Source organism: Thalassospira sp. SN3W (genome assembly GCF_038070535.1).
GTDB classification, from domain to species: Bacteria; Pseudomonadota; Alphaproteobacteria; order Rhodospirillales; family Thalassospiraceae; genus Thalassospira; species Thalassospira xiamenensis.
Genome location: NZ_CP121124.1, coordinates 913,485 through 971,155 on the forward strand (window position 1 = coordinate 913,485; position 57,671 = coordinate 971,155).

A 57,671-nucleotide genomic window follows, 5' to 3' on the forward strand; every position below is an offset into this window, starting at 1 on the left:
GATGCCGGATCACCGCCATGTTCGCCGCAGATGCCAAGCTTGATGTCAGAACGCGTTTTACGGCCACGTTCCGCAGCAATGCTGACCAGTTCGCCCACCCCTTCCTGATCCAGCGATACGAACGGATCACCGGCAAAGATATCCTTGGAAATATATGTATCCAGGAACCGGGACGCGTCATCACGTGACAGGCCAAAGGTCGTCTGGGTCAGATCGTTGGTCCCGAAGCTGAAAAACTCGGCTTCTTCGGCGATTTCACCGGCCCGAAGGGCGGCCCGCGGCAATTCGATCATCGTGCCGACAAGGAATTCGAGCTTGGCCGATTTTTCGGTTTCGACCTCGCCTGCAACCTTGATGATCGCGGCCTTGAGTATTTCGAGCTCCTTCTTACCGACAATCAGCGGGATCATGATTTCCGGAATGACCGGATCGCCCCCATCCTTTGAAACCTCGATCGCGGCTTCGAAGATCGCACGCGCCTGCATTTCATAGATTTCCGGATAGCTGATGCCAAGACGGCACCCGCGATGCCCGAGCATCGGGTTGGCTTCGGAAAGTTCCAGCAACCGGCGTCGCACGACGACCTCTGCCACACCCGCTGCATTGGCGACCTCGGCAATTTCGTTGTCACCATGCGGCAGGAATTCATGCAATGGCGGATCCAGCAGGCGGATCGTGACTGGCAGGCCCTTCATGATCCGGAACAGGTCAATAAAGTCCTGACGCTGATAGGGCAGAAGTTTATCAAGTGCCGCGCGACGGCCCTTTTCCGTATCGGCCAGAATCATTTCGCGCATGGAAATGATGCGTGCCGGGTCAAAGAACATATGTTCGGTCCGGCAAAGGCCGATCCCCTCGGCACCAAAGCCGCGTGCGGTTGCCGCATCATCAGGCGTTTCCGCGTTGGTACGGACCTTAAGACGGCGCACACCATCCGCCCATTCCATCAATTGCGAAAAATCGCCCGACAGGTCGGGCTTAAGCGTTGCCACCTCGCCCAGCATGACCTCGCCGGTCGCACCGTCAAGGGTGATGACATCGCCTTCTTTCAGGGTCACACCGCCCGACGTCATGGTCTTGCTGGCATAGTCAATCTTGACCTGACCGGCACCGCACACGCACGGCGTCCCCATGCCTCGCGCCACCACGGCCGCGTGGCTGGTCATGCCGCCGCGTGATGTCAGAATGCCTTCGGCGGCGTGCATCCCGGCAATGTCTTCAGGGCTGGTTTCGATACGCACCAGAATGACCTTCTGACCGCGATTATGCACCCAGTCCTCGGCGACCTCGGCGGAGAAAACAATCTGCCCGGATGCAGCACCGGGCGATGCCGGAAGCCCCATGCCGATCACCTTGCGGTCCGCATCGGGATCAAGGGTTGGATGCAGTAACTGGTCAAGCTGTGCCGGGTCAACACGGCGAAGGGCGTCTTCGCGTGAAATCACATTGGCCTGGCACATTTCAACCGCGATGCGAAGGGCGGCCTTGGCAGTACGTTTGCCCGCACGGGTCTGAAGCATGTAAAGCTTGCCGGACTCAACGGTAAATTCCATGTCCTGCATATCGCGATAATGCGATTCAAGCCTGTCGCGAATATCACAAAGCTCGCCAAAGACGCCGGGCATGGCTTCTTCCATCGACAAAAGGTCGGAACCGGACTCTTCACGTTCGATTTTGGTCAGCGGTGCCGGGGTACGAATGCCCGCCACAACGTCCTCGCCCTGCGCATTGATCAGATATTCACCGTAGAAACGGTCTTCGCCGGTCGACGGATTGCGCGAGAAGCAGACACCGGTCGCACAATCATCGCCCATATTGCCAAAGACCATGGCCTGAACGTTGACCGCCGTGCCCCAGCTTGCCGGGATGTTATGCAGGCGACGGTATGTGTTGGCGCGCGCATTCATCCAGCTTCCGAAAACCGCGCCAATCGCGCCCCAAAGCTGTTCGCGCGGGTCCTGCGGGAAGGGACGCCCGAGTTCGGCATCGACCTTTTTCTTGAAGCCCTGAACAACCGCCTGCCAGTCATCGGCACCCATTTCGGTATCAAGGACATAGCCCCTGTCTTCCTTGTGGATTTCAAGGATTTCCTCAAAATGGTAGTGATCGACACCAAGAACCACATCGCCATACATCTGAATGAAACGGCGATAGCTGTCATACGCAAAACGGCGGTCACCAGAGACCGCCGCCAAACCTTCAACCGTTTCGTCATTCAGGCCCAGATTGAGAACCGTGTCCATCATGCCCGGCATCGAGGCACGTGCGCCGGAACGGACCGAAACCAGCAACGGGTCCTTGGGATTGCCAAATTTGCGACCGACCAGGGCTTCGACAGCAGCAAGCGACTTTTCGACTTCGGCTTCAAGACCGTCGGGATAGGCACGGTCATTGTCATAAAACGCCGTGCAGACTTCGGTCGTGATGGTAAAGCCGGGCGGGACCGGAAGGCCGAGATTGCTCATCTCGGCAAGGTTGGCACCTTTACCGCCCAAAAGCTCGCGCATATCGGAACGTCCTTCGGCGCTACCGCCACCGAAGCCGTAAACCCATTTGGTCATCTTGCCTTTTCCTCATCTGGTCAAGGCGTTCCGGAATTCCGGGCGACCCCGACCTTATTTATGACTCGATCTTCGAGAAATCGGCAATGTCATGCAAGGCAGTCCGAATTTGCGCCAGCAGCTTAAGCCGGTTGGCACGTTCTTCTGCCTTGTCACTATTTACCGTGACCCCTTCGAAGAATGCATCGACCGGTCCGCGCAGATGCGCGAATTCGGCCATAGCCGCGGCATAATTCTCGGCCCGCAGAAGCGGCAAAGCCTTATGCCGGACATTGATGAGCGCCTCATAGAGCTTGCGTTCCTCGTCCTGCGTCAGAAGATCGGCGGACACATCCGCATCATAGGATTTTTCATCCTTCTTCTCTTCGATACGCAGGATATTGGACGCGCGCTTGTACCCGGCCATAAGGTTGACGCCGCTTTCACCCGATACAAAATCGGCAAGCGCATCAACACGGGCCAGAAGGCGGACAAGATCGTCCTCGCCATCCAGGGCAAACACGGCAGACACCAGATCATGGCGCACGCCCTGTTCACGCAGATGGACTTTCAGGCGGTCGGCAAAGAATGCCAGAAGTTCGTCAACCGCCTCGTCACGACGAATGGAGGCCGGATATTGGGAAACGGCAAAGGCAAATGCACGACGCAGCGGCACACGCAAACCGTTTTCCAGAACCAGCCGGATGACACCCAATGCCGCACGACGCAGCGCGAACGGGTCTTTTGAACCGGTCGGCTTTTCATCGATGGTAAAGAACCCGGCAAGGGTATCGAGCTTCTCGGCCAAGGCAACAGCCACCGAAACAGGCGCGGTCGGACACATATCCGACGGACCGGCCGGTGCATAATGCTGTGCAATGGCGTTGGCGACTTCGGGGGCTTCGCCGTCATTCTCGGCGTAGTATTTCCCCATCAGTCCCTGAAGTTCGGTAAATTCGAACACCATGTTCGACACCAGATCGGCCTTGGCAATTTCCGCCGCCCGATCGGCAAGTTTGACATCGCAGCCCGGAATGTCGGCTGAAAGTTCGCGTGCCAGTCCGCGCAGGCGCAAAACACGCTCCGCCAGCGAGCCAAGCTTGGCATGGAACACGATGTTATCAAGTTTCGGCAGACGCGCTTCAAGCGTCACTTTCCGATCCTGATCCCAGAAGAATTTCGCATCATGCAGGCGCGCGCGCAAAACGCGTTCGTTCCCGGCGATGATCTGCGCATTCGCATCCAGCGTCACCATGTTCGAAATGGTGATGAAGCGCGCGGCCAGTTTGCCCGTGCTGTCTTCGACAACGAAATATTTCTGATGTTCACGCATCGAGGTTTCCAGAACCTCGCGCGGGATATCCATGAACTGGTCATCGACCTTGCCCATGACGGGTACCGGCCATTCAACCAGACCGCAGACTTCCTCAAGCAGTCCGTTATCTTCCAGAAGCGTAAAGCCTTCTGATGCCGCAAGCTTGCGCGCACCGTCCAGAATGACTTTCTTGCGTTCTTCACGGTCCAGCATGACCTTGGCAAAGGCAAGCTTCGCCTTGTATTCGGCGGCATTGGCAACGCTAAAGGTGGCCGGGGCAAGGAACCGGTGGCCGCTTGTGATATTGCCTGCCGTTACCGGGCCAAACGATGCCGGGATCACCTTGCCGTCAAACAGGCACAGGATCCGGTCAAGCTGACGGACCCAACGGACCTTCTGATCGGCCCAGCGCATCGATTTCGGCCAGGGCAGTTTTGCCATGGCGTCTTCGATGATGTCCTTGATGACATCCGCGCTATCGCGGCCCTTCTGTTCGACAATCGCAAACAGGAAAACACCCTTGGGCGTTTCGCGCTTTTCACATTGTTCCAGCGTCACACCATTGCCGGCAAGGAAACCGGCAATCGCCTTTTCCGGGGCATCGGCACGCGGGCCACGGCGTTCTTCGCGCAGGTCCGGCTGTTTTTCGGGCAAACCATCAATGATCAGGGTCAGACGGCGCGGTGTCACCAATGCCTCGACATTATCAAAACCAAGGTCGGCGGCCTTCAGGCCATCGGTGACCAGTTTGGTCAGGTCTTCGGAAGCACGCGCCTGCATGCGGGCCGGAATTTCTTCCGAAAACAGTTCAAGCAGCAATTCGGCCATGACTTATGCCTCCTCTTTCAAATGCCCGCGCGAACGAAGCCACGCCTCGCAGCAGGATTTCGACATGTCGCGGACACGGCCGATATAGGCCGCACGTTCGGTGACCGAAATCACGCCGCGCGCATCGAGGAGGTTGAAGATATGGCTGGCTTTCATCGCCTGCTCATAAGCAGGCAATGCAAGGCCGCGTTCGATATTGACCGCACATTCGGCCTGCGCGTCCTTGAAATGCTGGAACAGCATATCGGTATTGGCGACTTCGAAGTTATAGGTCGACTGTTCCTTTTCATTCTGAAGGAACACATCGCCATAGCTGACGCCATTGCCGTTATAATCAAGGTCATAGACGTTTTCGACGCCCTGGATATACATCGCCAGACGTTCCAGACCATAGGTCAGCTCGACCGGGACCGGGTCGCATTCAAAACCGCCGACCTGCTGGAAATAGGTGAACTGGGTGACTTCCATCCCATCCAGCCACACTTCCCAGCCAAGGCCCCACGCGCCCAAAGTCGGGCTTTCCCAGTCGTCTTCAACGAAACGGATATCATGCGCCATCGGGTCAATACCCAGATGGGCCAGCGAGCCAAGATAGAGTTCCTGCGAATTGGCCGGTGATGGCTTCATCAGGACCTGGAACTGGTAATAGTGCTGCAAACGGTTCGGGTTTTCGCCGTAACGACCATCGGTCGGGCGGCGTGACGGCTGCACATAGGCCGCATTCCAGCTTTCCGGGCCCAGCGCGCGCAACGTGGTTGCGGTGTGGAAGGTACCTGCCCCGACTTCAAGATCATAGGGCTGCAGGATGACACAACCCTGATCGGCCCAATAGCTTTGCAGGCGGAGAATGATTTCCTGGAATGAAGGGGGACGTTGCGACCCGTCGAGCGCCATTGCGCGAACTCACTTTGATGTTGTCGGTAAATTTAGAGCGGCAAGCTACCGCCCCACCCCGTCGGGGTCAAGAACGCAAAAGCCCTGAGTGGGCCTGAATTTAGCGCTTTTTATGACGTCCCGCCGAATCTCATACCGCGTTGCAGCATACAACATCCGTGCAACAACCGGTTTTTCAAAGCGAAATCACGGTTCATTGGGCGAAAGTCGAAGAAATCAGCAAGGGAAAATATGCCGTCCGCGCAATTCAGCTTTCGCAAACATGCGCGCTGCCTTCGGCGTGATAAACACCGCATTTCGGGCATTTTTCAAGATCATGCGCCACAGCTTCGTGTTTCTGCTGTTTGGCTTTTTTGTCATGCGCGGTCTGTTTTGGCTGCTCCTGCCCGGAAACCTGATTCTTGCGGGTAAACAGCTTGAAGCCCTGCCATACCACCACAACGATCAGTGCGGTAAAAAGGATTTTCGACAAACTCAGCATGGCATTTCCCGTCAATTGGGCGTTGGATGTGCGCACCGTAAAGTCAAAAAGTTCGCGGTTCAACCCAAATGGATATGCCCACATCGCCGAGAATCAGCCATCTGGCACAAACACGGATGCCGCCCGGCGAGCCGGGCGGCATTTTTCATTTCATACCAATAGCCTAGGCGGTTTTCACACCGGACAGGAATGCGTTGACGATCTCACGCATTTTTTCGGCTTCATGCGACAGCTCCGAAGACGCCTGCAATACGTCTTTGGCAACCCCGCCCGCACTTTGAACCGCATTGGTAACTTCGTGAATGTTTTCATTCACGTCTTCGGTACCTTTCGCGGCTTCATCAACATTTCGGGCAATCTCGCCGGTTGCGACCTGCTGCTGCTCGACGGCGGCGGCGATACTGCTCGAAATTTCGTTTATCTTCTCGATGGTTTCCGCAATCGAGGCAATGGCAGCAACCGCTTCTTCAGTCGCGGCACGCGTTGCTTCAATTTGTTCGCCGATATCGGCCGTTGCCCGGGACGTCTGGCTTGCAAGGTTCTTGACTTCGCTTGCGACAACGGCAAACCCCTTGCCAGCCTCTCCGGCACGTGCTGCTTCGATCGTTGCATTCAATGCCAGCAAATTGGTCTGCCCGGCAATGTCATTGATCAGATTCACGACTTCGCCGATCTTGACGGACGCCTGTTGCAAATTACCAACAACCTGCCCGGTATGACCGGCCTGATCAACAGCCTGCTTTGAGACCTGGGCTGCCATCGAAACATCCTGTGCGATCTGGCTGATCGACGCCGAAAGCTCCTCCGCCGCAGAGGCAACAGTCTGAACATTGCCCGCCGCCTGCGTTGCAGCCGATGCCACAGCCGACGACTGCGTTATTGCCTGCTGCGAAGTTGCCGACAGTGTCGACGCATTTGCCTGAAGCTCCGTTGCAGCCGAGGCAACCGCCCCGATGGTTTTTCCGGCACTCAGATCAAAATCCTGGGTCAGTTTTTCAATACGCGCGGACCGTTCTGCGCGTTCTTTCTGATTTTTCGCTTCAATCTCGGCAAGACGCTCGGCTTCTATCATGTTATCGCGGAAGACCTGAACAGCATCGGCCATGCTGCCAACTTCGTCACCACGTCCAACACCCGGAATTGTAACGGTTTTATCCCCCCCGGCAAGACGGGACATCGTCGCTGTCATGTCGCGGATCGGATTGGCAATAAGTCGCGTAAGCCCCATCGAAAAGATAATCGTCAAAATTGCAACAACCACTGCAACAGCAATCATCAAGATTCTGGCAAGCGCAAATTGCTCGTCACCGGTATTGGACGCCTGCAAACCACCTGCTTCGTTTAGGGCTATCAGTTCACGCAGAAGGCTCCGAAGCTCGACACTTACAGCTTGAGCTTCATCAAGCATGACCTGGCGGGCCTGCTCATTCTCGTTTTTCATCGAAAATGCAAGCGCACGCTCCCAAAGCTTATTGTTCTCTCCTAACAGATTCTTGGCCTTCAACCACGTTTGACGCTCCGCATCCGAGGAAATCAAAGATTCATAAATCCTGATTTCTTCGGCCTGTTGTTTCTGGAGAGCGACGATCTGTTCTTCGTATTTTTCCATATCCGCCTCGTCAGTTGACAGGATATGCGCAAGACCGGAAATTCGCATGGTATTGGTGGAGGTATTAATATCATTCACAGCCTCGATACTGGGCATCCAATTCTCGGCAATGACTGTCGAAGTGTTGTTGATTGTGTCCATTTTCACCACGGCAAAAACGCTGGTAAAAACGTTCAGGATCAGCATCGCCCCAAAGGCGAGAATTAGCTTTTTAGATATTTTCAGATTGGTGAGCGCGTTCATTTTCAGCCCCAAAACGAAGTTATTTTCGCATTCAGGCGATTGCAAAAGCACGAATTTCGCACTTTCGCAAAGCTCTGCCCCGACCGGGAAGAATTAATGACCAACAGTCACCAATTAAGCGAAAAATCAACACCATATACCACTAATTACTATCCTTTTGTATATAAAAAACCATCCATTAATAAAAAAACTATCCATTGGGATGTGCCCGCCCCCACACACACATGCCTAGCGGGAAGAGCTTTGAAATCAACCAAATACAATAAAGCTACGCCATTACTCGTCTAAGCTTGTACTAAGCCGAGAGATAGCAGTGATCGATACCTGGATAATTTGCAGAAATTATATCCGGAGCCCCAGAGGCCCCCGCAAAATCTCCTCGCATTCAGGCAGATAAGCCCCGGCCTCGTCATGCAAAACAATTCCGCGTCGCAGGGTAACCGGCGATGAAACGCCCTTGCGCGCCGAGACAATCACGCGAAGCGGTGCATCGGCACTGGCCTTGCTCCAGACCGGATAGATGGTCATGTCGCCTGCCCGACCGTGCAAAAGCCCGATGATCCGGTCGAGATGATCCGCCCGGTGTACGATGGTGATCCGGCCCTTCTGGCGCACCATCTTAAGGCAGAAATGGATCCAGTCCTTGAGATCAGCCGTGCCTTCCTGATGCGCCTTGGCCCGGCTTTCATTGGCGGGGCGCGTTCCCCCGGCATAGAAGGGCGGGTTTGAAATCACCTGATCAAAACTTTCGGCCACCAGCGGCAAGGACCGGTCATTGATATCGCCATGAACCGGCGTTACCCGGCCAACAAGATCATTTTCGACAATGTTGCGGCAAAACAGCGCATAGAGATCGTCCTGCAACTCCACCCCGGTCACTTCGGCATCGGGCAGACGGCGTGCGACGCACAGCCCGGCCGATCCGACAGCCGCCCCGACATCGAGTATTTTCTGATCGCGTCTGGAATTGATCGAGACGGACGCCGCCAGCAAAACCGCATCGACAGCCGCGCGATACCCATCGACCGGCTGTTTTAACGTCACCGAACCGCCCAGCAGAAAATCGTGGCTGATGCGTTCTTCCGCAAAATCGGGAACATGAAATGCGCTATCGGTTCGGGTCATAAATGCCTTAATTCCTGCAACCTTGCCGATGTCGGACTGATTTTCAGTCCTGGACTTCCTCGGTATCGGGATCATGCTGTGCGTTATGCGCATCAAGTTCGCGTCTGGCAATATCAAGGATGTATTTGGCCCGGCTTTCTTCCTCGGGGGCCACCATCAAACGCCTTGGCAATGCGCCGATGGATCCTTCGAGAATGCTGGCGTGGTAATCAAAAATATGGCTGGCGATGTCTTCGTCGGCGAGAACCGATTGCGCCCAGCTGAGCTCGATCGGGTCGTTGCTGCGAAATAGCTCGATCATGCGATTTATGCGCCCCGGTTGTTATTGTATGTTTATGTTATCCATATATATGTGTGTGGCAGAACATATTCGGGTAAAAATGACGGCAAAGCGGTTATTGTTGCCTGTCTGGCAACCATTTGTCCACTTGACCGTCACCACCCGGCATCTCTATGTTGAGGCCGCCCACTGAAATCAGCGTTACCCGTCCCGGTGGGCGGGGTCAATACGCGAGAAATTGTTTCGGATTACAGCGTGACCAATATCGCAACGCAGCAGACGACCGAACCCAGCCTGGACTCCCTGATCCGCCTTGTCGATGCCGACATGAAGCGCGTCAATCAGGTCATCATTGACAACATGCACAGCGAAGTCGCGCTGATCCCGCAACTGGCAAGCCACCTTGTCGCTGCTGGTGGCAAGCGCATGCGCCCGATGCTGACACTGGCATCAGCCCAGCTTTGCGGCTATCAGGGCGGCACATCGGCGGTTGATCTTGCGGCCTGTGTCGAGTTTATCCACACCGCAACGCTTCTGCATGACGATGTCGTTGATGAAAGCCTGCTGCGCCGTGGTCAGGCATCGGCCAATGCCCTGTTTGGCAACGAAGCCAGCGTTCTGGTCGGTGACTTCCTGTTTGCACGCGCCTTTGTCGTGATGGTCAAAAACGGTTCGCTCAAGGTTCTTGATATCCTTGCCAAGGCGTCCGCCGTCATTGCCGAAGGCGAAGTTCTGCAACTTTCGACCGCCAATGACATGGCGACAACCGAAGAAGCCTATCTTGAAGTCATCACCGCCAAAACCGCCGCCCTGTTTGGGGCTGCGTCGCAAATCGGGGCGGTGATTGCCAATCGTTCGGCGGAGGACGAAGAAGCCCTTCGCCTTTATGGCATCTATCTTGGCACGGCTTTCCAGCTGATCGACGATGTTCTGGATTATTCCGCCCATCAGGCGACGCTTGGCAAAACCGTTGGCGATGATTTCCGTGACGGCAAGGTGACCCTGCCGGTGATCATTTCCTATGCCAAGGGTGACGACGCGGAAAAGGCCTTCTGGCGCCGTTGCATGGAAGATCAGGATTTCCAGGATGGCGATCTTGATCGCGCGCAGGAACTGATTCGCAAATATGACGCGCTTAGCGCATCGATGGATCGTGCGCGTGAATTTGGCCAGCTTGCCATTGATACCCTGACGCGCTTTGACGATGGCCAGATCAAGGATGCGATGATCGAAGCGGTCGAGTTCTGCATTTCGCGCCCATACTGATATCGCATGCCGGGGTCCCGGCGGATTGGCGCAAAAAATCCTTGCGTCGGTCGGTATTTGGGATTATCACCCGGCTTCGCAGAATGACGGAGCGTAGCTCAGTCTGGTAGAGCACTGTCTTCGGGAGGCAGGGGTCGGAGGTTCGAATCCTCTCGCTCCGACCATCATTCAAAGGCCCTGAAACGGTTTTACGTTTCGGGGCCTTTTGCGTATTGGCACAAACCCCGCCGAATTCACCCACAAAGCGATTGATGCCCACACCGCGCAACCGTGAAATCATCTGTCGTAAAACGGCAAAGTTTTTCAGGCCCACCGACCGGTTTATGCTTGATCCAGCCCTGAAGACGGGCTAAACAACCGCCCACTGACGGAGCGTAGCTCAGCCTGGTAGAGCACTGTCTTCGGGAGGCAGGGGTCGGAGGTTCGAATCCTCTCGCTCCGACCATCAGTCGGGAAGCCTTTTTCAAAGGCTTCCCGTTTTCATTTCCGGATACTTTCCCCGCCTGACATGCCCCGCCTTAACCATGCGTTATATCGGGTGCCGGCATCACAAGGTCCTCTTTCCGCACGGCTGATCAGAAAGCCCTTCGCAAACCGGTTCTTCATCAAATCAAACCATCTCGGCTGCATTGCGCCGCGCCGCGCCGCAACAAATTCGCATTACCGTTCGCAAGTGCAAACTTTCTCATCATGCTTTGGCATCGATTCCCCTCACCTTGCCAGTCTTGCGCATGACGGCACCACAGCCCGTCAACAATCCGAAAGCAGTTGTTCTGCCAATCGATTCGCAACCATAGCGCGGGTTACCGGGCCTTTCTGCCATAACAACTTTAAATGAGAGATATGCAATATGCTGAACCCCGTATAAATACGCATTTCCATGCGGAAATCCCGGTTTTTTGAGCGAAATCAAGTCATTTTTGTGCGTTCGCGAAGATATTTTCTTGCGTAGCGGGCGAAACAAACTTGCTCATACTTGCGAAATACGCTTAAGCTTCGCCCTGCAACAAGAGGAACGGGACGTTTTCGCCAGCAATAATAAAAGCAAAAGGCGGTTATCGCCCCGACGTGGTAATACCAATTTCGGACTTCTTAGGGAGGAAGCTACGAATGAAATTTTCTAGTTTTTTGAAATCTGCAACCTGTGTGGCCGTACTTGCAGCGGCTACTTTGACGACGGTTGCGCCTGATGCGGATGCTGCTGATCGTGTTCGCTGGAAAATGGGCTCGACCTATCCGGGCAGCCTGACCCAGCTTGGTACGCTTGGCAAACGCGTTGACGAAAAGATCGACGAGGTTTCCGGCGGCAACATTCAGATTAAATTCTATGAGCCGGGCGCACTTGTTCCGGCACTTGAAGTGTTTGATGCGGTTTCAACCGGTTCCATCGATGCCGCCTTCTCCACCCCGGGTTACTGGGCGGGCAAGGTTCCGGCACTTCAGCTTTTCGGTGCCGTTCCGTTTGGTCCGCAGGCTGGTGAATATCTGGCATGGGTCAAATTTGGCGGCGGTCAGGAAATCTTTGACCGGCTTTACGCCGAACATGGCATCAAGTCGCTGTTCTGCGGCCTGATCGCACCGGAAGCATCGGGCTGGTTCTCCAAGGAAATCAACACGGTTGAAGACCTTAAAGGCCTGAAAATGCGCTTCTTTGGTCTGGGCGCAAAAGTGATGGAAAAGCTTGGTGTCTCGACCCAGCTTCTTTCGGCTGGCGACATCTATCCGGCACTTGAACTCGGCACGATTGACGCGACCGAATTCTCCATGCCGGCGATCGACCTTAAACTGGGCTTCCATCAGGTCGCCAAATACTACTATTTCCCGGGCTGGCATCAGCAATCCACCTTCTTCGATCTCATGATCAACAAGGAGAAGTGGGAAGGTCTTGACAAGACCCAGCAGGCACAGATCGAAGCCGTCTGTAACGACAACCTGGCTTATGGTTTCGCCGAAGGTGAAGCGATCCAGTTCGCAGCCCTGAAAGAACTTCAGGAAAAAGGCGTGAACATCAAGAAATGGTCGCCTGAAATGCTTGATGCCATGCGCGGTGCATGGGAAGAAGTCGCAGGCGAACTTGCTGCACAGGATGCCGACTTCAAAGAAGCCTATGACAGCCTGCAGGGCTTCCGTGCCAATTACAAAATCTGGAAAGACATCGGATATCTCGATTAATCTTTCCCGGTCCTGATGCGACCTTGTGTCGGACCACAAAAAAGTCTCGGCAAGGCCGGGCGCCAATGGCCCCGGCCTTGACCGCGATTAAGAAAAGACCCGGGAGGCTTTTTAATGGAAGCGCTACTAAAACTGAGTGACGGCATTGATGCCATCGTTTCCCGCATCGGGAAATGGGCCGCCCTGCTTGCCATTCCGCTGATGCTGACGATCATGTTTGACGTGATCCAGCGTAAATTCGGCGGTCAGGGTTCCATCAAGCTGCAGGAACTGGAATGGCATCTCCATACCGGCCTGTTCATGCTGTGTTTCGGTTTTGGCTATATTCGTGACTCTCATGTCCGCATCGAACTGATCCGTGACAATTTACGCCCGCGCACACGCGCCATCGTCGAGATGATCGGCGCGATTATCTGCATTCTGCCGTTCTGCGCACTGGTGATTTATTTTGGTTATGATTTTGTCCTTCGATCCTTCGAAAACCACGAAGTCTCTGCCTCGACCACGGGGCTGACCCATCGCTGGCTCATCAAATCAACCATCCCCATCGGCTTCGGCCTTCTCGCCATGGCCGGTTTTTCGGTCTTCCTGAAATGCTATGTCTTTGTGTTCGGCCCCAGCAACCTGCGCAGCCGTGCGGGCCACTATGTCGGCGCAACACATCACGCAGACCTTGGCAACGAAGCCGCCAGGCTCAAAGACTGATTGCGGAACGGGGATAATTCCAAATGGAAAACTTCTATATCGAAGACTGGTTTCCGCTGATCATGTTTGCCTCGCTGGGCATTCTGGTCTTCTCGGGGCTACCGGTCGCATTCGTCATTTCGGGCATCGGGATCGCCTTTGGCTTCCTTGGCATGGCCTATGACGTCTTCTCATTCATTGAATTCTTCAACATCGTATCGCGCATCTGGGGTGGCATCGCCGAAAACATGGTGATGGTTGCCGTTCCGATGTTCATCTATATGGGCACGATGCTGGAAAAAAGCGGCGTTGCCGAAGACCTGCTTGAATGCCTGAACGTTCTGATGCGCAAGGTTCCCGGGGGTCTGGCACTTTCGGTTACCCTGATGGGTACGATCATGGCCGCCACCACCGGCATCATCGGAGCATCGGTTGTGATGATGACCCTGCTTGCCCTGCCGGTCATGCTGCGCCGCAATTATGATCCGTCGCTTGCGACCGGGACGATTGCCGCATCGGGAACGCTCGGCATTCTGATCCCGCCAAGCATCATGCTGGTCCTGATGTCCGACCTTCTGTCGGTTTCGGTCGGGAACCTGTTTCTGGCGGCGATCATTCCGGGTCTGTTGCTGGCATCGCTTTATACCATCTATATCTTCGTGCGTTGCCAGATGCAGCCCCATCTTGCCCCGCCCCTGCCCGATGCCGAAGCGGTCCATGGCACGGAGATGCTGCGCATGATGGTGCGAAGCTTCATCCCGCCGGTCTTCCTGATTGTGCTGGTGCTGGGATCGATCTTTGCCGGTTTTGCCACCCCGACCGAGGCCGCAGGCGTTGGTGCGGTAGGCGCGACCTTCCTGGCACTGGTCAAGGGGCGCCTGAAATGGGATGTGCTTAAGGACGTCTGCGAACGGTCGGCTTTGACCGGGGCGATGCTGTTCTTCCTGTTTGCCGGTGCAACCGTCTTTTCCTATGTGTTCCGTTCACTGGGCGGGGATGACCTGGTTATCGATCTGGTCGATAGCGCCGGCCTTGGGGCGTGGGGCGTTCTGTTCCTGCTGATGCTGATCGTGTTCATACTTGGCTTCTTCTTCGACTGGGTCGAAATCACCCTGATCGTGTTGCCGATCTTTGCACCCGTCATTGCACAGCTTGATTTCGGCGATCACCTTGCCGTTGCCGGGATTGGCCCGACCGAGACACAGGTTCTGACCTGGTTTGCCGTCATGGTTGCGGTCAACCTGCAAACCAGCTTCCTGACACCGCCCTTCGGGTTTGCTCTGTTCTATCTTAAGGGCGTCGCACCGAAATCGATCACCATCCAGCAGATTTACAAAGGCATCATTCCCTTTGTCATCCTGCAGGTGATCGGGCTGTTGCTGGTAATGTATTTCCCGGAACTGGCGCTGTGGATGCCAAATACCATTCTTGAATAGGCTTATGTCTGTCACATCAAAGGCACCGTGCAAACGGTGCCTTTTTTGTTGCCCGCAATCAGGCACACCAGACAAAGCAAAACCGCCCGAAACGGGCGGCTGCAAGATCACGAAGCTGCTTGCTGGTTAGGGTTACGGCTGAAGGTTCCGCTCGCTTGGCAATTGCAGCATGCGGCCCATCAGGTAATCGACATCGTCTGAGTCAAACTCGACACCAAGATCACCATACTGGGTCAGAACCCGTTCGATCATCCGGCGCGAATAGCGTTCCCGATCACGTTCCCCGCCATCAAGGTCGGTTTCGCGCGCGACTTCAACCGCGGCACGAACCCCCGGGAAGAAATGAGCAGGCATGTCGGCCTTGTTGTAAATCGCTTCAAGCCCGAACGGGCCGCTATCATGGATCAGAATGCGGGTATTGATCAGCGATACCCCGGCACGGCGCGCAAGGGCAGCTTCGAAAAAGGCAACATCGCCCATGCAAAGCGCACGCAGGATCAGACCGCTGGTCAGACGGTTGTTGGTGTGAAGATGTTCGACCAAAAGCTCGACATCGCGTTCTTCCGCGCCATCCCCCAGAAGGCCGATGGTCGCACTTTCCTGCGACTGGGTCATGACCGCATTCACGATCCCCTCGGGGATGTGGCCGCGCGCAATCAGTTCGGATCGCATCCGGTCAGACACCAGCGTCACAAGCCGTTCGGCAATCGTGATCGGCAGATGATTGCGTTCGATCATCGGCTTCTGGATGCGCTCGTTCTCGCCGAATTCATCCACAACCTTTTGCAGGGAATGTTCACTGATCTGTGCGCCGTCATTGGAAATCAGATCGACCATCACGTCTTCATGACCGATATCGACAAGGGTTGCCGAAACGATTTCCGACACATGCGGACGCGATGCGATGGCACGCTGTTTTTCAACACTGTCGGCATTGTCGCCGATAATGTCGACCAGATCCTCATCATTGAGAACTTCGGAAAATTTCAGGATCGGCAGGGCCACATCATCAACGTCGCGTGCAAGGGTCGCTGCAACATCGTGGGGCACAAGCGGGGTCTGCTTAAGGTTCTTGGCCAGCGCCTTGCGCACACGCACTTCCGCGTCACGCACCATCAGCCGGAAAATATCCTCGGCAAGCAGACGTTCGCTGTCACTCAGGCTTTCAGCAGAAAATTCACGGCTGATTTTCTCGGCCGTTTCCGCACGATTCTTCCCGGAAGGATCCTGGATCAGATTGTTAAGATCTTCTTTGGTTATACGCGGCAATGGAGTTCTCCCGGCACGCTAAGCAATCGGCTGCCAACCATTTGTAATTCTTTATACACCGTAGGGCCGATTGACTAAACGCAAATTATTCAGTTCCTGCATGTGGTAAATGTCGTGTCGAATTCGGGAAACTCAACAGTAAGCCGATCTTTTTTAACGAAAAGCGAATTTTTGCTTCCGTTGATGTTTTTCGGTTCACTTGTGAAGCAACCAACGACACAATGTAGTGGGGACCCTACCACCGCAGACCATGAGAGGCCGCAATATGAATTTGACCAAAACACTTACCATCGCCGCCACCCTGGCCGTACTCGGCATGGCACCGGCAATGGCTGGTGATGCCGAAAAAGGCGAAAAAGTTTTCAAGAAATGCGCTGCCTGCCACAGTGTGGAACCTGGCCAGAACAAGGTCGGACCATCGCTGGCAGGGGCCTTTGGTGCGCAATGTGGCCATGTCGCCGACTTTAAATATGGCAAAGGCTATCAGGCTGCTTGTGAAAAAGGTTTCACCATCGATGAAGCCTTCCTGGTTGACTATCTTAAGGATCCGTCAGCCAAGCTTAGCGAAATCTCGGGTTCGAAAGAACGCTCGAAGATGACCTTCAAGCTGAAAAAAGAAGACGAAATTGCCGATGTCATCGAATATCTGAAAGCGCACTAAGCCTTTCGATATCCGGTACCGGAATAAAAAACGGCCAGTGCTTCTGCATTGGCCGTTTTCATGTGTGCGAAGATATCACGCTGCGGCGCGTCGCCGACCAAGTTCCTCGGTGATCGCGCGGATTTGCTCCTCGACCCGAATATCGATGGTCGATGTAACTTCCAGTTCGCGATCTTCGTAAACATCGCAATCAGGATGCTTTTCACGCCATTCGTTGATTGTCATATCACGCAGGCGGATCAGCTGTTCGATTTGCGGCCGATACAAAAAGATCATCCCCGATATCCAGCGATTTACCGGCCAGGATGGTTGCGCATGATCAATGATGAAGTTTTCGAGCATATTGATCACGGTTTCGCCGTCATACCAGACTTCGCCGGTCACCCAGCGGTTGGTGGTGAACAGACGCTGGGCAAAACCGTATTCATCCATCGATACCGCAACCAGATGCGACAACGCGTCATTTGGCCCTTCGGGATAGTCAAATCCCTCAATCGGTAACGGCTTTGACCCGGACGGCATGCCGCGCGGTCGCAGGAAGGTATGGAAGTGTCCATGCTCGTTCCAACTGCGCTGTTCGTCTTTGGGATGGGCATGATAATAAAACTGGGCGTGCGAATTGCGGTCATACACATCCCCTTCGGGATAGTGCGTCCATTCATAAAAAGGCCCCGCCGTCTTGATCAGTTCACCGACAATATTATCGCCGGTCACCGTCAAGACCCGGTGGCATTCCATAACATCGCGTCCCGCAGTCAGCATCCGTTCAAGCCGTCCGGTCGGAAGCGATGTCCAGTCAATTGCAATTTCGGTCATTCCAACACCAGTAACCTTGCGATGAGAATCCTATCCGCAGCGGCAGAAATAACCCGTCCATGACCATGACGGCCAATTAATCCCGTTCAAGAATTAGTGATTCTGTCACAATGTGCAAGCCTGCTTCGAAAACAGGCCACTATTCATGCATCAACCGAAATCCGATAAGGATATGCTGCATATGTTCCGGCCTGCCATGGCGGGCGGCGGGGCGGCAAACACCGCATCCCCGATCATCCCAAGATCCACCCTTAACAATACGGTATCCGGCTTGCAAACTGGTGGCCGTCCATTCAAACACCTGCCCCGCCCCGTCATACAGCCCATAAGGTCCGGGTTCGAACTGTCCCACCGGGACTGTATCAAACGGGCCGCGATCGGCACTGTTCAATTGCAGCGGGTCATAAATATTGCCCCAGGGATAGAAAATGCCGTCCGCACCACGAACCGCCTTCTCCCAATAGATTTCTTCGGGGATGCGCCACTTGATGCCGGTTTTCGAACTTAGCCAGGTGGCATAATCCTGGGCATCACGCCACGACACCAGAACAACCGGATGATTGCCCTTGCCACGCGGCGGTTCGCCATTCTGCCATGCAAAGGGACGGGTCGCGTCATATCCGTAAATCAGACCAAGACTTTCCCAGTCTTCCTCGCTGATATCGGGCGCTTCACGACCGGTATCCCGGACAAAGGCGGCATACTGATCATTGGTGACCGGCGTTTTCATGATGAAATAGTCGGGCAGATAAATGTGCCATTTATCGACTTCAACATCGTACCAGCGATTCCGGCGGCTGATGTCATGGCCATAGACCTGCTCATCAATCTGATAGGCATATTGCCGTTCAATCGCATCCGACCCCTGAAAGAACCAACCGGCCGGAATTTCCGCCACATCGGCATATGGTACATCCGCGGACTGCGCCTGCACAGAACCAGGCAACGACATCGCGGCCAAAACGGTCGCAAAAAGCCCGCCGATCATGTGACTCTGCTGTTTTTTCATTGTCTGTTCCGGTCTCCGTGATGGCTGTTCTCACGGTTTATTCAACCGTACGCCATGCTCCGCTCCCCGTATCCCTGATTTCTTAAATGCGTAAAATCTATCGGTTTTTCAATCGTTTTGATACCAAAGCATAAAAAATCAAACATGAATTGTTCGCGACTCATTCAACCGTTGGCATATTTTGACCGCTTCTCTAACACGGCTCTCTCACATAACAGTGAAACCATGTGACGTTCCGGGCGACCTGATTTGGCGCATATTGGCCTGCATCGGACGAAAAACATTCAAACGTCCCTAAGTCAGATCGAAATGAACGCTTAATCAGTGAGGCAATCAATGTCCAAAAAATCCAGCTTCTTCTCCCAGTCGGCCCTGATGCCCGCGATTGCCGTTGGTGCCGGCCTTGTCATGGCAGCCCCGATGGCAATGGCGGCCCCGCTTCCGACACCGACCGCCGAAGTCGCGACGTGCACAGCCAATCCTTGCGCGGCCAACCCCTGTGCTGCAAACCCCTGTGCCGCAAACCCGTGCGCGGCCAAAAAGGTCGTCAATCCCTGCAGCCCGTGCGCGGCCAACCCTTGTGCTGCAAATCCTTGCGCGGCGGCTAACCCCTGCGCTGCCAATCCGTGTGCGGCAAATCCCTGTGCAGCCAAATAACCGGGCCGATCCGTCGTCCTGACCATGCAAAAGGGGCAGTGCTTTTGGCGCTGCCCCTTTTTCGTGTCTGTCCGGAACGATAGCAATCAGTCGCGAACCACCATCACCGAACAATCGGCATGGCGAACAACCCGCGCGGCATTCGGCCCCAGAAGGTAATCCTTCAATTCCGGGCGGTGTGCCCCGATGACGATCAGATCGCAATTGGTCTTTTTCGCCATTTTCAGGATCACTTCATAGACCGTGCCCTGTCCCACGATATGCTGAACCTTAAGGTCGGACGGAATATGTTCGGAAACGAACTGGTGCAGTCTTTCGTTATAGGCATCAAGAACCTTTTTCTCGTAACCCTTCGGAAAGAACTGCCCGACCATCGACATCCCGACCGTGGGAACCACGGTCAGGACATGAAGGCGTGCATTGAATGCCTGGGCTTGCTTGATTGCGACCGGAATGGCTTTTTTCCAGGACAGATCGTGATCAAGATCCACTGTAACCAGAATATCCTTATACATGGACTTGGCCCTCCTTAGGCCGCTTCGGCACGACGGCGACGGCGTTGCAATACGATGATCCCGCCCAGCAGAATAAACGCCGGGATAAAGAACACCTCTTTGGGCATGCGGTCGGCTTCGATCTTGATCGCCGTGATTTCAAAGTCGAAATCAAGTCCCGCTTTCTCGGCCGGACCACCAAATACCAGATCATCGATAAAGACCTTGCCGTCTTCGTTGCGAACCGCAATGCCCGCATTGTAAAGACGATCTTCACCCGATGCTTCCGGCCCCAATGGCAACATCACCGATTTGCTGACTTCGTCGCCTTCAAGACTGATGCCCTCGACATCCAGAAGAATGCTGGTATTGGCGGGCATATCGGCCGCCTTTTCAACAATCTCGGTCGCGGGCAGGTTTTCATAGGGCGGCTCCAGCAGATCAAGCCAGAAACCCGGACGGAACAGGGTAAAGGCGATCAGCAGAAGTGCCGCACTTTCCCACAGTTTAGAGCGGGTGAAGAAATACCCCATCGTCGCTGCGGCAAAGACCAGCATCGCAACAATCGCGACAAAGATCACCATCACCACATCAAACGGATGATCAAGCCCGATCAGCAGAAGCTGCGTGTTGAACAGGAACAGGAACGGCAGAACGGCGGTACGCATGCTGTAAAAGAACGCGACAAAGCCGGTCTTCATCGGGTCGGCCCCTGAAACCGCGGCGGCGGCAAAGGATGCCAGACCAACCGGTGGTGTCACATCGGCCATAATGCCGAAATAGAACACGAACAGATGCACCGCAATCAACGGCACGATCAGGCCGTTCGCAGCCCCCAGTTCAACAATCACCGGTGCCATCAGGCTCGACACCACGATATAGTTCGCCGTGGTCGGAAGCCCCATGCCAAGGATCAGGCTGATGATCGCGGTAAAGATCAGGATCAGCATCAGATTGCCGCCCGAAATCAGTTCCACGAATTCGACCATCACCTGACCGATCCCGGTCAGCGACACCGTACCCACGATGATACCGGCCGCCGCGGTCGCAACCCCGATCCCGATCATGTTGCGCGCCCCGGTGGCAAAACCGTCAATCACATCGGCAATGCCTTCCTTCACACTGGCCATATAGTCCGGCTGCTTGCGGAAGAACGCCTTGACCGGGCGCTGGGTCAGCATGATGAACAGCATCAGAACCGTCGCCCAGAAGGCCGACAATCCGGGTGATTTCAACTCGATCATCAGGAACCAGACCAGAACCACGACCGGCAGCAGATAATGCAGGCCGGACTTGGCGGTTTCGCCCAGCGCCGGAAGCTCCAGCACCGGCTTGTTGGGATCATCCAGTTCAAGATCAGGATATTTCGCCGCATAATACAGACCGGCAAAATAGATCACGGCACATTCGACCGCGACAATCCAGCCCACCGCGTTACCGAATATCTGTTTCTGGAAATTGATCGCGTAGTAAATCACACCCGCAAGAATAACCAGCGACAGCACGAACAGAAGCGAACGCATCAGCACTTGCTGCACGGTCGATGTCTGACGTTTCGGCAGGCCCTTCATATTGGCCTTAAGCGCCTCAAGATGGACGATATAAATCAGCGCGATATAGGAAATCGTCGCTGGCAGGAAGGCATGCTTGATGACTTCCGGATACGGAATACCGACATATTCCACCATCAAAAAGGCCGCAGCCCCCATGACCGGCGGCATGATCTGCCCGTTGACCGACGATGCGACTTCGACCGCACCGGCCTTCTCGCCCGAGAAACCGACACGTTTCATCAACGGAATGGTGAATGTGCCCGTCGTCACCACATTGGCAATCGAGGAGCCTGAAATCAACCCGGTCATTGCCGATGCCAGAACGGCAGCCTTTGCCGGACCGCCACGCATGTGACCAAGGGCGGCAAACGCCACCTTGATGAAATAGTTGCCAGCCCCGGCTTTATCGAGCAACGAGCCAAACAGCACAAACAGGAACACGAAGCTGGTCGAAACGCCAAGCGCAATCCCGAACACGCCTTCGGTGGTGATCCACTGATGCGACATCGCCTTGGAGAAGCTTGCACCCGCCCATTGCAGGACATCGGGCACCCACGGCGCATTGCCAAAGAACACATAGGCAAGGAACACCATGGCCACGATCATAAGGGGCGGACCAAGTGCGCGGCGCGTTGCTTCAAGCAACAGCACCAGACCGGCACCGGCCACCACAAGATCCTGCGTGATCGGCAAGCCCGGACGCGATGACAGCTCGCGGTAGAAAATAAAGATATAAAGAGCACAGAATGCCCCGGCAGCCGCCAGGACCCAGTCAAAAACCGGAATATAACTTCGCGGTGAATTCTTGAAAGCCGGATAGGCCAGAAATGCCAGGAACACGGCAAAAGCCAGATGGATCGACCGCGCTTCGGTCGAATTGAAAACCCCAAAACTGACAATATAGGGCAGTGGCGATGCCAGCCACAGCTGGAACAGCGACCAGGCCACGGCAACATACAGCAAAATTATTGCCGTCATGCCGGTCGGCTGGCGTGCGCCTGTATCATTTTCCGCGATCAGATCCTGAAGATCCTGGTCCGATGGACCCTGTGTCGCGCTTTTATCGTCGGTCATTGCAAACTCCCGGTCTGAACGCGGTTTCTGTTTCGGGCGGCCCAAACCGATAGCCCAGAAACAAAAAACCTCCGTCGACACTTACCCGGTCGCCCACGGAGCATATCGGCACATCATTGTGCGCCATTTTGATCAAATTTTTTAAGATGCCCGCAGGACGGAAGAAAACAAAACGGGAGGCACGGCGTGCCCCCCGTTTCAACCTGACTTACATCAGGCCAGCTTCTTTGAAGTATTTGACAGCGCCGTCATGCAGCGGTGCCGAAAGGCCGTCTTTGACCATTTCTTCTTTTTTGAGGATCGCAAAAGCCGGGTGCAGCTTTTTGAAATCCTCGAAGTTTTCAAAGACTGCTTTGACAACATTGTAAACGACGTCCGCATCGGTTGCGGTCGAGGACACGAAGGTCGCGCCGACACCGAAGGTCTGAACGTCGTCCGGGTTACCGCGATACATGCCGCCCGGAATGGTGGCAACACGGTAATACGGGTTATCGGCAACCAGTTTGTCGATTTCCGGACCGGCAACTTCGACCAGAACAGAATCACAGGAAGATACAGCTTCCTGAATCGAACCGGACGGATGACCAACGACATAAAGCATCGCATCGATCTTGTTATCGCAAAGCGCCTGCGACTGTTCAGCCGGCTTCAGTTCGGATGCCAGTGCGAAATCGTCAAGGGTCCAGCCCTTGGCGTTCATCACGATTTCCATGGTGTCGCGGCTACCCGAACCCGGGTTACCGATATTGACACGTTTGCCTTTAAGGTCATCAAAGGTTTTGATGCCGGAATCAGCGCGGGCAACAATGGTGAACGGCTCCGGATGGATCGAGAAGACAGCACGCAGTTCCGGGAACGGGCCGACGTCTTTGAATGCTTTTTCACCATTCAGGGCATAGTACTGAACGTCAGACTGGGCAACGCCAAGATCCAGTTCGCCCGAACGAATGGTGTTGATGTTGTAGGACGAACCACCAGTGGACTCGACCGAGCAACGAATGCCATGCTCTTTACGGTCTTTGTTCACCAGACGGCAGATTGCACCACCGGTCGGATAATAAACGCCCGTCACGCCACCGGTACCGATGGTGATAAAACGGTTTTCCTGTGCCGATGCCTGTCCGGCGAACAGCGACGCACCAGCCAAGGTGGCAATGGCACCCGCTACAGCAATAAGTTTCTTCATCAGGATTAGCTCCCTATTACACCCTGTTATAAAGTTTTCAACCACACCGCGAGGATGTGGCGGAAAAACATGGAAACATCAGATAAATCAGATGTTTCAGCGAGGGGATTATAATGACGAGCCCCAAGAATTGAAACCCTATAACCCCGAAACCCCCTGATACTTTTATGTCAGGTAACCAGTCTGTTTTCATTGGCGCGCCAAAGTCTACCACTGCGGTTGCATGATTTTTCGCGCCTGATCGCCGGTCGCAACAGTCCGACCCATAAGATACGCGCCTTCGCGCGCCTGAACGATCAAAGCAGCATTGTCGACCGCACCCGAACGGTCAACCAAAAGATGATTATTTTCAAAACCAATGCGCGCATGGCCACCCAATCCGGCCGCCGTCAACGCACAGGCATTTTCATGTGCCCCGAAGGCGCACATCATCCATTCCGACACAAAGGGCGACGTCCCAAGATACGGCAAAAGGTCCTTGGGATCGGATACCTGCCCCGTGGTGTACCGGCCCAGAACATAAAGCACCGGCAGCTTTTCACCCGGAATGACACCATCACGCACAAGCTGGTTGAACCGGATCACGTCTTCTGGCGCGTACAGGATGAATTGCGGCAGGATATCCGCCTCGCGCATGAAGGCAAAGAAATCGCGCAGTTCATCAAGATCGGCATTTTCCGGCGCAATTTCGCGCACTGCAATCGATACCGCCTCGGGCACAAGTTCGCGGATCATCGCCATCTGATCCTGCGCACCATACATGCCGACCGCTTCGCTCGTGACCTGCAACAGCATGTTATCACCAACACTTGCGCGCACCTCGGTCAGCATTTCACGATACCGGCCCACATCAATGCTGTGCTTCTGGTCATCATCACGCACATGCAGATGCATCATTGCCGCCCCGGCGGCCTTGCAGTTGGCGGCTTCCTTGGCCAGTTCGGCCGGGGTTATCGGAATGCTGGGCAGATCGGCCTTGGTTTTGCGCGCCCCATTGGGGGCCGATGCGATCAGAAACGGGGTTTCACCATAAGACATTACAAAAGCCCCTCGGCGGTAAACACGTCATTCATCGCCAATTCAAACAGATCAACGATCCTTGCAACATCATCCCCGGTCACGATAAAGGGCGGCGCAAACAGCAAATGGTCACCCCGCACGCCATCAATCGTGCCGCCCATCGGATAGGCCATCAACCCGCGCGCAAAGGCTGCCTTCTTGATCTTGGCGTTGATCTTGCGCGCCGGATCAAACGGGTCTTTGGTTTCGCGATCCGCGACCAGCTCAAGCCCCCGGAACAATCCCCGACCGCGAATATCCCCCACAAACGGATGTTGCCCGAACCGTTCGCGCAATCCATCGGCCAGCAATTCGCCCTGCCTGATCACATTGGTCAAAAGGTCGCGTTCGCGAATGGTTCGCTGGGTTGCAAGGGCCGCGGCACAGGCGGTTGCATGCCCCTGATAGGTATGGCCGTGCTGAAAGAAACCCGATCCATTGGCAATCGCGTCATCGATTTTCTTCGACACCAGGATCGCACCAATCGGCTGATATCCGGCACCCAGCCCCTTGGCGATGGTTTGCAAATCACCCGAAATGCCTTCCTGTTCAATCGCATGCAGGGTGCCGGTGCGGCCCATCCCGCACATGACTTCATCAAGGATCAGCAGCACACCATACTGATCGCAAATCTCGCGGATGCGTTTGAAATAACCCGGCACCGGGGCCAAGGCACCCGATGTTGCGCCGACAACCGGTTCGGCAACAAAGGCGGCAACGCTGTCGGCCCCCAGTTCAAGGATCGCGGTTTCAAGTTCGTTGGCGACCCGCAAACCATACGCCGCGTCACTTTCGCCCGGCAACTGGTCACGATACGGATAACAGGGCGCGATATGGCTTGCCGTAATCAGCAGCGGCTCGAACTGCTTGCGACGCCACATATTCCCGCCAACCGAAAGCGCGCCCAGCGTATTGCCATGATAAGACTGGCGGCGCGCAATCACGTATTTCCGGTCCGGCTGCCCGATTTCAAGGAAATATTGCCGCGCCATTTTAAGCGCCGCCTCTGTCGCCTCCGACCCGCCCGAAACGAAATACGCCTTTGCCATGCCTTCGGGGGCATGGGTTACAAGGTCCTCGGCCAGTTCTTCCATCGCATCGGTGGAAAAGAAACCCGAATGGGCATAGGCAATCTGATCAATCTGGGCATGCATGGCCGCACGCACCACCGGGTCGGAATGCCCAAGGCATGAAACCGCGGCACCACCGCTGGCATCCAGATAACTTTTGCCGTTCTGATCAAAGATATAAATACCTTCGCCCCGCACCGCACGCGGCGGGGTCGCAAGACTGCTGCGATGAAGGACATAGGTTTCGGGCTGGCTGTGGGGCTGGTTCATGATCGGGAATTCCGGGTGGAGGCGGCTTCTTGATGATAGGTATCGAAAGCCGCAAGTTGTTCTTCCGCAACGGCAATCCGTTGCAGTACCTTTTGACCGCCGCGCGCAACCAGAAGGGCGACAAGCGCCTGCATGACCGAAACGCTGGTGGTAAAGCTTTGGAAAAAGGATGGGGAACTGTCTGATACGACCAGCTTTGCAACCGCATCGACCGCAATCGGCGCAACGTCCGAATCGCAAACCGCAATCACCGGGCAATGCTGTTTGCGGGCAAACGCGACCGCGCGCACCGTATCGCGAATATAGGGCCTTGCCCCGACGGCAATCAGAACGTCCCGCGGGCCAATCCCGCGCAACTGGTCCCCGAATGCCCCTGCATGCCCGTCAACCAGAACACCATTTTCGTTAAACAGCCGATAGGCATAGGCAAACTGATACGCCGCCGGATAGGCCGCGCCACGCCCGACGACAAAAACCTGACGGGCGCGCGCAATATGTTCACACGCGTCCTTCATGCGTTCGCACATTTCCGGCCCGAATGCCTGACCGATATTGGCAATCTCGGCCTGCGCGATGCTTTGCAGCAGATGTGCATCGCGATGGATATCGGCTTCGCTGTTTTGCAACGCGCGCGCCCGGTGTGCGTAACTTGCCGGCAGGTCAAGCAACCGGTTCTGGTAACTATCGCGGAACTGCTGCCAGGTATCGACACCGATGGCTGCCATCAGGCGGGTAACCGTACTGGGTGGCACATTGGCCGCCCGTGCAAGGGCGCGCATCGAACGCAGGGCCACATCATTGGGATGATCAAGGATATGGCGCGCCGCCTTCTGCATTTGCGGGCTCAGTGTCGCATAATCGGAAATCAGCTTTTCGCGCAAATCGGTGTAAACACCCATTTTCCCGGGTTCCTGTGATCAATTGATCGGAAAACTACGCCACAGCGCCACAGGATTTGCAACGAATGTTTCAATTACATGATTTAATGAAACGTTTGTTTCGCAAAATGTTTCATGGCCGCAGTACCCCTTAAGGCTGCAATTGGTAAAAACCATGGACTTATAAGAAAAAGATGTAACAATACCAAATTCGCGGCAGGAACGTTTACGTTTCATATAAAGATATAAATCTACATTCGCGATGTGGGACTGGGCACCGAATCGATAAGGTGGCCAATGAATAATCAGATCATCGATGCACTGGCACAGACAAGTGCGGGCATCGCTCTTTTTGACAGCAATGAACGGATCATCTATGCGAACCCGGCGTGGGAACAGCTGATTACCGGCGTTGCCGAAGAAGACCTGCTGTTTTCCGAAACGGAACTCGCTGACGGTGGCATGATTTCCGTCTGCTTCGTCAAGCCGCAGGCGGAGCATCCCCACCCGATTGCCCTTCCGGCATCGGCCAATGACAGTAAAATCGGCACCGTGATCATCGCCGATGACAGCGAAAGCAACCGCATGGTCGCGCGCCGCATCCTGCAAGCCGAAGGATACGGCATTGTCGAGGCCACCAACGGACAGACGGTTCTGAACATGCTGCGTCGCGGGGTTACGGCCGATCTGATCCTGATGGATGTTGAAATGCCCGATATGGACGGCTTGCATACGACGCGCCGCATCCGCCACATGCAGGGGCCGGTTGCCCATACCCCCATCATTGCCTTGTCTGCCCATCAGTCGCGCGACTGGAACGTCATTGCGCGTCAGTCCGGGGTTGATGAATTTATCAACAAACCGATCCAGCGCACCAAGCTGCTTGATACCATCCGCGACCTCATCAGCCGGTCCCCGGAGGGTGCGGCTTCCGCCCCGCGTCTTTCGCCGCCGCCGGTATTGCGATCCAAGGGGGCACGCATCACCCGCCCGGAACGCCTTGATCCCCCCTCAAGCCCGGTGCTTGATATCCGCACCCTCGAACAGCTTTATGCCGACGCCGGGGACGAAGGCGCATCATGCGGTATCGACCTTTTCATCAATGAAACCGAAACCCGTCTGGTCAAAATTGACAACGCGCTGTCAAATGACGACCTCGCAACCGTCCGGGACGAAGTCCATGTGCTCAAAAGCACCTCGGGTACCTTTGGCTTGCGCCAGCTTTCCGATTTGTGCGGGGTCACACAGAATTTCTTTGAAGAAGACGATATCGACGAAGGCCGCATCCTTGCCCTGTCACGCCAGGTGGTGCAACTGGCACCAACGGCCCTGACCGCGCTTAATCTTTACCGCCGTTCACGCGGCTGGGGCAATCCGCAAGGGCCTCAATAGCCTGCCCCCACGACAACTCTCGCCACCCCGGGCACACCTATTGCCGAGGCCGGGGCCAAGCTTAGGCTTGAGGCAGAATTAAGGACTGAGCCCCAAACCTCGTCAAAAACCTCAGTCCAAGCCCCCAGCCCAAACCAAATGCACGATTTTCATATCGCGGCCTTGGGCACCGTTTTTTCCTGAACCACTGCCTTTATCGATCCATCTACGCTGCCTTTTGCACGCATGATCTCTGCCCGGCGATCCGTTGCAAGATGCATCTGCCAGATCCGCCATACGATTAGCGCCCAAAGGCCAAGCGCCATATCCTGCTCGCCATGCCGTGTTGCCCTGCGCCAGTAATCCTGCCGCGTGCGATCCCGTATCGGCAGATCGGCAAACAGCATCTCGATAATCCGGGCCTCGCGCCCCCACAAAAGCCCCCCAAGCTTCGCCAGCCAGTCAGCCACCGGCGGATTGAACCCGACTTTAGCTGAGCTCAGGTGACCATCCGGCATCATCGGCGCGATGGCCGCACGCAATAACGACTTGGCCCCGCCACGCAGATGCCCCTGTGCCAAAACACTTTTGGCAATTGCCATCACCTCATGGCCAAGCAATGGCACCCGGTATTCCAGCCCGTACGCCATGCCACACCGGTCCGACATCGCAAGCTGATTGCCCGGCAATGTCACCCGTCGGTCAAACGCCATCATCTGATCGCACAAATCACCTTCTGACAAATCTTCGGGTACCACTAACCGCGCGCCCAATTCCGCCAATCCACAACGATCATTCCAGTATTGAAACGCCCTTTGTGCGTCGCCCTGCCCGCCCCGAACAAACCGCGCCCCCCCGCGCGGCAGCAACCGGGCAATATTGCCTGCCATCTTTCGTCGGATGAAACCCGGAACAGACTGCCACGCGCCGAATATCGCGGCCGCCTGATAGCGCGGATAGCCCCCAAACAGCTCATCCCCGCCATCCCCTGCCAGACAGATCGGCACGTGCCTTGATACCGCCGCACCAAGCGCCTGCATCAAAACAACCGACGGATTGCCAAAGGGCGACCCAAAAGCCCGCAGGCCATCATTCAGATGCGCCAGAATTTCTTCGGGCCCGTCAGGTGCCACGACGACATGCAGCTCCGTCCCCAGATGTTTTGCCAATTGCCGCGCACGTGGTGTTTCATCCATCCCGGCATCGCGGAACTGCATGACAAATCCCGGTGGCGGCTTTTGCCCGCGTTCACGCGCGACATCACACGCCATCGCGGCAATCGCACCACTATCCATTCCACCGGACAAAAGCATGCCAACATTACGGTCCGCATCCATCGCATCGGCCACCGACTGGCGAATGGCCCCGCGCAGATCGGCAACTGCGTCTTCGCCGTCATATCGGTGGCAAGTGGCTGGCCGGATCATCCGGCTATCAATCTTGCCATCCTGCCAGCAGATCGGCTCCCCCGGCCGTAACTGCCGGATATCGGCAAAGCCGGTCGCCGGTGCCGGGACAAACAGATGTGCAAGATAATGCGGAAAAACATTCTGGTCCGGCATGGTCGGTACGATGCATCGCAGGGCGGCAATCTCGGACGCGAAAGCCACATTGCCACTGCCGTACTCCACGAAATAAAGCGGCTTTATCCCGACCGGATCACGCCCCAGCCAAAGCTGCCGCAAGGCGCAATCCCAAAGCGCAAAGGCATACTGCCCGGACAGATCGCCAAGCGGTTTGGCAGGATCACCACCATCACGCAGGGCATTACCAAGAACCGTCAGAAACAGCGCCGCATCACTGTCGCTTTCAACAGTGAAACCATCTTGGCGCAAGGATGAAATACGCCGCCGATGCCCGGCAATATAACCGTTAAACGCCAGAACAAACCGGCCATCGGGTGAAATCAGGGGCTGATTTGCCGCAGCCCCCGGATCGGTCGTGATCAGCCGACGCACGCCAAGCGTTACCGCACCCGCGGGATCAGACCAGCACCCTTCACCATCCGGCCCCCGATGGGCAAGTGCATGCAGTGCTGCGTGAACACGTGGTTGCTCCCCGCTGGCTGTCGCCCCTGCCAGTCCACACATTTATTGATCTTCCGGTGCTTCTTCGTGACCCGATGGCATATCAGGGTCACGATCCCGCCCCAACCGCCCCTGCAAATCCGCCAGCACATATAACCGCAAGGCGCTTGACAGGTTACCGTCGCGGCCTTCGTCAACCTCGGCCACCAGTTCGGCAATTGCCATGTCGCGCCGTGTGGCGATGCCCTGAAGTTCGGACCAGAATGCATCTTCAAGCGAGAAACTCGTCCGGTGTCCGGCAATTGTCACAGATCTTTTTCGAACGTCGCTGCTCATCGGCCTGTATATCTTCCCAATCCTCGGCAACTCGATCATCATGCCGGTGGCGTCACCCGATCATGATAAGGCATCCCTATGAAATTCATACATCTTTCCGACACGCATCTGCTGGCCCGTGATGACCTTTCGCGCCCACCACATGCGGGTGATACGCTGCGTGCCGTCATTGCCGAGATCAACGAATATCATGCTGATGCCGTGATCTGCGTGATTACCGGCGACATCACCCATCATGGCCGCCCGGAACAATATGACCACGCGGTCGAACTGTTCGCGACCCTTGCCATGCCGTTTATCATGATCCCGGGCAATCACGATATCCGCGAACCGATGCTCGCCGCCTTTCCCGATACGCCGCGCGATGAAAACGGCTTTATCAATCATGGTCAGACAATCGGCGGCATCCGCTTTGTGATGCTTGATACCATCGTCCCCGATGCCCATCACGGCACATTGTGCGACGCCCGGCTTGACTGGCTGAAACACGAACTGGCAGAGCACCAAAACCTGCCGACCTTCCTGTTCATGCATCACCCGCCGCTTGATATGGGCCTGCCGTTTCTTGACTCGATCCGGATGGATGCAGACGCCGAACTGGCCGCCATCATCAAGAAAAATCCGCAGATCAGGCATATCTTCCTTGGCCACCTGCACCGTCCAGGCAACGGCATCTGGCAGGGTATTCCGTTCAATGTCGGCGGCAGCAGCCAGAAGGGCGAGCCTCTCGACATGCGCCATGAAAAGGAAGAAGAACTGGTTGAACGCGCGCCGTTAAAACCAATGTTTGGCATCGTGCTTGCCGATCCGTCGGGCAATGTGCGCTATCATTATGAAACAGTGCCGTTCGACTAGGATCACGGCGCGGGGCGCGCCCATTCCGCCAGCACCACCGGATCGCTTTCCATGCGTTCATGACGGGATCGCAGGGCGTCAAACGCCTTGCCATCCATCAATTGCGACAGCGCCCAGACCGCCGATCCGCGCACAAGCGGGCTTTCGTCGGTCAAAAGGCTCTCGACACGCGGCACAAGATTGACCGCCCCGCTATTGCCCACCGCCGTCAGGACATTGCGCAAAAACTTCGCCCGCCCGATCCGCTTGATCGGCGATCCGGTAAAGAAATTGCGGAATGTCTCGTCATCCAGATCAAGGAAATCGGCAAGCCTTGGCGCGGTCAGTTCGGCGCGCGGGATAAAGGCCATTTCCTGTGTCCGGCTGGCAAACTTGTTCCACGGGCATACCGCCAGACAATCGTCACAGCCATAAATCCGGTTGCCCATGGCGCGTCGAAACTGGGGCGGGATCAAGCCGTCATGTTCTATCGTCAGATACGAAATGCATTTGCGCGCATCAAGCTTGTAGGGGCCCGGAAACGCATCGGTCGGACAGGCCGAAAGGCATTTGGCGCACGACCCGCAATGATCGATTTCCGGCTCCGCCAGATCAAATTCAAGCGTCGTGAAAACCTCGCCCAGAAACAGCCAGCTACCATAGTCGCGCGACACAAGATTGGTATGCTTCCCCTGCCAACCAATCCCGGCGGCCTGCCCCAACGGCTTTTCCAGCACCGGAGCGGTATCGACAAACACCTTGACCTGTTCGCCATCAGCACCCGCTTTCTGCGCCTGTTCCATCATCCAGCGCGCAAGCTGTTTGAGGCGTTTCTTGATCAGATCGTGATAGTCGCGGTTTCTGGCATAGACCGAAATCATCGCCCGGTCGGGATGATCCAGAAGGGTTAGCGGATTTTCCGCAGGGCCATAGTTGGAACCCAGAACAATGACGGATTTGACATCCGGCCACAGCATTTTCGGATCGCGACGGCGCGGCAGCCGTTCCGGGTCATTCATCCAGTCCATGGTGCCATATTCGGCAGCGGCGACAAATTCATCGAGCCGCGCCTGATTGCGTTCGTCAATCTGCGGGCGCGCCACGCCACAGACATCAAAGCCGATTTCACGGGCTTTGGCCTGAAGGCTTTCAAGGGTGATGGCAGCAGCAACCGTCATGGCAAAACATCTGGGTCGTTTTCTCTCTCTGTGCTGCCTTATATAGGTTTGTCGCCGAAACGCAAAAGACCGCAGCACATGGCTGCGGCCTTTAAGTCGACACCGGGCGAAATCAGAAGCGATATCGCAGCGTCGCCAGAATTGTGCGTTCCTCGCCATAATAGCAGTTATCCGACCACTGCGTAATCAGACAGGACGCGACATATTCCTCGTCCATCAGGTTATTCACATTCAGCCGGAAATCGGCATTGTTCATGCCAACCTGCGCCAGATCATAGTTCAGCACGACATCAACCAGCGTGTAGTCCGGAACCATAAGGGTGTTGGCCTCATTCGCAGCCGTTTCACCGACATAGCGGATACCCGCCCCGATGCCGAGCCCGTCAAGCGCCCCCTGATCAAAGCGGTAATGCCCCCAAAGCGACACCATATGTTCGGGCACCTGCTGCGGGCGATTGCCATCCTTGACTGACCCCGGCGCATCAAAGGACGCATCGGTATAAGTGTAACCGGCCAGCACGCTAAGATTATCGGTCAGTTCGGTGCGTGCCTCAAGCTCAATACCTTGGGACTCAATCGTTCCAACCGGCTCCCATGCCGTTGTCAGGTTGTTATAAACCGCAACGTTTTCCTGTTCGATATGGAATGCCGCCGCACTCAGCATCGTTTTGCTGCCTTCAGGCTGGAATTTTACGCCGACTTCATATTGCGTACCTTCGGTCGGTTCCAGCGGCTTGCCCGATGCGTCACTCGACAGGCTGGGATTGAAGGATTCCGAATAATTGAAATAGGGCGCGATGCCGTTATCAAACAGATAAAGAACCCCGGCACGTTTGGTCAGCTTGCTGCGGTCTTCACCCTGTTCAACATTGGTCAAACGGTTCAGGTTGCTGGTTTCCAGCCAATCCTGCCGAAGCCCCAGCGAGAAACGCCAGTTTTCATATGCCAGTTGATCTTCGGCATAAAGCCCGGCCTGTTCAAGGGACCGGCTGTTGCTGTTGGTGATTGTTCCCAAAGCAACCCCGGGGCTGCCATAGACCGGATTGAAGGCATCAATGTTCGATGCCCCGGTAAACAGCCATTTGTTTTCGCTTTTGCGGTCCTGATAATCAAAACCCATCACAACCTTATGATCAACGCCACCGGTGGCAAAATTGGCTTCGGCCTGGTTATCCACCGTAAAGGCGCGAAGGCTTTCATCCCCGCCACCATAGGTTCGCGTCAACTCGTTCGAGGTACCGCTCCAGCCCGTCTGGTAAATCTGGTCAAGATGCACATCGGCATCAAGGAAGCGGAAGTTCTGGCGCACCGTCCAGGTATCGTCGAAATCATGTTCAAACTCGTAACCAACCATGTTCTGGGTACGCTCATAACTTTCCAATGCCGGATCACCGTCAAAGAAAGTGTTCGAGATATACTGGCCGTTACGCGGGAAAAGCGTGCCTTCGGACGGCAGGCCATTATGGGTGCCGCCTTCCGGGTCTTTCTGGAAATAACCCGACAGGGTCAGGCGCGTATCATCGCTGATATTGGCGGTCAGCGACGGGGCAATGGCATAACGTTCTTCTTCAGTACCTTCGAACTGGGTGTCGGAGGCGTCCGCCTTGCCAACAACGCGATAGGCAAGCTTGCCTGCCTCGTCCAGCGGACCGGTGAAATCAAAACCGACCCCGCGCTGATTGCGATTGCCATAGGAAAGCTCGACCTCGCCCTGCTGTTCGAATTGCGGTTTCTTGCTTGATAGTGCCACAAGACCACCGGGCGAACTGCGACCATAAAGCACCGATGCCGGTCCTTTGACCACATCGGCACGTTCGACGAAATAGGGATCGATCTGCATCGAGCTATAGGTCGAATCATCGCTCATGGTTTTCAGGCCATCGAGATAGATATTATCGATGCTGCGATCCACCAGGCCGCGCAGGATAATGTAATCGTACCGGTTTGACGCACCGACCTGGCCGGTGAAGGCACCTGGGGTATAGCGCATCGCCTGCATCACCGTCTGCGATCCCTGATCTTCCATCTGCTCCTTGGTCACCACGCTAATGCTTTGCGCTGTTTCAAGGATCGGTGTGCCGGTTTTGGTCGCCGCACGCGACCGGGTCGCGACATAGCCGTCCACCGGGCCATCTGCGGTTTCGGTGACCGCATTGGCTTCGACCCGCACCGGATCAAGCACCGTTTCACCACTGGCGGCGATCTGTTCAATCGTGACCGTGTTATCCTCGGTAAAGCGCCACGTATAACCCGTCCCGCTCAGAAGCTGGCCCAGCGCCTGATCAACCGTCATTTCCCCCTGAAGGGCGGATGCCTGAACACCGGAAATTCCGCCGGACGGAAAGAACAGACGCACGCCTGCCTGATCGGCAAGGCTGGTCAGAGCCCGATCAAGGTCCTGTGCCGGGATGTTGAAATCAATCACGCTCGCCTGTGCGATTTCGGCATTGTCGCGCGACGCGGCAATATCGGCCGCCGTCGCACAAAACGGTGCAATAGCAACAACGCCGGAAATCACCGTGGTTACCGCAAGACGGCGTTTCCAGCCCATCAGCATCATCCGCCGGGCCACACAAACGTTTGTATTCATTCCATAAGCCTTTTCGTCAGAAACCCCAATGCGAATGAAATTAAGAACCGAAATCATTCGCTGTTATTTCTGAGACGAAACCGGCTAACGTGATTTGCAGTAAAAAATTCAAAAAATTTTCAGATCGGGAAAAAGCCCGGAACCCGTGGCCTTCGCCAGAAGGATCAATAGATGATCGTGAGCAACGGCAACCGGGTAACGCGTGCGGATGTCGTTTGCGCGATAGAGGCAAAAACCGCATCAAGGTCAGTCGTTTCGAACACACCCGTAACCTTAAGGTCGCGCAACGCATCCCGCGCCACAACGATCCTGCCCGGCTGATAACGTTGCAGTTCCGCCATCACATCCGAAAGCGTCCGCTGATTGAAAATCAGCTTGCCGCGCTGCCAGCTGCCATAGGCGGCAAGATCGGCATCCGTGATCTTTTTCAGCCCATCATCGGTGTCATAACGCACCTGCTGCCCGACCGTGATCCGCACCGGGTCACGATCACCACTGGAAACTTCGACAATGCCTTCACGCACGGTGACATTCGCCCCACCGTCCTCAAGCCGCACCCCGTAAACCGTACCAACCGCGCGCGCCGCCCCGCCATTGGCGGAAACAATAAACGGATGATCGGCATCCTTCGCCACGTCAAAAATCACTTCGCCCGCTTGAAGGCGGATTTCGCGGCGTGGACCGGAAAAATCAACGGAAAAGGCCGATGCGGTATTCATATGCGCAACCGATCCATCGGGCAGCGTCACCGCCCGCTGCTGTCCGATGGCCGTACTGTAATCCGATGTCCAGCGCGCAATCGGCCCGGTTGCTTCCAACCCGCCAAAGATCGCCAGCATCAAAGCGCAAATCATCGCCCCCGCAATGGCAAGGCGTCCGGGCCGGAGCCAAACTGCCCGGCTTCGTGCCGGTTGCAGCCTAGGTTGTCTGCGGGGCGCTGCGGCCCCCGGCGCGGGGGATCGGAAACTGCCGATCTCGTTCTGAATGTCGGGATTTTCCTGCCATTGCTGCGCTGATTTGGTTTGACCGATGGCGGCAAAAAGGCTTTGGGCCTCGGCCGCGGCACGGGCGTGATCGGGGCTTTGCGCGCACCAGTCGGCAAAGGCCGCATGATCGCGCGACGTGGCATCGCCTGATTGCAGCATCACCAGCCATTCAATCGCCTGATCGCCAAGATCGGCGGTCAATGGCCTGCTGGCTGGTTGCTGATCCGATAACCCGGTCTTCAAAACCCGATACCCCGAAAATGGTCCCGCACGGCCACCAATGCATGGCCCATATTGTTAAGACGTTTGGGCATAGGCAAATCTACAATGATTTTTGCCATTATTTTTCGCCCTCGCGCAAAAGCTCGTCCCGGCAATGTTGCAGGGCGCGCACGATATATTTCGCCACCATGCTGTTCGATACGCCAAGCCGCGCGGCAATTTCCGTGTGCGACAACCCATCAACCCGAAACATCAGCAACGCCATACGTGGCTTTTCTGGCAGCTTTTCCAGCGCCTTATCAAGCAGTAAAATCTGTTCGCGATCGAGCACGATGTTTTCCGGGCCGGGTTTGGGATCGTGGATCGCGTCGGTATCCTCGTCCATATCGTGATGGGCGGTGATGCGTTTGTCACGCCTGATCCCGTCAATCGCAAGGTTCCCGGCCACCCGATAGATATAGGCACGCGGGTTGTCGATCACGTCGCCCTGATCGGGGGCATCGGCAAGCCGCACATAGGTATCCTGCACCACATCGGCTGCGCGTTCATGGTCCCCGCCCAGCTTTCGGGTCAGAAACCGGAAAAGCTGTTCGTAATTTTCCTGAAAGCTTGCGATCAGAACCGATGCGCTGTTGCGCGCCATGGCCTTGCTCAAACACACCGTTGCCAAATGATGCAGGTTCCCCTGCCCGCCCGTGTATTAGCAAGAAGCAGAACACATAACAATGAGAATTATTCTCATTGTTATGTTGACCTCGGCTTCTTTTTACCTAAGAGCTCCTGCCGCAATTATCTGAAGAAGCTTAAGTATCTGTATTACAACCTTTTCGGTAAGTATTTTTCTCATTTGATTTCTCCAAATAATTAAACACCGACCTCGGTTCGGCGAAGCGCAGCATGGCTTTCCTGTTGCCTTGATTCCCGTGTAACACTGATTTTATTAGTGGCAAGCGCAAAAAAAAGTCGCCGCAATTTTACCCTGCGACGACTTTTGAATTTCGTTATCTTTTGGGGACGTCAGCCACGCCCGCGATAGGGGGCAACGCCCTGATCGGGGATCCAGACCCCTTCGGGGGCCGGGCCGGTCTGATAAAACACGTCAATCGGAATGCCGCCGCGCGGATACCAGTATCCGCCAATGCGCAGCCATTTCGGATCAAGCGTCTCGACGATGCGTTTACCGACCTTGACCGTGCAATCCTCGTGGAAGGAACCATGATTGCGAAACGACGTCAGAAACAGCTTCAGCGACTTGCTTTCCACCAGCCAATCCCCCGGCACATAGTCAATCACCAGATGGGCAAAATCCGGCTGACCGGTGATCGGGCAAAGCGATGTGAATTCCGGTGCGACAAACCGCACGCAATAATCGGTTCCGGCCTGCGGGTTCTGTACCCGTTCAAGAACCGCTTCATCCGGGCTGGCGGGCTGTTCGGTGGTGCCGCCCAGCATGGTCAGGTTGTCGTAAATGGTTTGATCAGCCATTTGATTAATCCTCGATGATCGGCACGGGATCAATATCCCCGCCTTCTTGGCCTGCATAAAAATCACGGGCGAACTGTTCCATGCGGCCCGCGGCAATGGCCTCGCGCATGCCACGCATCAGATCCTGATAATAGGCAAGGTTATGCCAGGTCAGCAGAACCGCCCCCAAAATCTCGCCCGCCTTGATCAGGTGATGCAGATAGGCACGCGAATATTTCGTGCAGGCCGGACAATTGCACTGATCATCCAGCGGACGGTCATCATCGCGATGACGCCCGTTTTTAAGGTTCAGCGTGCCGCGATGGGTAAAGGCCTGCGCATTGCGGCCCGACCGGGTCGGCAAAACGCAATCAAACTGGTCAATCCCGCGCATCACCGCGCCCACAAGGTCCGATGGCTTGCCAACCCCCATAAGGTAACGCGGCTTGTTGGCGGGCAGCATATCGACACAGAAATCAAGCGTATCAAACATGATCTGCTGGCCCTCGCCAACTGCAAGACCGCCGACCGAATGGCCCGGCAAATCAAGCTCGGCCAGCTTTTCGGAACTTTCGCGCCGCAGATTTTCAAAAACGCTGCCCTGCTGAATGCCATAAAGCGCATAGCCTTCGCGCTCGACAAACGCATCCTTGGACCGCTTGGCCCAGCGCATCGACATGCGCATGGAATCTGCGGCCTGCTGTTCGGTCGCCGGGAACGGGGTGCATTCGTCAAACGCCATGGTAATCGTCGATCCCAGCAGATGCTGGATTTCCATCGAACGTTCCGGCGACAGGGCAAATTTGCGCCCGTCGATATGGCTTTTGAACGTAACACCGTCTTCGGTAATCTTGCGCAGCTTGGACAGCGACATCACCTGATAGCCGCCGCTATCGGTCAGGATCGGCTTGTCCCAATTCATGAATTTGTGCAAACCGCCAAGGCGTGCAATGCGTTCCGCACCGGGGCGCAGCATCAGGTGGTATGTATTGCCCAAAAGGATTTGCGCACCCGTATCGGCGACATTTTCCGGCAACATGCCCTTGACCGTGGCAGCCGTGCCAACCGGCATGAAGGCCGGGGTATCGATCACGCCGTGGGCGGTATGAATGCGGCCCAGACGGGCCTTGCCATCGGTCGCCAGAAGTTCATAACGGAATTCAGTCATCAGCTTTTTTCAATCTTGCTGGCGCATTCAAGCAGGCTGCAATCGCCATAGGAATAGAAACGGTATCTGTTTTCAATCGCGTGGCCATAGGCCGCCTTCATGCGCTCAAACCCGGCAAAGGCCGATACCAGCATGAAAAGCGTTGACCGTGGCAGATGGAAATTGGTCAGCAGCATATCCACCGCCCGGAACCTGTATCCCGGCGTGATAAAGATGTCGGTCTCGTTCTCGAACGGTTCAACCACCCCGTCCTCGCGCGCTGCACTTTCAAGCAACCGAAGCGACGTCGTCCCCACCGCAACAACCCGCCCGCCCTTGGCGCGCGTTTCATTGATCAGGCTGGCGATTTCGGGCGATATGCTGCCCCATTCGGCGTGCATTTTGTGGTCTTCGGTATCATCCACCTTGACCGGCAAAAACGTGCCCGCCCCGACATGCAGCGTGATCGTGCGCCGCGCAATGCCGCGCGCATCAATCGCTGCCAGCAATTCCGGGGTAAAATGCAAACCTGCCGTCGGGGCAGCCACCGCGCCGTCATGCTGGGCGAAAATCGTCTGATAATCCGATCTGTCCTGATCATCCCCGCCCTTGTCGCGCCGGATATAGGGCGGCAACGGCATCACGCCATATTTTTCAAGGGCGGCAATCAGATCAGCCCCGGCAACATTAAAGCGCAGCAACACCTCGCCGCCGTCTTTCTTTTCCATGACCTCGGCTTCGAAATCATCGGCGACCTTGAACGTCTCGCCAACGCGCAGCTTCTTGGCCGGTTTGGCAAAGGCGCGCCATTGTGCAAGACCTTCCTGCTTGTGCAGGGTCACTTCAATGCCCGCCTCCCCGCGCTTGCCAAACAGGCGCGCCGGGATCACGCGGGTATCATTGGAAATCAGAAGATCACCGGGCCGCAGGATTTCGGGCAATTCACGAACGATGCGGTCATGCGTCTGCCCGCCCGTCAGATCAAGCATGCGGGCACTGTCACGCGGGTTGGCCGGATGTTCGGCAATACACTCACGCGGCAGATCGAAATCGAACAGATCGACTTTCATCAGAAAAACAAAACCTGCAATTATCAGAAAAAATCAGAGGGGCGCTTTATACCGCCCCCCTTTGCAAAACCTCAAGGCATCGCGTCGGAATATCAGCCCTGCATCACCCTTTTGCCGGTTCGATATTCAGGCGCGGGGTAATGATTGCCATCAGCAAACGGAACGGTGCCAGACAGGTCAGCGCCATGATGATCTTGGCGCTGAAATCGCCCATCGCCCATGTATGCCACGGAAGCCCGGTACCGACAAAAGCGATGGAAAAGAACAAGGCCGTATCCACTGCCGACCCGATCCCCGATGAAATCAGCGGGGCTTTCCACCAGACCGCCCGGCGCAGCCTGTCAAACACCGTCACGTCAAGCATCTGCGCAATCAGAAACGCCGTGCCCGATGCAATCGCAATACGCGTATCGGCAACGATCAACGACAGAACAACCGCAATCGCAAACCCGGCCAGAACGACAAGGCGTGCTGCCGCTGCCCCGCGTGCGCGGTTGGTCAGGTCAGTCACCAGAAACGCCACCGGATAGGTAAACGCCCCATAAGTCAACCAGTCGGCCAAAACGCCCGGCAGCGGATATTCAACCAGAATGTTCGATGCAACAACCGTCACGGCCATTGCCAGAACGCCAATAATGGTGGCTTTCATCGTTTTTCCTTAACCAAAATCCTGAGCAAAAGCAGAACGCACGCATAGGAAATCTCGCGGCCCACTTTGATTGGGCGACGATTCGGCACGGGTTTTATCCAAATTATGGTTGGGGTAATTACGCTTGGAGGCCCCAGGCGTCAAGGAAAAACGGCGGTCAGACAAAGCCTGACCGCCGCTGCAGATCGCCACAAGCTGCTCCGGGGAAAAGGAGGAGCATCGTGCCGCGAAACGTCAATTCTGCGCCTAATTCCGACGGAATTAAAGCATGATCCCGCGAATGGTGAAAAACAGCAAAGCGCCAAGGAACGCCCCGGCCGGAACCGTGATCACCCACGCGGTCGCAATCGTCACCGCATACCGACGCCGCACCAGCAACCGCTTGCGCAGTTTCTTCTCGGCCTTTTCGGCCTGTGCCGGGTCAAGCTGGCGCAGGGCTTCGATATGCTGTTTCTGTTCGTCACTTTCCTGTTCCGCACCGACCAGCATCGGCGCACTATCCATCCGGCGACGATGGCTTAGCGTTTCACGCAGGAACCCGACCCCAAACACCGCACCAACCGCAATATGGGTCGAACTGACCGGAAGACCCAGCGCGGATGCCACAATCACCGTCAAAGCCGCCGACAGCGCCACGGTATAGGCCCGGATCGGATCAAGCTTGGTGATTTTCGATCCGACCGTCTTGATCAGTTTCGGCCCGAACAGGATCAGACCTGCAGAAATACCAATCGCGCCAATCACCATCACCCAGATCGGGATCGGGGCCGATGTCACGATCTCGCCGCTATCAACACCCGAAACGATGGCGGCCAACGGTCCAATGGCATTCGCCACATCGTTTGATCCATGCGCGAATGACAGAAGGGCTGCGGACACGACCAGCGGAATGCGAAACAGCGATGCGATTTCCTTGCGTCGTCCGATCATGTTACGCGACGCATGCAGCACGGCCTTGCGGGTCGGCAACAGGGTGACGAAAAAGGCTGCGATACCGATAACAATGACCTGCCACGTATCAGCAGCCCAGATCTTTTTGATCCCCTTCATCATCAGATACATGGTGAAGGCCGATACCATCACACCGACCAAAATCGGCACCCATTTGCGGGCCGCTTCGACGCAATTTTCGGTATACAGAATCTTGAACTTGATAAAGGCAAGGAACGCGGCTGCGATCACGCCACCCAGAACCGGTGAAATCACCCAACTTGCGGCAATCGTGCCCATGGTCGGCCAATTGACCGCGCCAATGCCGACGGCTGCCATCCCCGCCCCCATCACACCGCCAACGATGGAATGGGTGGTCGATACCGGCGCGCCCAGCCATGTAGCAAGGTTAAGCCAAAGGGCGGCTGCCAGAAGGGCCGCCATCATCGCCCAGACAAAGGTCTGTGCATCGGGCATCTGGGTCGGGTCGATAATGCCGTTCTTGATCGTGCCAACAACATCGCCACCGGCGATAATCGCCCCGGCTGCTTCAAACACGGCTGCAATCAAAAGGGCGCCAACCATGGTCAGCGCCTTTGAACCAACCGCCGGACCAACATTGTTGGCCACATCATTTGCACCGATATTCAGTGCCATGTAACCGCCGATCACCGCAGCGGCGATCAGAAATCCGCTTTGCGGCAGGCCGCCCATGTGAAAGGCGACAAAGGCGCTGCACGCCAAAAGAAAGACAAGCGCAAGTCCGAGCTTCGCACTCAGGGAGGCAGTCTCTCCGGCACCCGCATCCATGCGGCGCTGCCATTTGAGATCCTTATCCAGAGCGGTTTTCTTTGCGACCATGATCAACCGTTACTTAAAAAGGGAATCGACGCGCGGATCATGTCGAAGCAAACCCGGTTTGTTAAGGTTTTTTTGCCTTTTTATGACAGCCATGTCCCGACCGCATCCCGCCAATAGCAAAACGGCCCCGCACTGCAGGGCCGTTTTACGTTTGGAACAGTTGTGAAAAGTTATCGACCGAACTGGTTCAGAAGCCCTTTCAGAACATCCTTGGCCGCATCCTTGGCGGCGTCCTTGCCCGAACTTCCCGATCCGTTATCGGATGAACCACTCCCGCCCAGTGCCTTATCAAGGATATTATCCAGAACCTTGATCGCGACCTTGTCCATACGCCCGGTAATCGCCGGGTTGCTGATATTGCCCTTGGCGTAAACGCTAAATGGCGGCAATTCTTCGATTTTCTCGGAAAAATCGAAATCGGCCTGCGTATCCATCTGCCATTTCGGCAGATCAAGGGTCGCATCGGCATCCGCCGTCCCCACACGCGATGTCGCTTCGACACGGGTGGTTTTGGCAATCCCGTTGGTGATGGCAATGTCGGCTTCAAGGGTCTGAACCAGATCGTTGTTACCGACCCCTTCAACCACCATCGCCTGCGGGCCCTGCTGCAACAATGCCTGAATGTTCAGCTTCGGATCAGCAGACCGTTTATCGGCATTGCTGAACCGGACATTATTCAGAACAAGGTTCGCCGTACCATTCAACGCACTGATCAGCTTGCGCGATGTATTGCCCGATGCGGTGACATCAAACTTCGTCGCCGCCCCGCCGATCACCGTGTCATTGGCAACCCGGATCGGGGTCAGCTTTTCGATATCCGCCCCGTCAAGATTACCTTTAAGCGCCAGTTTCGGCGTATCGGAATTGCGCGCATCAAACGTGCCATCAATCGACAGATCACCATCGCCCAGAAGGCCGGTGAATTTCTCGATGGTCAGAAGCCCGGTCACGAGTGTCGCCTTCAAATCCGGCTTCACAAGGCTGTAGGTATCGAAATCAAGCTGATCAAGTGCGACCGTGATATCCGCATCAATCGACCGCAGGGCCGACACATCAATCACCGTATCATCCCAAGGCGTGCCGTCACGGGCATCAACAGTCGTAACCTTCATCGTGGTCGGCATATTGAAAGCCGCCCGGCGCGCACCGCTACCGCCTTCGGGCATCAGTCCGGCCCGTTTTGCCGCGGGCACGAACGGATCAACATTCAATACCCCGCCCGACAGGGCCACGGCCAGTTTCGGCTGCGCCCCGGTGGCGTCGAAATCAACGTCACCCCTGGTTTCAAACGGACCGATCCCGAACTTCGCGATATCAAGCGCGATATTCTTGGCATTGCCCTTGACCGTACTGTCCAGAACCAGACGCCCCAGATTGCCCGATGGCTCATAGGTCGGTGCCAGCAACGGCAACACACGGTTCAGGCTTGATGCCTGCATCGCAAGTTTGCCATCGATGCCCGGTGTCGCCCCGAACAGGTCGCTCAGCACCCCGTTCAATGCCACCTGCATCAACGGGTTGGATACATCAAGATCAAGGTTCGGGCCGGTCACCGGGCCATTCAGCCCGATATTGGCCTGAATGCTTTTATATTCGCTGGCCGGTGCCGGAAGCGTCATACCCGTCAGCTTCGCCAACGGCGCCAGCGTTTTGGCCGTGACTTTAAGCTTGATCCCCTCGAATGCCGGAACAGCCACATCGCCACGGAACACACCGCTGGCACTGGCCGAAAGCCCGGCCGCATCGGCCACCGCAAAATTGTTCAGCGTGATCTGCGAACCGCTCAGGCTGCCATCAATCGAAATACCCTTGATCGACACGCCCGATGAAGTGATTTCATCAGCCGCCAGCCGATAATTGGCCGCGACACCATCAAGCGGCGCCAGCGCATCCTTGATCATCCTGACCATGGCATCACCGCCCGCCGCGGGGCCCGACGACGGGGCTTCATCCGAACCGTTGGCTGCCGTGCCGGAATCCGTTGTTGCGGAATCGTTGCCCGCTGGGCTTGCCGCATCGCCATTTCCGGCGGCTGGTGCTGCCGAAACATACTGATCCAGATTGATACGATCAAGCTTAAGACCAATACCAAGTGCCGGAAGCCCCTCGCCGCTCAGATTGGCGACAATCGCACCGCGAATGGCCGTATCATCAATCCGCATATCCAGATCGGAAATATCAAGCTTGTCAGGTGTCCCTTTGACCCCACCGGTCAACGAGAAACGACGCAACCGGTCCGCCCGGATGCCATCAACATCCACCCCAAGCCAGCGCGCCACCGCGCGAATGTTTTCCGATGCCACCTCATAGGAAAGGGCCGCACTCGGCTTCGGACCTTCGCCCGAAATGCTGCCAAACACCGAGAAATCCGTCCCCCCCGGCAAACCGGCGGAAACTTCGTTTAATGTGATCTTGCTGTTGGCAATCGCGGCATTGATCCGCGCATTATGCACCGGCGTCTGGTTATAGATCAGGGTTTCAACTTCGAAATCAATCGATGCCGTCAGATCAGCCGGGATCATCGGACCATTGGCCGCACCCGATGTCTTGTCGCCCTGCGACGGGATGGATTGCCCACCCGCATCGCCCGCCGATCCATTTTCCGGGGTCGCCATGCCGCTGTCGCCCGTGCTGCCCGCGCCTGTGTCCGGGGCGTCACCATCGCCCATATGCGTCAGCACAAGGATTGAATCAAGATCAAGCTGATTGAAACGCAGCGCCACATCGGCCCGCATTTTCGGGTCCTGATCAATCGCAATTGCCCCCGATCCACGGGTTTCACCAAACCGGATCGACAGGTCATTAACCGTGACAGATTTGGCATTGGCGGCAACCTGCCCGCCCAGATTGAACGGCTTGGCGGCGATATCGGGAATATCGGCACCTTCGCCTGCAATCCGAAGGGCCGCTTCGCGCAGATCATCAAACTTGCCGTCAATCTGGCCGTTAAAGCCCGGATATTCCGCCGAAAGATCAACCTGACCGCTTAAATTGATACCGCCATCGACCTTGTCGATGCCAATCTGCATGCCGACCGGGAACGGGCCGGTCTGGCTGATTTCGCCGACATTGAAATTAAACGTCAGCGGAATCCCGCGATAGAAAACATATCCCTCGCCCTTTGCCGGACCATTCAGGCTGTCGGCCGAAACGCCAAGGGTCAGCCCCTCAATCCGCTCCGTGCTGCCCGGTGTGTGATAAAGGATTGTCGCATTTTCGATTTCCAGACGGTCAATCTGGATCGTGCTGGCAAAATCGGATGATCCGGCGTCGCTTCCGCCCGATTGTGCATCGGGTGCCGCCTGTTCACCATTCGGTGCCGGGGATGCGGATGGCGGTGTGGCAATCGTGCCGGCATCCGGCCCGCTTGGCGCGGCCTGTGCCGGATCAAACACCAGATTGTTGCTGCCGTCTTCAAATGTCTCGATGGAAATCACCGGATCAATCAGGCTGATCTCGGTCACCTGCACATTGCCGGTCAGAAGCGGCATCAGGGCGACCGAAACCCGGACTTCCTCGACCGACACCATGTCGGGGTCCTGCGCGCCGGGCAGGTTGCCAAGCGTCACCTGCTCGACCGACAATGCCGGGAACGGCAGAACGGACATCGAAAGATCGCCGCGAATTTCAAGATCGCGACCGGTTGCTTCACGCACTGCCTGGGTGATCTGTGGCTTGTAACCGTTCCAGTCAATCAGGGAAGGAATGACCAACAGGGCAGCGATGATCACGACCAGAACGGCACCAATCACGGCAAGGATCTTTTTCAACAGTCCGGCTCCGCTTTTTGCTCGGCACCGCTGAAACAGACATGTTTGCGCGGCGCGATGTTGTATTTATCTCAGTAGCATATGGCTCGTACCGCTCGTCGCAACAGAAAATGGCAATAAGTTGGTTGATGATACCATTTCCGCACGTTTTCGGTACGCGCATTTCCCTTTTACCGGTTCACCTATGAATTTGTGCGCAAGACCAGCGGTAATCAAGCATCCCCTATGGAAAACCGCCCCCGCACCCTCATATGAAAAACCTGTGCTATTGAACACAGCCGATACTGGCAATTGTTTTGCGAAGTGATACTATAAACAAAAAAGAACACACCATCAGGGCGTTGAGCCTGTGTATCAGCCACCTTGATCAATTCTGATCAACAGGGTGCAGGGAGGATGCAGATGTCCGAAACCACAATCGAACAACCAACAGGTTCCATCGGCGGGCTTCCGCAAGGCATTGCCATCCGCGATGTCACAAGTGACCAGTCCGGCAAATGGCTTGAAGCAGGCTGGCGCGATTTCAAACGTACCCCCGCCATCGGTCTTGCCTATGGCGGGCTTTGCGTCATTGCCGGTTATCTTATTCTACTCAGCCTCTTTCAATCGGGTCAGCCCTATCTGACCCTGCCGCTGGGTGCCGGTTTCATGCTTCTGGCACCGGTGATTGCCGTTGGCCTTTATGAAACCAGCCGCCGCCTTGAAATGGGTGAAAATGTCACCCTGTGGCATAGCCTGAACGGTTTCCGTCGCAATCCGGGTCAGCTTGGCGCGATTGGCGTCGTCCTGATGCTGTTCTTTCTGGCCTGGACGCGCATTGCCATGCTGTTATTTGCGCTGTTTTACAATGGCTCGGTCCCGTCGCTTGATGTGCTGGTATGGGAAACCTTCTTCTCGCGCGATGCCATCACCTTCCTGATTACCGGCACCATCCTTGGCGGTGTGCTGGCGATGATGGTGTTTGCCATTACCGTTGTCTCGATCCCGCTTCTGGTGGATCGCGATATCGATGTGATCACCGCCCTGATCATAAGTGTTGCGGCGTTTCGCAAAAACTGGCGGGTCCTAACCGGGTGGGCAGCCATGATTGCGGTCATGGCGGCGTGTGGCATGGTGGTCTTCCTGCTGGGTCTTGCGGTCATGATGCCGCTTCTGGGCTATTCAAGCTGGCATGCCTATCGCGGCCTGATCGACACTGAAAAGGCCGAAGCCCGACGCCTGCGGCGTGTGGTACCATAACACCCGCCAAATAGCATTTCACATCGGCGCAAGGATGCCTGAAACCAGCCTTGCGCCTTTGTTTTTGCCAAAAGAAACCCGGCAAAACTAACCCGTGTTAGCCGACCCGGATGCCCCATGTGCTAAACCTTTCGATAGCTTGGCGGAAGTTCCGTCGAGCCTTGTTTAAGGCACACGCGCATGACACAGAAAACTGTCGAAGCCGACAAAACGGCCACCTCAATTCCCGCGCCCCTTCTCGAAGTTTTTAACGGACCGCTTGCATCGACGGTTAAAAACAATTCCGAAGCCATCGCCAATAGCATGCAGGTCGTTCCTGCAAAGCTTGGGGAATTTGTCGCAGGCCGGATCAAGGCCAATGTACAGCTTTACCAGACGTGTCAGGAATGCACGGATTGGTCGGACCTGATGGATGCGCAGCAAACCTGGCTAAAAGACACCAATGCCGCATTCGCCGATCAGACCAATACCATCATCGCGATGACCCAGTCCCTTTTTGGCCAGATCGAGGTCCCCAAAGGCACCCCGGAAACAAAAGCTTCCGATAAAGCGCACAAATAAGATCTGACAACATTGACGACCTTCAATGTCACAGACATCGAAACACATCACGAAAAAGGGCGGGATTTTGCGCGATGCAGAATCTCCGCCCCTTCATGTCGGGATATTGAATAATTCCGCCTGAAAAGCATTTGCCGAAAACCGTTACGCCCGACTAAGCGGGATGCCGTACCGAATTGCCACCTTTGATGATTGCTTTGATCAGATCATGAACGGCCTGATGATGATCGTTCACTCCCCCCCCGGGTTCGCCGGTGACATGCGCGCTGGCGGCATCTTCAAGAATACCGATAACATCCTTGTCCGTCATCAGCCCCATATCTCCCAGACAAAGCAAGAGGGACTCACAAATCGAAAGGGCAGCAGCACCTTGAACGCTGTATTGATCATCCATTTTATTTATCCTTTAAATAATCTTGAATTTATCGCATCTATGTTGCGAAATATGACCAAAAGATTTATCATCATGTTTCACAACTGGCGTAAACACAGATCAGGATTTTGAAAATATTGGCATAATAATTTTTATTATTTTGTCATGAAAGAAAAACACATGATTTCGTCTACAAAATTTGTTGTTAAAAAGCTGAAATCTTTCATCGATCTGACCGATAATGAAATTTCTACATTTTCTTCGCTACCACACAGATTGATCACACTTTCCGCCGGGCGCGAAATTGTTCACGAAGGACAGCGGGCACACAATGCCTTTATCCTGCTTGATGGCTGGGTCGCGTCTTACAAACTGCTGCCCGATGGCACGCGCCAGATCATCGATTTTCAAATTCCTGGCGACTTCCTCGGCCTGCGCAGTCTGTTGCTGCGCACCTCGGATCACAGCTTCGAAGCGATAACCGAAATCACAGTCGCCGAAATATCAGCCCAGAACATGATATCCACCTTCGCGAAATCCCCCCGTCTGGCAAGTGCCATTCTCTGGGCGGCGTCGCGTGATGAGGCAATGGTTGTCGAACATCTGGTAAATATCGGCCGACGGTCCGCGATTGTGCGCACGGCCCACTTCCTGCTGGAACTGGGAACCAGATTGAATCTGATCGGGGTCGGCACCCCAAACAGCTACCCCTGTCCGCTGTCACAATACCTTCTGGCCGATGCCTTGGGCCTAAGTGCGATCCATATCAATCGTGTCCTGCGCCAATTGCGCGAACAGGATCTGATGACCTTCCAAAAGGGGATCGTGCATTTCAAAAATCTTGAAAAGCTGATCGCCCTTGCTGATTTTCAGGTCGGCTACCTTGATCAGGACGAGCCTATCATCCGGAATTGATCCGGCCATACCGGGCATCGATCCCCCCTGTACGATCAAAAAACCTTGCCTGCCATCCACGCATCGACATCCTTTGTCGCCTGCTCTTCGGACAGGCTGGCGCGGACTTTGATCATATTGCAAAACTGCCCCTTGGTCCGGATCGTCGAAAGATCATAATGCGTCAGGAATTTCCAATGCTTCTGCGCATCCCTGAGGTAACCCTTTTTGCGGGCAACAGCTTCGGCTGTTTCGTCACCCTGGAAACCAAACATTTACACTCTCCTGTTTGTGATATTATTGAATTTCAAAATGAAATGGATAATCCAAATCAACCGGGCAAACCGGATGACATCGCCCGGCCCGTTGATCAGATCAAAATGCCTTGGTCGCAGATATCGGGATGTCAGCGAGCAACCATCGCAAAAGGCGATCTGGCAGATGAAACCCGGCTTGCACGGTGTATTTCGCCCAGCAAATTCAATTCCTGTTCGGAAATATCGGCATCAAGAAGGGCCAGTTCTTCTTCCGCGATCTCGTCCATCATCAACGCAAGATCAAGTTCTTCAAGACTGACCAGGATTGAAAGCCGCGCCGCATCAGAAGCCGGCGTCCCATTGATATGCAAAAGCGACAGGACCGGCTGATAGGTGACGAAACTATCGCCCTCCGCCAGCTCTTCGTATGTCTCCACACAATATGTACCGGCTGGCAGATTTCGTGTACGGCCTGTCAAATTGAACGGATGCCTGAAACGGTAAACATTGCTGATCGTGCGGACACTCATGGAAGCCTCCTGTGTACTCAGGTGAAATCCTGCTGTTGCGTCATGGCCTGTTTGAAAAAAACCACCCCGACGAAACCGCCGGGATGGAAGATGTCAATAGGGGTAGGACATCAAAGTTCAGTTCAAAGCTTTGGTCGCTGCGTCGAGCGATTTGATACATTCAGGATCGTTTTTGGCCTTTTGGGCCGTTTCGGCAGCCTGATAATGCTTCAACGCCGCTTCTTTTTTCGGACCGGAAGGTGCCTTGTCCCAGGCAGCCTTGACAGTCTTCATTTTCTCGGCAGCGGACTGCCCTGAACTCTGTTGTTCTTTCATAGCCATTGACCTCAGGTATTGGTTTCGTCAAGTCAACATAGGGGGGACTTGTCGGGGGTATCGGGGGGGTCCGATTATGGGCGACAAGGATTGCCCTGACAAAACCGAGTTTGAATAACTGAACATTCAGTATTCATGATTACTTTTAGCCGAACTACCAAGTCAAAGAACTAACCTGTGTTTGTATCCGGCAAAGTTTTTATCTTGGCATTACATTAGAAAAACAGCTTCACATCATTTGTGAATGATACGCCTGCAATAACGACAATCATCACAAGTATTATCGAACATGGGTAATAGCCCCACCTGCGGCTAAAGGACCAGATTGGCATGGTCACGACAAATATCGATCCCAAAATCATCAGTATCAGGAATGTAAGCGACATGATGCCCTCATTCAATCGAGTGGCCGCCAAGATAAAGAACCTATCCAAACGGAAAAAATTCATTCTTTCATGATTATACAAATTTGAAACCCGTGCACTGATCTGTGTTTATTTATCCATTAAAAAACAAAAATAGAACATTCGATAAAATAATCGGATCAGCGTACAATAATATTCAAAACAAAATGAAACATGTGAAATGAAATGAAAACATCTTCGAACAGGATACTTCACATATCCACGGCACAATCAGAATTTCCGCTTGAAGGCTGTCCGTTCAGCACACCGGTTCCCTTGCCAAAAAAAGAACCGGACGAAGGATATCCGCTGCGCTCGTAAAATGATTTTGCCCTCCCCGCCGAATGTCCCGCGCACCATCGGACAGGGTCATTGCCGGGGCCACCGCAAATGGAGCCTCATGCCATGACGACCATCAGAACAATCCAGAAAACATACGCCTTCCACCACCCTTTCCACCTGAAAGGCTTCGATCACAGCTTCCCGGCGGGCTCGTACAATGTTGAAACCGAAGAAGAAATGCTCGAAGGGCTGTCTTTCGTTTCCTACAAGCGGACCGGAACCACACTGCATATGATCCGCACGGCAACCACCATCATTGAACCAAAAATATTCAATATCGACCCGCGCGATTTCGACCTTGCCGTGCTTCGTGATCGCCATCAATGTGCCGAGGAAACCGGATTGTCAGACGCGCCATCGATGATGTCGCGCGTCGACAAACTGGCAATCGAAAGAGGCGAAAACGAAGGCATGACGTCCCGTAAATAGGGGCCCAAAGGCACCATCTGCCGCGCCTCTGAATACGCCCAAAAGGCAAAACACCGCCCAGTGATACGGGCGGTGTTTTGCTTTGCGCAGGCCATAGTCGAAACCGGCATTTATAATCTAGCTGGTCGCCGATGCCCGACGATCCGATGGGCGTGCGGGCCGCACAAGGAACGTCCCCGCCACCACACAAGCCAGTGTCACGATCAGTTCCGGCCGCAATGTTTCCCCCAGAAGCAACGTACCCCCCGCAAGACTGGTCAGGGCCATGACATAGCCGATCTGGCTGAGGAATACCGGGCCTGCCACGCGCTGCAATTCGAAATGGCAGATATACATCATGCTGGCGACCGCCATCTGCACCCCGATGATCAGCCACGCCATGCCATTGCCGAAATCGGGCACATGCAACTGATCACGACCGGTTTCGAACCCAAGGCACAGGATCGCACTGGCCATCATCATGCCCGACGCCAGCGTCAGCGGCGACGCCCCCGCGGGCCATGCCACGGTCCGGTAAACATTGCCAATCGCCAGACTGACCGGGATCAGGGCCGCAATCAGCAGGTAAACCAGAAGGGTGCTATCGGGTGCACTGATCTGCGGCACATACAAAAACAGCACCCCGCAAAAACCGACCATCAACCCCATCAGGCGCTTGAATTGCGCGGTTTCAATCCCGATCCCCATCGAAATCAGGTATGTCATCAGCGGCGGCAGGGCGGTAAACACACCGGCCATCGATGCCCCGATATAGGGCACCATGAAATAACCAAGCCCCATCGGGATCGCGAGACTGACCAGACCGGCGACAAAATAATACCGGATATATCTGGCCCGCAACGGCGGCAAGCCACCCCGCCCGACCGACAATATCGCCAAAATCAACCCGGCACCAAGGCACTGCCAGAACAGATAGGAAAGGGCGGGAATACCTTCCTGTGCCGCAACCTTTGACAGCAGGATCGAACTGCCGCCCATCGTTCCGGAACCAATCAGCAATAAAACAGGTTTGAGCCAGGTGGCGCTCATGGTCTTGATCCTTCTTCGGGCCTGCGCGGATATGTGGGGCACGCAGGCAATTTCAATTTTGCTGAAACTAACACAACATTACCAGTCGATCTTGCCGCTATTTGATCGTAGTTTATTTCCCGTATGGAAATTATAGGGTTATTTGACCGGAATACGGGGAACAGGAATGGACCGTCTGCGCGCACTGGAATGTTTTCGTAAAATCGCCGAACGCGGCACATTTGCCGCCGCCGCCCGCGAACTCAATATGACACCCGGCTCGATGACAAAACATATCAACGCGCTTGAAGATCAGCTTGGCGTGCAGTTGATCGCGCGGACCACGCGCCGCATGAGCCTGACCGAAGCCGGCGAAACCTATCTCGCGCGGATTACCGGCATCCTTGATGACATGACCGATGCGGATGAAACCGTGCGCGATCTTAACGACGGGCCGCGCGGACGGGTACGCATCGCCGCCCCGATGTCGTTTGGCATCCGGCAACTGTCCCCGATGATTGCCGAAATGATTGATGCCTATCCCGAACTGACCATCGAACTTGAACTCAATGACAAGGTCGTCGATCTGGTGGACGAAGGATTTGATATCGCCCTCCGGGTCAGTGAATCGCTGCCCAATTCAAGCCTTATTGCCCGGCGATTATGCGGCTATTCCAGAGTCTTGTGCGCAAGCCCCGCCTATATCGCCAAATCACCCCCGCTAACCCGGCCAGAGGATCTGTTGCACCACAACTGCTTTGTTTACACCAATGACAGCCGCCCGGGTTTCTGGACCTTCGTTGATGGTAAACATGAACGCAGCATTCAGGTCAAAGGCCGCTTTTATGTCAACAGCAGCCTTGCGAAGCGTGACGCACTGTTGCAAGGTTGCGGCATCACGCTGACACCGCGTCTGGTTGTCGACGATTTACTGCAAGATGGCAGGCTTGTCAGTCTTCTGGATGATTTCGCCCCGCGCGAGCTGGGCCTTTATGCTATATGTGCACCGCAACGTCATAAACTGCGTAAAATCAGAACCGTGATCGATTTCATGGTGCGGAAATTGCGCGTCAATAATGATCAGAGCATTCGATGACATCGCCCAAAACCATTTCGAAACGTCTTCTGGCATCGCTGCCCGTCCTTGGTGTTCTGACCCTGGCAAACATCGCCCATGCCCAGCAAAACACCGCATCCGGTCCGCAATCGACCCGCACCCCCGATGATAAATGGGGGGTGTCGCTATCGGTTGAAAACGATCTGTTCACGAAAAACAATCAGGACCAGCATTACACCAACGGTGTCCGGCTTGCCTTCGTCTCCCCCGAAGACAGTGCACCCGAACCGGTCTTGACCGCGGCCAAGGCCGTTCCGTTTTTCGCCTCGAACGGCCGTATCCGCACCAGCTACGCCATCGGGCAAAGCATGTTTACGCCAAACGACATCTCGATTGCCGAAAACCAGCCCAATGACCGACCCTGGGCCGGCTTGCTTTATGGCAGTGTCGGGCTTCTGTCCGATACCGGATTGCAACGCGACGACGACAGCAACTATTCGCGCATCGACACCCTTGAACTGACCCTTGGCGTTGTCGGCCCTGCATCCTTTGCCGACAATACCCAGAAAGTCGTTCACGAGATGATCGACAGCCCCGACCCCAAAGGCTGGGACAACCAGATCCACAACGAACCGATCGTCAATCTGGCTTATGAACGCAAATACAGAAGCTGGTTCGAAGGCGATGTTCTCGGTCTTGAATATGACGCCACCCCGCATGCCGGTTTCATGCTGGGCAATGCCTATACCAATGCTGAGCTTGGCACCATGTTCCGGCTGGGCTTTGACCTGCCGGGCGATTACGGCCCGCCGCGCATCCGCCCAAGCCTGCCGGGTTCGGATTTCTTTGTCCCCGACACACGCGGCTTCCCCGTCAGCGGCTATCTGTTTGCCGGGGCTGCGGGCCGCTGGGTGCTGCGTGACATCACCCTTGATGGCAACACGTTCCGCGACAGCAATTCCATCGACAAGGAACCGCTGGTTGGCGATCTGCAAATCGGCTTTGCCGTCATTGTCGGTCAGGCGCGCTTTACCTACACCCACGTCTATCGTACCGCCGAATTCGAAGGCCAGGACAAGGGCGATCAGTTCGGGTCGCTGTCCATGTCCGTCCGTTTCTGACACCCAAATCGTATAATATTTTATACGAACTCAGCAAACTCCATCAACAAAGTATCAAAAACGATACTTTGTTAGTGACAAGTATCGTTTATTTTACTAAAATCAGCCATCAACAGCACAGTATAAAAGAAATTTTATAATGGCTCGATTGCGATACGGGATTGTGACATTCAAGGGCAATCGCGCAGGCATCCTGCGCGAAGAACCCGGTAATGCAACATCATTTGAATATGATCAGGGCTTTGATCACGACATTGCGTGCTGCCTGCCCGCTTCCCAACGCACACATTTACATCCAAATGGCCTGCACCCGTTCTTTTCGCATCTCGGCCCCGAGGGCTGGCTTCGCGAACGCCAAAGCGCCTTTGAAGACTTGGACACCAACGACGATTTTGGAATTCTGCTGGCATTTGCAGGCGATTGCATCGGTGCGGTCGGCATTATCGATCCCGAAGCAAAACAGGATCGCAGGTTAAAAACATCGACCCTGTCCCCGATGGATCAGGCGGCAAATACGGAACGCACCATCAGCGGTGTTCAGGCAAAAATACTCTGCAATGAAACAGATGACGGAAAACTGCATCCGGCCAAGCAGGATGAACCGGCACCGATCATTGCAAAATTCTCCTCTGAAAACCTGCCCGATCTTGTCGCCAACGAAGCTGGCACGATGGCGCTTTGCAAAACGCTTCTTCCCAAAGGCGAAGTCGCGCACACATGGCGCACCTTCGTCACCGGCATCCCCGATGCGGCCCTTGCGGTCCGGCGCTTTGATCGACAGGGTGCTGCCATGCAAACCAAACTGCGCTGCGAAGATTTTGCGCAAATTCTTGGCGTCACACCGGGCCGCGATCACCGTGGAAAATACAATGCGTCCTATGGCGATATTGGCCGGGCTCTCTCGTTTTCCAGTGCGCCGCTGATTGATGCAAGGCGCGCTTTTATCAGGCTCGCGGTTTATGTGCTTCTGGGCAATGTCGATTGCCACATCAAAAACTGGAGCCTTCTGGAAACGCCAAATGGCCTCAGATTATCCCCCGCATACGATGTTCTGAACGGGTATATCTATGGCGCTCAGGGATACACCACCCGCTTTGGCTTGCTGGTCAATGACCAACGCCTGCAATGGGAAAACTATGACCGGGACCTCCTGCTTCGGATCGCCCCGGAATTTGGCCTGCCGCGAAAGGCCGCCGAATCAGCCTTGAAACAGCTTTATCGCAAAAAAGAACCCCTGTTTAAAAACCTGAAAGACAGGATTCTGCTATCCGAAGAAAAATCGTTCCGCTACGCCAACACCGTCAAGGAAGCATGGGAAAGAATCTATGACTGAAAAGCTCCCGTCCCTTCAGGAACTCGGACGCCGCGTGCAGGAAGCCCGCAAACGGGAAAACCTGTCGCAGGTCGCCTTGGCCGAACTGATCGGCATCAGCCACGTCACGATTGTCCGCCTTGAAAAGGGCGAAGGCAATCTGCGGCTGGAAAACGCGTGGAAGGCGCTATCCGCCCTTGGTCTCGTCGATACCTCGTCTTCCGACAACACCTGATCCACATAAAAAACGGGGCCGCTTTGGCCCCGTTTTGCATTCATCTGACAGGTCGGGCGCTCTTAAAGCCCCGGAATAAGCTTGCCCGGGTTCATCAGTCCCTTGGGATCAATCGCCGATTTGATGGCACGCATCAGGGCAATCGTATCGGGGCCATGTTCGGCTTCCATGAAATCAAGCTTGCCATAACCGATGCCGTGTTCGCCCGTGCAGGTCCCGCCCAGTTTAAGCGCACGTTCCACCATACGATCATGCAGGCGTTTGGCTTCGGCCATCTGTGCCGGATCTTCAGGATCAAGCAGGATCAGGGTATGGAAATTGCCATCGCCGACATGGCCGACAATCGTGCAGGTCAGCGGGCTGGCATCGCAATCGGCCCGCGTTTCGCGGATTGCCTCGGCCAGTTTTGAAATCGGCACGCAAACATCGGTCGGCATCCCGGCCTTCCCCGGTTCAAGCTGCAGCGACGCGTAATACGCCTTGTGGCGTGCCGCCCACAATTTGTTGCGGTCTTCCTGACGGGTCGCCCACTGGAATTCCTCCGCACCAAATTCCTCGGCCACCGACTGCACAAATTCCGCCTGTTCCTTCACGCCCGCTTCGGTGCCATGGAATTCGAAAAACAGGGTCGGGGCTTCCTTGTGATCGGTCTTGGAATAATTGTTGATCGCCCGGATTTGCATTTCATCAAGGAACTCGATCCGTGCCACCGGAATACCGGCCTGAATGGTCAGGATCACGGTATCGACCGCCGCATCAACACTCGGAAACGCACAGACCGCAGCCGACATCGCTTCGGGGATGCCATACAGCTTCAAGGCGATTTCGGTAATCACGCCAAGTGTCCCTTCGGACCCGACAAACAGGCGTGTCAGGTCATAACCCGCCGATGATTTGCGCGCCCGGTTGGCGGTCTTGATGATCTTGCCATCCGGTGTCACCACCGTCAGGTTCAGGACATTGTCGCGCATGGTGCCATAGCGCACCGCATTGGTGCCCGATGCACGCGTTGCCGTCATGCCACCGATGGACGCATTCGCCCCCGGATCAATCGGGAAAAACAGACCGGTATCGCGCAGATGATCGTTAAGCTGTTCGCGCGTCACCCCGGCCTGAACCCGGCAATCAAGGTCCTCGTTATTGACCTCAAGGATCGCATCCATCCGCGAAAGATCAATACAAATCCCGCCGCGAAGGGCCGCGACATGCCCCTCAAGCGAAGATCCGGTGCCAAACGGCACGATCGGAACTTCATACTGCGCGCAAAGGCTGACAACCTTCGCGACTTCT

50 protein-coding genes and 2 tRNA genes (2 of these 52 cut by a window edge) are annotated in these 57,671 nt (G+C 55.4%); 17 read left to right on the forward strand and 35 right to left on the reverse strand.

From position 1 onward, the window contains the following. The 7 genes from ppdK to P8T57_RS04075 form a co-directional block, all read right to left on the reverse strand. Positions 1-2,561: the 5' portion of a pyruvate, phosphate dikinase gene (gene ppdK, locus P8T57_RS04045; RefSeq protein WP_341364669.1), read on the reverse strand. Its footprint begins 103 nt before the window's first position; the window shows 2,561 of its 2,664 coding nt (coding positions 1-2,561); it begins with the start codon at positions 2,559-2,561; its stop codon lies off the left edge, out of view. Between the two features lie 58 nt (positions 2,562-2,619). Next, on the reverse strand, positions 2,620-4,683 hold the full coding sequence (glyS, locus tag P8T57_RS04050; protein WP_007092415.1) for a glycine--tRNA ligase subunit beta: 2,064 nt from the start codon (positions 4,681-4,683) through the stop codon (positions 2,620-2,622). A gap of 3 nt (positions 4,684-4,686) precedes the next feature. Next, positions 4,687-5,577 (reverse strand): glycine--tRNA ligase subunit alpha, encoded by an 891-nt coding sequence (locus P8T57_RS04055; protein WP_007092414.1) that lies wholly within the window; start codon positions 5,575-5,577, stop codon positions 4,687-4,689. Between the two features lie 247 nt (positions 5,578-5,824). Then, entirely contained in the window at positions 5,825-6,058 is a 234-nt protein-coding gene (locus P8T57_RS04060; RefSeq protein ID WP_341364670.1) for a hypothetical protein, read from the reverse strand. Between the two features lie 163 nt (positions 6,059-6,221). Beyond that, positions 6,222-7,910 (reverse strand): methyl-accepting chemotaxis protein, encoded by a 1,689-nt coding sequence (locus tag P8T57_RS04065; protein ID WP_341364671.1) that lies wholly within the window; start codon positions 7,908-7,910, stop codon positions 6,222-6,224. A 342-nt stretch (positions 7,911-8,252) separates the two neighbouring features. Continuing rightward, positions 8,253-9,035, reverse strand: a complete 783-nt coding sequence (locus P8T57_RS04070; protein WP_341364672.1) for a methyltransferase — start codon at positions 9,033-9,035, stop codon at positions 8,253-8,255. Positions 9,036-9,078: 43 nt separating this feature from the next. Continuing rightward, positions 9,079-9,336 carry a DUF2007 domain-containing protein gene (locus P8T57_RS04075; RefSeq protein ID WP_007092411.1) on the reverse strand — a complete coding sequence of 86 codons (258 nt, stop codon included), beginning with the start codon at positions 9,334-9,336 and terminating at the stop codon, positions 9,079-9,081. Between the two features lie 234 nt (positions 9,337-9,570). On the opposite strand from P8T57_RS04075, the gene P8T57_RS04080 reads away from it, so the two are divergent. The 6 genes from P8T57_RS04080 to P8T57_RS04105 all read left to right on the forward strand — a co-directional run bounded on the left by P8T57_RS04080 (position 9,571) and on the right by P8T57_RS04105 (position 14,873). After that, entirely contained in the window at positions 9,571-10,581 is a 1,011-nt protein-coding gene (locus tag P8T57_RS04080) for a polyprenyl synthetase family protein (protein WP_341364673.1), read from the forward strand. 87 nt (positions 10,582-10,668) lie between these two features. Further along, positions 10,669-10,745: transfer RNA gene (locus P8T57_RS04085), tRNA-Pro, on the forward strand. A gap of 204 nt (positions 10,746-10,949) precedes the next feature. After that, a tRNA-Pro gene (locus P8T57_RS04090) sits at positions 10,950-11,026 on the forward strand. Positions 11,027-11,691: 665 nt separating this feature from the next. Next, complete coding sequence (locus tag P8T57_RS04095) at positions 11,692-12,753, forward strand: TRAP transporter substrate-binding protein (RefSeq protein ID WP_007089654.1); 1,062 nt, start codon at positions 11,692-11,694, stop codon at positions 12,751-12,753. Between the two features lie 114 nt (positions 12,754-12,867). Continuing rightward, the gene (locus tag P8T57_RS04100; protein WP_007089655.1) at positions 12,868-13,458 is read left to right on the forward strand and encodes a TRAP transporter small permease subunit; all 591 of its coding nucleotides are present in this window, start codon (positions 12,868-12,870) and stop codon (positions 13,456-13,458) included. Between the two features lie 23 nt (positions 13,459-13,481). After that, complete coding sequence (locus tag P8T57_RS04105) at positions 13,482-14,873, forward strand: TRAP transporter large permease subunit (RefSeq protein WP_007089656.1); 1,392 nt, start codon at positions 13,482-13,484, stop codon at positions 14,871-14,873. 132 nt (positions 14,874-15,005) lie between these two features. Here the strand turns inward: P8T57_RS04105 and P8T57_RS04110 are convergent, their stop codons facing one another. Further along, complete coding sequence (locus P8T57_RS04110) at positions 15,006-16,142, reverse strand: DUF2336 domain-containing protein (RefSeq protein WP_063092613.1); 1,137 nt, start codon at positions 16,140-16,142, stop codon at positions 15,006-15,008. A gap of 265 nt (positions 16,143-16,407) precedes the next feature. Here P8T57_RS04110 and P8T57_RS04115 point away from each other — a divergent pair, with 265 nt between their 5' ends. Then, positions 16,408-16,803 carry a c-type cytochrome gene (locus tag P8T57_RS04115; RefSeq protein WP_037992286.1) on the forward strand — a complete coding sequence of 132 codons (396 nt, stop codon included), beginning with the start codon at positions 16,408-16,410 and terminating at the stop codon, positions 16,801-16,803. Positions 16,804-16,878: 75 nt separating this feature from the next. Here the strand turns inward: P8T57_RS04115 and P8T57_RS04120 are convergent, their stop codons facing one another. From P8T57_RS04120 to P8T57_RS04160, 9 genes are all read right to left on the reverse strand, one after another. Then, positions 16,879-17,619, reverse strand: a complete 741-nt coding sequence (locus P8T57_RS04120) for a hypothetical protein (RefSeq protein WP_341364674.1) — start codon at positions 17,617-17,619, stop codon at positions 16,879-16,881. A 139-nt stretch (positions 17,620-17,758) separates the two neighbouring features. Then, positions 17,759-18,628, reverse strand: a complete 870-nt coding sequence (locus P8T57_RS04125) for an SUMF1/EgtB/PvdO family nonheme iron enzyme (protein ID WP_341364675.1) — start codon at positions 18,626-18,628, stop codon at positions 17,759-17,761. Positions 18,629-18,945: 317 nt separating this feature from the next. Further along, a complete protein-coding gene (locus tag P8T57_RS04130) occupies positions 18,946-19,281 on the reverse strand; it encodes a hypothetical protein (protein ID WP_181849986.1) in 336 nt (111 codons plus the stop codon). A 90-nt stretch (positions 19,282-19,371) separates the two neighbouring features. Then, on the reverse strand, positions 19,372-19,800 hold the full coding sequence (locus tag P8T57_RS04135) for a universal stress protein (RefSeq protein WP_007089662.1): 429 nt from the start codon (positions 19,798-19,800) through the stop codon (positions 19,372-19,374). Between the two features lie 14 nt (positions 19,801-19,814). Next, entirely contained in the window at positions 19,815-22,406 is a 2,592-nt protein-coding gene (locus P8T57_RS04140) for a TRAP transporter permease (RefSeq protein WP_341364676.1), read from the reverse strand. Positions 22,407-22,614: 208 nt separating this feature from the next. Then, entirely contained in the window at positions 22,615-23,592 is a 978-nt protein-coding gene (locus P8T57_RS04145; protein WP_007089664.1) for a TAXI family TRAP transporter solute-binding subunit, read from the reverse strand. Between the two features lie 207 nt (positions 23,593-23,799). Next, a complete protein-coding gene (locus tag P8T57_RS04150; protein ID WP_341364677.1) occupies positions 23,800-24,630 on the reverse strand; it encodes a 3-keto-5-aminohexanoate cleavage protein in 831 nt (276 codons plus the stop codon). Beyond that, entirely contained in the window at positions 24,630-25,991 is a 1,362-nt protein-coding gene (locus tag P8T57_RS04155; protein ID WP_341364678.1) for an aspartate aminotransferase family protein, read from the reverse strand. The genes P8T57_RS04150 and P8T57_RS04155 overlap by 1 nt, the downstream gene beginning before the upstream one ends. Next, complete coding sequence (locus tag P8T57_RS04160; RefSeq protein WP_341364679.1) at positions 25,988-26,890, reverse strand: MurR/RpiR family transcriptional regulator; 903 nt, start codon at positions 26,888-26,890, stop codon at positions 25,988-25,990. Before P8T57_RS04160 ends, P8T57_RS04155 begins: the two co-directional genes overlap by 4 nt. A gap of 276 nt (positions 26,891-27,166) precedes the next feature. On the opposite strand from P8T57_RS04160, the gene P8T57_RS04165 reads away from it, so the two are divergent. Then, positions 27,167-28,261 (forward strand): response regulator, encoded by a 1,095-nt coding sequence (locus P8T57_RS04165; protein ID WP_341364680.1) that lies wholly within the window; start codon positions 27,167-27,169, stop codon positions 28,259-28,261. Between the two features lie 149 nt (positions 28,262-28,410). Here the strand turns inward: P8T57_RS04165 and asnB are convergent, their stop codons facing one another. Continuing rightward, on the reverse strand, positions 28,411-30,330 hold the full coding sequence (gene asnB / locus P8T57_RS04170; RefSeq protein ID WP_341364681.1) for an asparagine synthase (glutamine-hydrolyzing): 1,920 nt from the start codon (positions 30,328-30,330) through the stop codon (positions 28,411-28,413). Then, entirely contained in the window at positions 30,331-30,603 is a 273-nt protein-coding gene (locus P8T57_RS04175; protein ID WP_007089671.1) for a ribbon-helix-helix domain-containing protein, read from the reverse strand. A 78-nt stretch (positions 30,604-30,681) separates the two neighbouring features. Here P8T57_RS04175 and P8T57_RS04180 point away from each other — a divergent pair, with 78 nt between their 5' ends. Continuing rightward, positions 30,682-31,458 carry a phosphodiesterase gene (locus P8T57_RS04180; RefSeq protein WP_341364682.1) on the forward strand — a complete coding sequence of 259 codons (777 nt, stop codon included), beginning with the start codon at positions 30,682-30,684 and terminating at the stop codon, positions 31,456-31,458. Positions 31,459-31,460: 2 nt separating this feature from the next. Here P8T57_RS04180 and queG read toward each other — a convergent pair whose 3' ends face one another. From queG to P8T57_RS04230, 10 genes are all read right to left on the reverse strand, one after another. Continuing rightward, the gene (queG, locus tag P8T57_RS04185) at positions 31,461-32,615 is read right to left on the reverse strand and encodes a tRNA epoxyqueuosine(34) reductase QueG (RefSeq protein WP_341364683.1); all 1,155 of its coding nucleotides are present in this window, start codon (positions 32,613-32,615) and stop codon (positions 31,461-31,463) included. A gap of 112 nt (positions 32,616-32,727) precedes the next feature. Then, positions 32,728-35,205, reverse strand: a complete 2,478-nt coding sequence (locus P8T57_RS04190) for a TonB-dependent siderophore receptor (RefSeq protein WP_051682416.1) — start codon at positions 35,203-35,205, stop codon at positions 32,728-32,730. A gap of 164 nt (positions 35,206-35,369) precedes the next feature. Further along, positions 35,370-36,434 carry a FecR family protein gene (locus tag P8T57_RS04195; RefSeq protein ID WP_341364684.1) on the reverse strand — a complete coding sequence of 355 codons (1,065 nt, stop codon included), beginning with the start codon at positions 36,432-36,434 and terminating at the stop codon, positions 35,370-35,372. A gap of 97 nt (positions 36,435-36,531) precedes the next feature. After that, complete coding sequence (locus P8T57_RS04200; protein WP_341364685.1) at positions 36,532-37,056, reverse strand: sigma-70 family RNA polymerase sigma factor; 525 nt, start codon at positions 37,054-37,056, stop codon at positions 36,532-36,534. A 374-nt stretch (positions 37,057-37,430) separates the two neighbouring features. Continuing rightward, a complete protein-coding gene (gene queF / locus P8T57_RS04205; protein WP_341364686.1) occupies positions 37,431-37,898 on the reverse strand; it encodes a preQ(1) synthase in 468 nt (155 codons plus the stop codon). 4 nt (positions 37,899-37,902) lie between these two features. Continuing rightward, on the reverse strand, positions 37,903-39,045 hold the full coding sequence (gene tgt, locus P8T57_RS04210) for a tRNA guanosine(34) transglycosylase Tgt (RefSeq protein WP_037992215.1): 1,143 nt from the start codon (positions 39,043-39,045) through the stop codon (positions 37,903-37,905). Continuing rightward, positions 39,045-40,094 (reverse strand): tRNA preQ1(34) S-adenosylmethionine ribosyltransferase-isomerase QueA, encoded by a 1,050-nt coding sequence (gene queA / locus P8T57_RS04215; RefSeq protein ID WP_341364687.1) that lies wholly within the window; start codon positions 40,092-40,094, stop codon positions 39,045-39,047. The genes tgt and queA overlap by 1 nt, the downstream gene beginning before the upstream one ends. 103 nt (positions 40,095-40,197) lie before the next feature. After that, complete coding sequence (locus P8T57_RS04220) at positions 40,198-40,743, reverse strand: queuosine precursor transporter (protein ID WP_341364688.1); 546 nt, start codon at positions 40,741-40,743, stop codon at positions 40,198-40,200. Positions 40,744-41,004: 261 nt separating this feature from the next. Continuing rightward, positions 41,005-42,534 carry an inorganic phosphate transporter gene (locus P8T57_RS04225; protein WP_063092595.1) on the reverse strand — a complete coding sequence of 510 codons (1,530 nt, stop codon included), beginning with the start codon at positions 42,532-42,534 and terminating at the stop codon, positions 41,005-41,007. 170 nt (positions 42,535-42,704) lie between these two features. Continuing rightward, positions 42,705-46,304, reverse strand: coding sequence for an AsmA family protein (locus P8T57_RS04230; protein ID WP_341364689.1), 3,600 nt, complete (start codon positions 46,302-46,304; stop codon positions 42,705-42,707). 402 nt (positions 46,305-46,706) lie between these two features. On the opposite strand from P8T57_RS04230, the gene P8T57_RS04235 reads away from it, so the two are divergent. Together P8T57_RS04235 and P8T57_RS04240 are read left to right on the forward strand one after the other, a co-directional pair. After that, positions 46,707-47,543 carry a DUF2189 domain-containing protein gene (locus P8T57_RS04235; RefSeq protein ID WP_007089683.1) on the forward strand — a complete coding sequence of 279 codons (837 nt, stop codon included), beginning with the start codon at positions 46,707-46,709 and terminating at the stop codon, positions 47,541-47,543. 180 nt (positions 47,544-47,723) lie between these two features. After that, a complete protein-coding gene (locus tag P8T57_RS04240; protein ID WP_063092593.1) occupies positions 47,724-48,104 on the forward strand; it encodes a hypothetical protein in 381 nt (126 codons plus the stop codon). 154 nt (positions 48,105-48,258) lie between these two features. Here P8T57_RS04240 and P8T57_RS04245 read toward each other — a convergent pair whose 3' ends face one another. After that, positions 48,259-48,498 carry a hypothetical protein gene (locus tag P8T57_RS04245; protein WP_114095456.1) on the reverse strand — a complete coding sequence of 80 codons (240 nt, stop codon included), beginning with the start codon at positions 48,496-48,498 and terminating at the stop codon, positions 48,259-48,261. A 159-nt stretch (positions 48,499-48,657) separates the two neighbouring features. Here P8T57_RS04245 and P8T57_RS04250 point away from each other — a divergent pair, with 159 nt between their 5' ends. Beyond that, a complete protein-coding gene (locus tag P8T57_RS04250) occupies positions 48,658-49,392 on the forward strand; it encodes a Crp/Fnr family transcriptional regulator (protein WP_341364690.1) in 735 nt (244 codons plus the stop codon). 35 nt (positions 49,393-49,427) lie between these two features. Here P8T57_RS04250 and P8T57_RS04255 read toward each other — a convergent pair whose 3' ends face one another. The 3 genes from P8T57_RS04255 to P8T57_RS04265 form a co-directional block, all read right to left on the reverse strand. Further along, positions 49,428-49,646 (reverse strand): hypothetical protein, encoded by a 219-nt coding sequence (locus tag P8T57_RS04255; protein WP_063092590.1) that lies wholly within the window; start codon positions 49,644-49,646, stop codon positions 49,428-49,430. Positions 49,647-49,777: 131 nt separating this feature from the next. After that, on the reverse strand, positions 49,778-50,158 hold the full coding sequence (locus tag P8T57_RS04260) for a hypothetical protein (protein WP_341364691.1): 381 nt from the start codon (positions 50,156-50,158) through the stop codon (positions 49,778-49,780). Between the two features lie 117 nt (positions 50,159-50,275). Further along, positions 50,276-50,473 carry a hypothetical protein gene (locus P8T57_RS04265; RefSeq protein WP_007089689.1) on the reverse strand — a complete coding sequence of 66 codons (198 nt, stop codon included), beginning with the start codon at positions 50,471-50,473 and terminating at the stop codon, positions 50,276-50,278. An 809-nt stretch (positions 50,474-51,282) separates the two neighbouring features. Between P8T57_RS04265 and P8T57_RS04270 the strand changes: the two genes are divergently transcribed. After that, on the forward strand, positions 51,283-51,648 hold the full coding sequence (locus tag P8T57_RS04270; protein WP_341364692.1) for a hypothetical protein: 366 nt from the start codon (positions 51,283-51,285) through the stop codon (positions 51,646-51,648). 117 nt (positions 51,649-51,765) lie between these two features. Here P8T57_RS04270 and P8T57_RS04275 read toward each other — a convergent pair whose 3' ends face one another. After that, positions 51,766-52,677, reverse strand: a complete 912-nt coding sequence (locus P8T57_RS04275; RefSeq protein WP_341364693.1) for a DMT family transporter — start codon at positions 52,675-52,677, stop codon at positions 51,766-51,768. Positions 52,678-52,843: 166 nt separating this feature from the next. On the opposite strand from P8T57_RS04275, the gene P8T57_RS04280 reads away from it, so the two are divergent. The 4 genes from P8T57_RS04280 to P8T57_RS04295 all read left to right on the forward strand — a co-directional run bounded on the left by P8T57_RS04280 (position 52,844) and on the right by P8T57_RS04295 (position 56,381). Beyond that, positions 52,844-53,752 (forward strand): LysR family transcriptional regulator, encoded by a 909-nt coding sequence (locus P8T57_RS04280; protein ID WP_341364694.1) that lies wholly within the window; start codon positions 52,844-52,846, stop codon positions 53,750-53,752. After that, positions 53,749-54,834 carry a lipid A deacylase LpxR family protein gene (locus tag P8T57_RS04285; RefSeq protein ID WP_341364695.1) on the forward strand — a complete coding sequence of 362 codons (1,086 nt, stop codon included), beginning with the start codon at positions 53,749-53,751 and terminating at the stop codon, positions 54,832-54,834. Before P8T57_RS04280 ends, P8T57_RS04285 begins: the two co-directional genes overlap by 4 nt. A 139-nt stretch (positions 54,835-54,973) precedes the next feature. Further along, on the forward strand, positions 54,974-56,167 hold the full coding sequence (locus tag P8T57_RS04290; protein WP_341364696.1) for a HipA domain-containing protein: 1,194 nt from the start codon (positions 54,974-54,976) through the stop codon (positions 56,165-56,167). After that, a complete protein-coding gene (locus P8T57_RS04295; RefSeq protein WP_007089695.1) occupies positions 56,160-56,381 on the forward strand; it encodes a helix-turn-helix transcriptional regulator in 222 nt (73 codons plus the stop codon). The genes P8T57_RS04290 and P8T57_RS04295 overlap by 8 nt, the downstream gene beginning before the upstream one ends. A gap of 62 nt (positions 56,382-56,443) precedes the next feature. Here P8T57_RS04295 and P8T57_RS04300 read toward each other — a convergent pair whose 3' ends face one another. After that, positions 56,444-57,671, reverse strand: the 3' portion of a protein-coding gene (locus P8T57_RS04300; protein ID WP_341364697.1) for an FAD-linked oxidase C-terminal domain-containing protein. The gene runs 176 nt beyond the window's last position; the window shows 1,228 of its 1,404 coding nt (coding positions 177-1,404); its start codon lies beyond the right edge, outside the window; it ends in the stop codon at positions 56,444-56,446.

Excerpts from the sequence above, each read along its gene's own strand:
- glyS (WP_007092415.1), bottom strand. The coding sequence starts at position 4,683 with ATGGCCGAATTGCTGCTTGAACTGTTTTCGGAAGAAATTCCGGCCCGC.
- P8T57_RS04055 (WP_007092414.1), bottom strand. The coding sequence starts at position 5,577 with ATGGCGCTCGACGGGTCGCAACGTCCCCCTTCATTCCAGGAAATCATT.
- P8T57_RS04060 (WP_341364670.1), bottom strand. The coding sequence starts at position 6,058 with ATGCTGAGTTTGTCGAAAATCCTTTTTACCGCACTGATCGTTGTGGTG.
- P8T57_RS04065 (WP_341364671.1), bottom strand. The coding sequence starts at position 7,910 with ATGAACGCGCTCACCAATCTGAAAATATCTAAAAAGCTAATTCTCGCC.
- P8T57_RS04070 (WP_341364672.1), bottom strand. The coding sequence starts at position 9,035 with ATGACCCGAACCGATAGCGCATTTCATGTTCCCGATTTTGCGGAAGAA.
- P8T57_RS04075 (WP_007092411.1), bottom strand. The coding sequence starts at position 9,336 with ATGATCGAGCTATTTCGCAGCAACGACCCGATCGAGCTCAGCTGGGCG.
- P8T57_RS04095 (WP_007089654.1), top strand. The coding sequence starts at position 11,692 with ATGAAATTTTCTAGTTTTTTGAAATCTGCAACCTGTGTGGCCGTACTT.
- P8T57_RS04100 (WP_007089655.1), top strand. The coding sequence starts at position 12,868 with ATGGAAGCGCTACTAAAACTGAGTGACGGCATTGATGCCATCGTTTCC.
- P8T57_RS04105 (WP_007089656.1), top strand. The coding sequence starts at position 13,482 with ATGGAAAACTTCTATATCGAAGACTGGTTTCCGCTGATCATGTTTGCC.
- P8T57_RS04115 (WP_037992286.1), top strand. The coding sequence starts at position 16,408 with ATGAATTTGACCAAAACACTTACCATCGCCGCCACCCTGGCCGTACTC.
- P8T57_RS04120 (WP_341364674.1), bottom strand. The coding sequence starts at position 17,619 with ATGACCGAAATTGCAATTGACTGGACATCGCTTCCGACCGGACGGCTT.
- P8T57_RS04125 (WP_341364675.1), bottom strand. The coding sequence starts at position 18,628 with ATGAAAAAACAGCAGAGTCACATGATCGGCGGGCTTTTTGCGACCGTT.
- P8T57_RS04135 (WP_007089662.1), bottom strand. The coding sequence starts at position 19,800 with ATGTATAAGGATATTCTGGTTACAGTGGATCTTGATCACGATCTGTCC.
- P8T57_RS04140 (WP_341364676.1), bottom strand. The coding sequence starts at position 22,406 with ATGACCGACGATAAAAGCGCGACACAGGGTCCATCGGACCAGGATCTT.
- P8T57_RS04145 (WP_007089664.1), bottom strand. The coding sequence starts at position 23,592 with ATGAAGAAACTTATTGCTGTAGCGGGTGCCATTGCCACCTTGGCTGGT.
- P8T57_RS04150 (WP_341364677.1), bottom strand. The coding sequence starts at position 24,630 with ATGTCTTATGGTGAAACCCCGTTTCTGATCGCATCGGCCCCCAATGGG.
- P8T57_RS04155 (WP_341364678.1), bottom strand. The coding sequence starts at position 25,991 with ATGAACCAGCCCCACAGCCAGCCCGAAACCTATGTCCTTCATCGCAGC.
- P8T57_RS04160 (WP_341364679.1), bottom strand. The coding sequence starts at position 26,890 with ATGGGTGTTTACACCGATTTGCGCGAAAAGCTGATTTCCGATTATGCG.
- P8T57_RS04165 (WP_341364680.1), top strand. The coding sequence starts at position 27,167 with ATGAATAATCAGATCATCGATGCACTGGCACAGACAAGTGCGGGCATC.
- asnB (WP_341364681.1), bottom strand. The coding sequence starts at position 30,330 with ATGTGTGGACTGGCAGGGGCGACAGCCAGCGGGGAGCAACCACGTGTT.
- P8T57_RS04175 (WP_007089671.1), bottom strand. The coding sequence starts at position 30,603 with ATGAGCAGCGACGTTCGAAAAAGATCTGTGACAATTGCCGGACACCGG.
- P8T57_RS04180 (WP_341364682.1), top strand. The coding sequence starts at position 30,682 with ATGAAATTCATACATCTTTCCGACACGCATCTGCTGGCCCGTGATGAC.
- queG (WP_341364683.1), bottom strand. The coding sequence starts at position 32,615 with ATGACGGTTGCTGCTGCCATCACCCTTGAAAGCCTTCAGGCCAAAGCC.
- P8T57_RS04190 (WP_051682416.1), bottom strand. The coding sequence starts at position 35,205 with ATGAATACAAACGTTTGTGTGGCCCGGCGGATGATGCTGATGGGCTGG.
- P8T57_RS04200 (WP_341364685.1), bottom strand. The coding sequence starts at position 37,056 with ATGGCGCGCAACAGCGCATCGGTTCTGATCGCAAGCTTTCAGGAAAAT.
- queF (WP_341364686.1), bottom strand. The coding sequence starts at position 37,898 with ATGGCTGATCAAACCATTTACGACAACCTGACCATGCTGGGCGGCACC.
- tgt (WP_037992215.1), bottom strand. The coding sequence starts at position 39,045 with ATGACTGAATTCCGTTATGAACTTCTGGCGACCGATGGCAAGGCCCGT.
- queA (WP_341364687.1), bottom strand. The coding sequence starts at position 40,094 with ATGAAAGTCGATCTGTTCGATTTCGATCTGCCGCGTGAGTGTATTGCC.
- P8T57_RS04220 (WP_341364688.1), bottom strand. The coding sequence starts at position 40,743 with ATGAAAGCCACCATTATTGGCGTTCTGGCAATGGCCGTGACGGTTGTT.
- P8T57_RS04225 (WP_063092595.1), bottom strand. The coding sequence starts at position 42,534 with ATGGTCGCAAAGAAAACCGCTCTGGATAAGGATCTCAAATGGCAGCGC.
- P8T57_RS04235 (WP_007089683.1), top strand. The coding sequence starts at position 46,707 with ATGTCCGAAACCACAATCGAACAACCAACAGGTTCCATCGGCGGGCTT.
- P8T57_RS04240 (WP_063092593.1), top strand. The coding sequence starts at position 47,724 with ATGACACAGAAAACTGTCGAAGCCGACAAAACGGCCACCTCAATTCCC.
- P8T57_RS04245 (WP_114095456.1), bottom strand. The coding sequence starts at position 48,498 with ATGGATGATCAATACAGCGTTCAAGGTGCTGCTGCCCTTTCGATTTGT.
- P8T57_RS04250 (WP_341364690.1), top strand. The coding sequence starts at position 48,658 with ATGATTTCGTCTACAAAATTTGTTGTTAAAAAGCTGAAATCTTTCATC.
- P8T57_RS04255 (WP_063092590.1), bottom strand. The coding sequence starts at position 49,646 with ATGTTTGGTTTCCAGGGTGACGAAACAGCCGAAGCTGTTGCCCGCAAA.
- P8T57_RS04260 (WP_341364691.1), bottom strand. The coding sequence starts at position 50,158 with ATGAGTGTCCGCACGATCAGCAATGTTTACCGTTTCAGGCATCCGTTC.
- P8T57_RS04265 (WP_007089689.1), bottom strand. The coding sequence starts at position 50,473 with ATGAAAGAACAACAGAGTTCAGGGCAGTCCGCTGCCGAGAAAATGAAG.
- P8T57_RS04270 (WP_341364692.1), top strand. The coding sequence starts at position 51,283 with ATGACGACCATCAGAACAATCCAGAAAACATACGCCTTCCACCACCCT.
- P8T57_RS04275 (WP_341364693.1), bottom strand. The coding sequence starts at position 52,677 with ATGAGCGCCACCTGGCTCAAACCTGTTTTATTGCTGATTGGTTCCGGA.
- P8T57_RS04280 (WP_341364694.1), top strand. The coding sequence starts at position 52,844 with ATGGACCGTCTGCGCGCACTGGAATGTTTTCGTAAAATCGCCGAACGC.
- P8T57_RS04285 (WP_341364695.1), top strand. The coding sequence starts at position 53,749 with ATGACATCGCCCAAAACCATTTCGAAACGTCTTCTGGCATCGCTGCCC.
- P8T57_RS04290 (WP_341364696.1), top strand. The coding sequence starts at position 54,974 with ATGGCTCGATTGCGATACGGGATTGTGACATTCAAGGGCAATCGCGCA.
- P8T57_RS04295 (WP_007089695.1), top strand. The coding sequence starts at position 56,160 with ATGACTGAAAAGCTCCCGTCCCTTCAGGAACTCGGACGCCGCGTGCAG.